The sequence below is a fragment of the Labedella gwakjiensis genome (genome assembly GCF_003014675.1).
GTDB lineage: Bacteria > Actinomycetota > Actinomycetes > Actinomycetales > Microbacteriaceae > Labedella > Labedella gwakjiensis.
Genome location: NZ_PYAU01000001.1, coordinates 3,749,788 through 3,806,380, shown reverse-complemented (window position 1 = coordinate 3,806,380; position 56,593 = coordinate 3,749,788). Strand labels below are relative to the sequence as shown.

Here is a 56,593-nt window from a genome sequence, read left to right as displayed (position 1 = left end):
ACGAAGCTCACCTTGTCCGTGACGACCATCCTCCTCGTGGTGGGTGCGCTCATCTGGGGAGTGCTCGAATGGTCGAATGACGACACGGTGGGTGACATGAGCGTGGGGGACAAGGTCTTCCACTCGCTCTTCGCCTCCGTGATGATGCGCTCGGGAGGATTCGCGCTCACCGACACCGGTGCATCGCACCCGGCCACTCTTCTCGCCACGGACGCCTTGATGTTCGTCGGCGGAGGCTCGGCCTCGACGGCCGGCGGTATCAAGGTCGCGACGATCGCCGTGCTCTTCCTGGCGATCATCGCGGAGGCGCGAGGCGACCGTCACGTCCGTGTCGCGAACCGGACGATCCCGGACGGAACGCTCCGTCTCGCCATCAGCGTGACGTTCCTCGGGGCGACCCTTGTTCTCACGGCGACCGCGCTCCTCATGCTCGTGACGGACACGCCGCTCGACCGCATCCTCTTCGAGGTGATCTCGGCCTTCGCCACCTGCGGTCTGTCCGTCGGGCTCAGCGAGGAGCTGCCGCCGTTCGGCAAGTACGTCCTGAGCGCATTGATGGTCGCCGGCCGTATCGGACCGGCCGGCCTCGCCGCCGCACTGGCAGTGCGACAGCGGAACCTGCTCTACGACGTGCCGGAGGAACGTCCGATCATCGGCTGAGCGGTCGTCTCGGCGTCAGAGACTGCGTTCGAGCAGCGCCTCGCCGATCGATTGGTCCACCACGTCGGAGAGGTGGAGGACTTCGCCCGTCGTGATCGGCGGTCGAGCGTCCGCCATGGCGACGAGACGTTCCGCCACGATCACGTCGTCCGACGGCACCGGCACCATGAGCGCGTTCACGACGAGATCGGCGCCGAACGACGTCGCCGCGCGCAGCACCGCCTGGCGCAACAACGACTCGGTCTTCTGACGGAGCCGCTTCTCCACGTGCCCCTGGCCGTCGTACGTGACGAGAACCAGCGTGGAACGCGGTCGCGACGGCCCCTCGACGAGACCCGTGAGGATCGAACCGATCACGTCAGCTCCACCACGGCAACGCGGGTCGTCGGAGGTCAGGTGGATCTGGGCGACGACAAGGGTCATCGCGCAGTCGCGGACCCGACCGGCTTCGTCGATGGTCTCCGCTCGGACGATGTGCACGTCGTGTTTCGCGAGGACGACGGCGAGCGTCGGCGGGAGGCCCTCGTGAACGACCACGAGCGAGGGGGAGGGGGAGGGGGGATGCATAGCGCTGCCTTCCGTCGGAAAGAGCGACCGTCCTCGATCGCCCGCCGACCAGACTTCCCGGCACACCGCGGGGAACGATACCCCGGATGCGCACCGGATTCCAGGACATCCGGTCGTGTCCGGTCGCTCGCGAAGAAGCGTGACGGCAGGACACGACCGTTCCGTCGCAACCCGACGCCGGGAGGCACGCGAGGCCGGTCGCGTCGACCTCACCCCGCCGCGCGGCGGATGTGCTCGGCGATCGTCTCCTCGACCTCCGGGGTCAGAGTGATGAGCGCGAACGACGTGACCCACAGGTCGCCGTCGTCCAGCCGGGCCGCCTCCTCGAAGCCGAGCGTCGCGTAGCGCGTCGTGAACTTCGAGGCGGCCTTGAAGAAGACGACGACCTTGCCGTCGGCGTCGGTGTACGCGGGAAAGCCGAACCAGGTCTTCGGCACGAGCTGCGGAGCGACCTCCGAGACGATCCGGTCGATGCCCTCGGCGAGGGCGCGGTCGTCGTCCGGCATCGCCTCGATCGCCTCGCGCACGGCCTTCGCTCCGGCCTCGCGCGTCTTGCCGGCCTTGGCCTCGGCGCGCAGCTCGGCGGCGCGCTGCTTGACGGCCTCGCGTTCCTCGGCGGACAGACCTGCGGTCTTCTCGGCCATGTCGTTCTCCTTCTCCGGTGGTGGGACGGCCGATGTGGGCCTGACCCTCACGGTACGACCGATCGGCCGGGTCTGCTTCTCCGATCCTGACCGATGAGGTGCCAGCACACCGCGAGGCCGACCGGCGCCCCGTTGCAGGCGTCCGCGAGCGGATGGCACGCTGAGGGTCCGAACGGACGGAGACTGATGGACACCGACGTGATCGTGATCGGCGCGGGACTCGCCGGGCTGCAGTGCGCACGGCACCTGGAGCGGGAGGGTCGCCGGGTGATTGTGCTCGAGGCGAGCGACGCCGTCGGCGGTCGGATCCGGACGGACACGGTGGAAGGCTTCCAGGTGGACCGGGGCTTCCAGGTGCTCAACCCGGCCTACCCGGCTCTGAAGGACGGCATCGACGTCGACGCGCTCGACCTGCAGTCGTTCGGGGTCGGCGTGGTCGTCCGCGACGGCGATACGACGGATACGCTCGCGCACCCGCTCCGCCACCCGGAGCACCTGTTGTCCACGCTCCGCAGCCGGCACACGCCGCCGGCCGACCTGATCGCTCTCGCCCGCTGGATCGGACCGACGCTCCTCCGGACGAAGCGGCCGGCGCGCACCGCGACGGACGAGACGCTGCGTACGTCGCTCGACGCAGCGGGATTCACGGGGAGGCTCCGCCGCGACGTGCTCGACACGTTCCTCGCCGGCGTCCTCTCGGACAGCACCGGTGGGAACTCCGCCCGCTACGTGCGGCAGCTGGTCCGCTACTTCGCGCTCGGGGCACCCGGGCTCCCGAGTGCGGGGATGCGGGCGCTCCCCGAACAGCTCGCCGGCACCCTGTCCGAGCCGGTCCGGCTCGGCGCCGCTGCGCGGCAGGTACGCGAGACACCCGATGGCGTCGAGGTGGCGACGGATGACGGCGTGCTGCGTGCGCGGGCGGTCGTCGTCGCCGTCGGACCGCAGGATGTGGCGGGCCTCGTGGATGTCGCCGTTCCCGCGACCCATGCGCTGACGACGTGGTGGTTCCGCGCCCCGAGTCGCCCGGCCGGCGGGCGCTTCCTCACGATCGATGCGTCGCGCGCCGGTGGCGGCCCGGCCGGGCCGATCTGGAACACGGCCGTGATCTCCGACGTCGCACCGACCTACGCGCCCGCCGGCGAGCACCTCGTGCAGGCGACCACGCTGCTCGACCGCCCGGACGGCCTCGCGAACGAGTCGGAGATCCGCCGCGACCTCGAGCGCCTCTACCGGACGTCGACCAGGGACTGGGACGTCCTCGCCCACCACGTCGTTCCACACACCCTTCCCTCCCAGCCGCCGCCCTTGACCGACCGCGGGCCCGCCTGGGTGGGGGAGCGCACCACCGTGGCGGGAGACCACCGGGAGAGCGGATCCATCCAGGGGGCCCTCGTCTCAGGTGCCCGCGCGGCGGGTGCGGTGCTGTCGCGACTCGGGTGACCGCGCAACCCGGCTGGTCTGCGATGGTCCCCGACCTATCGTGAGGGCATGAGTTCCGGCCCCTCCTTGAGACTCGTGTTGCCGCACCAGCTCTTCGACGTCCACCTCGAGGCTCCAGACGACACCGTGTTCGTGCTCATCGAGCACGATCTGCTCTTCCGCCAGTACCGCTTCCACGCGCAGAAGCTCGTCCTGCACCGGGCATCGATGGATCGCTTCGCTCTCCGCCTCCGTCAGCGCGGATTCGACGTCGAGCACCTCCGCAGCGAGGCGGACCGGGGATCGAACCGGCAGCTGGCGGACCTCGTCCGGAAGCTCGACCCCGCGCTCGTGACCTGGTTCGACGTGGTCGACGACTGGCTCGAGCGCGACCTGCTCGCGGCGCTCGCCGAGGGTGGCTACCGGATGCAGCGCAGCGACGTCATGGAGACGCCCAACTTCCTCACCGACCGCGAGGACATCGACGACTGGTTCGCCCGCAACGACGCGCGCATGCAGAACTTCTACGTGTGGCAGAGGAAGCGCCTCGACGTGCTCCTCGACCACGGGAAACCCGTCGGCGGGAAGTGGTCGTTCGACGCGGACAATCGGAAGAAGCTGCCGAAGGGTTACCGGCCGCCGACCGTCGAGCGGTTCGCCGATCACCCCGTGTTCCGCGAGTCGGGGACCCTGGACATCGGTGGTTCCGACCGCGAGGTCGCCGACGAGGTCTCCGCAGCGATCACCTGGGTCGCCGCCGAGTTCCCGGACAACCCGGGCGACCCGCATCTGTTCGCCTGGCCGACGACGGCGGACGAGGCTCGCGAGCACCTCCGCGAGTTCGTCCGCGAGCGGTTGGACGACTTCGGTCCATACGAGGACGCGATCTCGGCGACGCACCCCTTCATCAACCACGGGTTGCTCACGGGGCCCCTCAATATCGGTCTGCTCGACCCGCGGGAGATCCTCGACGCGGTCCTCGAGGGCGCGCACGAGGACACCCCGCTCGCCTCGCTGGAGGGGTTCGTCCGGCAGATCATCGGCTGGCGCGAATACATGCGGGCGACGTACCGCACGCAGGGTCGCCGGATGCGCACGTCCAACGTGCTCGGCCACGAGCGGACCCTCGACCCCGGCTGGTGGGACGCGACCACCGGACTCGCGCCCGTCGATCTCGTCGTCTCCCGCGTGCTCGACACCGGCTACGCCCACCACATCGAGCGCCTGATGGTGCTCGGCAACGCGATGTGCCTGCTGCGCATCCACCCCGACGCGGTCTACGAGTGGTTCATGGAGCTCTTCATCGACGCGTACGACTGGGTCATGGTGCCGAACGTCTACGCCATGAGCCAGTTCGCGGCCGGTGATCGGATCACGACCAAGCCCTACGTGTCGGGCAGCAACTACCTCCGGAAGATGTCGGACCTCCCGACGGGCGGGTGGGTACCCGACTGGGACGCTCTGTACTGGGCCTTCATCGAGGACCACCGCCCGGTGTTCGCATCCAACCCGCGCAGCACCATGGTGGTCTCGCTGCTCGACAGGATGGACGCGGAGAAGCGCGACGAGCACCGTCGGCGGGCCGACGTGCTCCTCGGTCGGTCGTGAGCACCTGCGCACCTGAGCACCGGGGCGAATGAGAGGATGACGACATGAAGGCCAAACTGATCAACTCCCGCGGGATCACCGTCGCGGTCGTCGAGGACGACGGACCCGAGATCGTCTACGAGGGCGTCACGTACCGTGCAATCGACGCCGGGCATGAGGACGGCGGGGCGACTCCGGGCGACGCCGCCGACCCGTCGTTCTACGAGGTCACGGACGCGTAAGTGGTGTGGTGACAGCGGAGACGGACACTCCCGTCTCCGCCCATCATGTCTCCGCCCATCACGTCTCCGCCCATAACGTCTCTGCGCGTCAACGGGGGGTGCCGGTCGCCGAGTCCCGCCTACGCTCGTGACGCGCCGATCTCTCCGTCGGTCCCGATCCGACGAAGGAATCCCCATGTTCATGCGACTCGCCCTGCCCTTCCTCCTGAACTTCGCCCGACGGCTGTTCGGCGACCAGAAGCAGACGAAGAAGGGCCGCTCGTCGAGGTCCACCCGCTCGAAGCGGTCGTCGCGTCGGGGCTCGCGCCGCCGCTGACGTCCGCGCTGCCGCTGACATGCAGAACCGCCGGGGCACCAGGTCGATCCTGGTGCCCCGGCGGTCACTGCGGCAGCCGTGCGTGCTCCGATCAGCCGATCGGGGTGGGGTTCGTCGGGTTCGGCGGCACGGGGAGCGAACCGTTGATGCGGTTCTGCGCCTGGCATTTGCTGGTGCAGTTCGTCGCACCGGCCGACAGCTCGATGGCGTCCTCGCCGAGAACACCGCCGAGGCGTCCGCCGGGCTCGACGATCCACTTCGTGACGGTTCCGCTCTGGAACGTCTTCGTCGCGACCTGAGGGCTGTCCTTGCCGAGGAGCATCTGGTGCGCGTTCGCACCCGAAGCGACCGCGTCGACTCCGTTGCCGAAGTTGATCTTGCCGGTGAACTCGTTCACGAAGTAGAACAGGCCGGAACCCAGGGTGTGGACGAGTTCGATGGGGCCGGCGAACTCCGGCTCCATCTGGAAGATGCCGCCCTGCGCGCCGTCCTTCGCCTGGATCTTGAGCTTGCCGGCCGAGGTCGTGAAGATCGCCACGACGCTGTCGTCCTTCACCTCGAGCTTCGACAGTCGGACACCGGAGCGCTGGGCGGCGGTGAGAGTGGGCACCTTCGATGCGAAGACGACCGTGGGCGATGTCACCATCCGCTGCGTGTCAGGCGCCCCCGTGAGCGTGTAGTCGTAGACGCCGAGCGTCGCGGGGTCGATCGTGAAGCGGTTGTTCCGCCCGGACACCGTGATGCGACCGGAGACGGCGATGTTCTGGACCTTGACGTCCTTCCCCGCCGCCGGGTTGTAGGTCACGCCGTTCACGGTCACGGCGTAGTCGCCGCCGGCCGAGGTGGTCTTCGCCTGGGCGGCACCGCCGCCGAGGATGATGCCGGATGCCACGACGAACGCCGCGGTGACGACCACTGCGCGACGGGCGATGGAGATGCTGCTCATGATGGCCTCGATTCGTTGGGGTGAGCAGGACCCACTCTCCTGAGCGGCCGGCGGGCCGGACAATCCGACGTTGGTACTACGACCATCGATCACTGGTGGACGTGGCCTCCTCCCGGCGATGCTCGGAGGAGACCACCCGGAGCGACGTTTGGAGACGACGACCTCGCGGTCCACAATGAGCGAAAGGAACACATCATGAAGAATCGGATCCTCCTCGGCGCTGGAGCCCTCGTCGTCGTCGCCGTCCCCGCCGTGCTGGGTCTATGGGGCAACGCCTCCTTCGCCGAATCGGTGCCGGTCCGGGTGCCGACGCAAGCGGTGACGTCGACACCCTCCCCATCCGAGTCGGCGGACGACCGCGGCGGCGACGTGTCGCGCGACGACCGCACCGAGCCGGGTGACGACCGCGACGTCCAGGGTGGGACGTCGCCATCGACATCGCCCTCGCCGAGCCCGTCGGCGGATGACCATGGCGGCGACGACAACGGGACAGACGACAACGGGACCGGCGACAACGGGACCGACGACGTCGGCGACGATCACGGCGGCAGCAGCGGCAGTGATGACAGCGGCAGTGATGACAGCGGCAGTGATGACAGCGGCGGCGACGAGCACGGTGGCAGCGGGACCGACGACAGTGGCCACGGCGGCGACGACCGCTCCGGCGGCGGAGAGGACGACTGAGTGACGGCGGGCCGCACGGAGTCGGGCGTCGACGAGATCCCCTGGATCACGCTCGTCGACGCGGGTGACCGCGACGCTGAGGCGTCGCGGTCGCCTCGTGCGCGCTCCATCGTCATCCGCCTCGCGGCGGGCTTCGTCGTCGTGCTCGTCGTCGTGGCCCTCTTCGCCACGGTCGCCGCTCAGTGGCTCGCCGAACGGGAGGCGGTCAACGATGCCGCCAACGTCACCGACGTCCTGGCGGAGGCCGTCGTCCAGCCGGCCCTCACATCGGCCCTCGTCGACGCCGACACCGACGCCATCGCCGCGTTCGACGAGGTCGCTCGAGATCAGCTCCTCGGTGCCGGGGTGGTGCGTGTGAAGATCTGGAGCGCCGACGGACTCGTCCTCTATGCGGATGAACCGCAACTCATCGGGCGCACGTTCGACCTCGACGATGCGCAGGAGGAGGCGCTCACCACCGCGACGACGCGGGCGGCGGTCTCCGACCTCTCCGAAGAGGAGAACGAGTTCGAGTCGGGGTCGCGGCTCCTCGAGGTCTACCGCCCGGTGTGGGCGCCGGACGGTCGTGAGCTCCTCTTCGAGGTGTACCTGCCGTACGAACCGGTCGCCGCTCGTTCCGCGGATCTCTGGCGCGGTTTCGCCGGCGTCACGACGAGCAGTCTGCTCCTCCTCGTCGTGGCCACGGCCCCGATCGTCTGGGGGTTGCTCGGCCGGCTCCGCCGCGAGGAGCGACGCCGCGCCGATCTCCTCCAGCACGCGGTGGACGCCTCGGACGCCGAGCGTCGCCGGATCGCGGGGACGCTGCACGACGGTCCCGTCCAGGAGCTCGTCGCCACGAGCCTTGCTGCGGAGAGCGCGGCCGACGCGGCAGCTCGCACCGGCGACGGCGGATCGGCCGAGCACATGCGCACCGTCGCGGCCTCGGTCCGCGGCAACGTCCGCGCGCTGCGGTCACTGCTCATGGACATCTACCCGCCCAGTCTCAGCGCGGCCGGACTCGGCCACGCCCTCCACGATCTCGCCGCGACGGCGCGTGCTCGTGGAGTGACGGTGGAACTCGATCTGCCGGCATCCCTCGACGACCTCGCCGCGAGCGACGAGCAGCTGCTCTACCGCGTGGCGCAGGAGGCGCTCCGCAACACCGTGACGCACGCGGCTCCGTGTACCTCACTGATCCGAGTGCGTCGCGAGGACGCCGACATCGTCCTCGAGATCGCGGACGACGGCCCGGGCTTCGATCCGAGCATCCTCCGGGAGGCACCCACGGGTGGCCACCTCGGGACCCGCGTCATCGTCGACCTGGCAGCCCACGCCGGAGCCGAGTTGTCCGTGGCCTCCGCGCCCGGGTTCGGCACGCGGTGGCGGCTCCGCCTCGCAGCCGACCGCCGTCGGACGGACGGCGTACCGACGTCGGACGTGCGATGATCCGGGTGATCGCGGCGTCGAGCCGTGTTCGGACAGGAAGGGACTCACTGCCGTGGAGTGGGAAGGAGGTCGACCGATGATCCGGGTGATCGTCGTCGACGACCATGCGATGGTGCGCGAGGGACTCGTCTCCGTGCTCGGCGCGGACGGAGACGTCGAGGTCGTCGGGTCGGCGAGCAACGGCGCCGACGCGCTCGAGCTCGTCCACGAGACACGGCCGGCGGTCGTCGTCATGGACCTGTCGATGCCCGTGATGGACGGGGTGGAGGCCACACGCCTGATCTGCGCCCAGCACCCCGACTCGCGCGTGCTCGTTCTCACCTCGTTCTCCGATCGGGACCGGGTGAGCCGCGCGGTCGCCGCCGGCGCCGCCGGGTACCAGCTCAAGGACGCGGAACCCGCCGACCTCCGCGCGGCCGTCCGCGCCGTCGCCGCGGGGCACGCTCCCCTCGACCCGCGCGTGGCCGGCGTCCTCCTCCCCACGCGGGCGGCGGCCGGTCCGTTGAGCACGCGGGAACGCGAGGTCGTCGCCCTCGTGGCCACGGGCCTCGCGAACAAGCAGATCGCGACGGCCCTCGGCATCACCGAACGCACGGTCAAGGCCCACCTCGGCAGCATCTTCCGCCAACTCGGCGTGGCCGACCGCACGAGCGCGGCTCTGTGGGCACGCGACAATCTTCGCGGAGAGGAGCACACGGATGCCGGTTGACCTGCGCCTCGAGGGTTCCGTGGTGCGAGACATCCCGTCGTTCTACGACGAGGTGAACAGGGTGTTCATGGCGGGGGAGTCCTGGCGTCTCGGCCAGAGTCTCGATGCTCTGAACGACATGTTGTACGGCGGCTACGGGGCGCTGCGAGGACGATCGGGGGCGCGCATCGTGTGGGCCGATCACGAGGTGAGCAGACTGGGTCTCGGTCGTGAGACGACGATCGCCTACTACACGGCGAAGCTCGCGCGGCCCGACGCCTTCAACGCCGATGCCGCGCGGACGGCGCTCGCCGATCTGCGGGAGGGTGCGGGTCGTACCTACTTCGATATCGTGCTCGAGATCTTCGCGGACCACCCCGAACTGCACCTCGATCTCGCGTAAGGCCTCGAGAAAAGCGGACTGAGTCCGCCGACACCCGCTTAGGTGACTGGTAAAACCCTGATTCACCCCGCATTCTTGAATCCATGACTCATTCCGAGCCACTCGCCACCCCCCACCTCTCTCGCCGGAACATCGTTCTGGGCGCGAGCGCTCTGGCGGCGTCGGCGCTCCTGGCCGATATCTTCGGGCCGTTCCCCAGCGCGCCCGCGCGCGCAGCGGAACCGGAGTGGTACTTCCCCTTCATGACCCGCTACTCGATCCGCAGCGACTTCGGTCCTCGCGCATCGCCGTGCGCGGGCTGCAGCTCCTTCCACCGCGGTCTCGACTACTCACCCGGACGCAACACCCAGATATACGCGGCCGCTGCCGGCACGATCGTGTGGCGGCGGGACGACCTCAACTACGGACAGTTCGAGGCGAACAGCTTCGGCAATTGCCTCACGATCGACCACGGCGACGGATTCCAGACCGTTTACGCGCACCTGGAACGGGGCACGCTCGCCCCGCTCGGCGAGATCGCTGCCGGGGCACCGATCGCCCGCGTCGGCCACAACGGTTCCTCGACCGGGCCGCACCTCCACATCGAGGTCCGCCAGAACGGCGTCAGCATCGACCCGGAACCCAAGATCCAGCTCGCCCCGCTCGCTTCAGCTGTACCGGAACAGAGTGACCTCGAAAGGCTCGACATGATGATGATCACCTGCAACGCGGCGTACAAGAACGTCACGAAGCACTACACGGCCATCGTGGGCTTCAAGAGCCTGCACCACCTCACCGCCCTCGAGCGGGACAGCCTCATCAAGCACGGCAAGATGACGCAGCGCACGATGACGCCCGCGGAGTTCGAGGCGATCCTCACCGCGCTGCAGATCCCGATCACTGCGGCCGTCGCCGGTGCGAACTACGACGGCGGGAAGTAGCCGGATCGTCCCGTCGGGCTGAGCGACTCGTGCGGTCTGCTCACGTGCGGATCTCGGCACACCGCCTAGCGTGGTGGGATGACGACTCCCTTCTCCTCGCTCGAGGACTACATCGCTCTTCCCCGGGTCGAGTCCCTCGCCCTCTCGCCGGACGGCCGGAAGGCCGTTCTCACCGTTGCGACGCTGTCCACCGATCGCACCTCCTTCGACCGTGCGCTGTGGGAGATCGAGGCGGACGGCGAGGGAGTGCCGCGCCGTCTGACACGTTCCGCGAAAGGCGAGAGCGGGGCCGCATTCACAGGGTCGGGTGACGTGCTCTTCGTGTCGGGCCGCGCTGACGCCTCCGCCGCGGAGGCACCGGATGCACCGCAGCTGTGGCTGCTCCCGTCACGCGGAGGGGAAGCCCGGTGCCTGACGAGGCTCGCCGGCGGCGTCTCGTCGATCGCCGCGACGGCTCTCGACGGTGAGACCGTCGTGATCTCGGCCGATCTGCTGCCTTCGTCCCGCTCCATCGAGGAGGACGCCGCCGCGCGGAAGCGGCGGACCGACGCCTCCATCACGGCGGTGTTCCACGAAAGCTATCCCGTCCGGTACTGGGACCACGACCTGGGACCGGGCGTTCCCCATCTGCTCGCCCTCGAGACGCCTGGTGGCGACGAGCTGCCGGAAGTACGCGACTCGGTGGAGACCGGCCGATCCGCGGACGAGAGCCGCGGGGTGTACCCCTCGCACCTCACCAGCCCACGTGACCTGACTCCCACGCCCCGACGGTCGGCCGACACCGCCGGCCAGGCTCTGACGCCCGACGGCCGAACACTCATCGCCTCTCTCCGCGTCGCCGAGAAGCGGTCGGGCCGCTTCGTCCTCGTGGCCATCGACGTCGCGAGCGGGGAGCGCACGTCGCTCTTCGACGAACCCGGTGTCCACGTCGAGTCGCCGGTCATCAGCCGCGACGGAAGGCGGCTCGCCTTCCTCCGCGCACCGTTCCACACCGCTGACGCTCCCGCGGACCAGGAGATCTGGGTCGCCGACATCGACGGAGGCGACGCGCGCCGCATCGCGACGGACTGGGATCGGTGGCCCTCGTCCCTCGTCTTCGACCGGGACGGCACGAACATCATCGCGACCGCCGACCACGACGGACGCGGCCCCATCTTCCGCCTGCCGCTCGACGGCTCCGCTCCGGAGCAGCTCACGACGGACGACTTCGCGTACACCCACGTCGCCGTCGACGCGTCGTCCGGTGACCTCGTCGCGCTGCGCTCCTCCTGGACCCGCCCGCCACACCCCGTCCGCGTCCGCGCCGATGGCGAGGTGTTCCTCCTCGCGACGCCCGCTGGCGCTCCGGCACCGCTGGGTTCCATCACCGAGGTCGCGACGACCGCGGACGACGGAGCGCGCGTCCGTGGATGGCTCCTCCTCCCCGACGGGGCGTCGGCGGAGACGCCGGCACCGCTTCTCCTGTGGATCCACGGGGGACCCCTCAACAGCTGGAACGCGTGGAGCTGGCGGTGGAACCCGCAGCTCGCCCTCGCCAAGGGCTACGCCGTCCTGCTGCCGGACCCGGCCCTGTCCACCGGCTACGGCCTCGACTTCATCGCGCGCGGGTGGAACGCGTGGGGAGCCGCGCCGTACACGGATCTCCTGGCGATCACAGACGAGGCCGTGCGACGCGACGACATCGACGAGGACCGGACGGCCGCGATGGGCGGGTCGTTCGGTGGCTACATGGCCAACTGGGTGGCGGGTCACACCGACCGCTTCCGCGCCATCGTGAGCCATGCGAGCCTCTGGGCGCTCGACCAGTTCATCGGAACCACCGACAACTCCGAGTTCTGGCAGACCGTCTTCACACCCAGAGGGCTGACGGAGAACTCGCCTCATCACTTCGTGCGCGACATCGTGACACCCCTGCTCGTCGTCCACGGAGACCGTGACTATCGTGTCCCCGTCGGGGAGAGCCTGCGGTTGTGGTCGGAGCTCGCCGAACACCACGCCGACGACGACGGCACGACGCCGCACCGGTTCCTCCTCTTCCCCGACGAGAATCACTGGGTTCTGAAGCCACAGCATGCTGTCGTCTGGTACGAGACGGTATTCGCCTTCCTCGACCAGCACGTCCACGATCGCGCCTGGAGCAGACCGGCGCAGCTCGGTTGACCGGCATCGAACACGGGGGCATGGGAGGATCGAGACATGACGATCGCGCACCCGCCCGCCCTCTCGTGAACACGTCCGGAGCCGCGGCGACGGCATCGCGTGGGTCGGCCACACGGCGGTGGACCGCCGTCGTCGTGGTCTCGGCGATGGCGGTCGTGCTGCTCGCCTCCGTGGCTCGCGCCCTCATGACGGAGCCGCTCGGTGGCAACGATGAGACGGCTCATCTCGATTACGCCTACCAGGTGTGGCTCGGCCGGCTCCCGGTCTTCGAGGACGGAGTGGTCCTCACTCCCGGCTTCGGATCGTCACCGCCCGTTCAATGGGTCGCGCAGCACCCACCGCTTTTCTACGTCCTGCTGGCGCCGATCGTGGGGCCGCTCGTCGACGGGCAGCACATGTTCGCCGCGGTGATCGCCGCCCGTTTCGCGAACGCCCTCGTGGCGGCCGCGACCGTCCTCGCCGTGTGGTGGGCCGTCCGCCAATGCTGGCCGGACGCTCGACGCCTCGCCGCCGCCGCAGCGGTCGTGACGTCGCTCACCGGGATGATCATCCTCGTCGGCGGCGCCGTCTACAACGATCTCCTCGCCAGCACGTTCTCCGCTCTCGCCCTCGGATTGGCTGCTCGGATGCTTCGCGGGGGAATCAGCTGGGGCACTGCGGCGGCGGCCGTCCTCGTGGCGGTCGGCGGGATGTCGACGCGCCTCTCGCTCGCCGTCTTCGTCGGTGTGATGGTGGTCGCCGCCCTCCTGTCCGCTCGGCGCGGAGAGTCGACGCCTCGTGCATGGGCGATGAGGATCGGCACCGCGTTCGCTCTCGTCGTCGCACCCGTCGCCGCCATCGGGTGGTTCTATCTCCGCAACGTCCGTCTCACGGGTGGGATCACCGGCGGCCACCCCGACTGGGCCGCTGAGAACCTCGGGCGCGTCGACCGTTCCGCCGTGGAGGTCGTGAGCGACACGCGATTCTGGTCCGGTCTCTTCTCGATCTTCCGGATCGATTCGCCGGCCGACGGCTACGCGCCCTGGCTCCTCCTCCTCATCCCGATCGGTTCTGCCGTCGTCGCGGCGATCGTCTGGGCGGTTCGCGGGCGGAGGAGTCCGGTGTCTCGCGCATCGGTCCTGGTCGGGGTGATGGTCGTCGGGGTGACGGTCGTCGTCGTCGCGATGCAGATCAGCTACGTCACGACGGGAGGAGCGGCGAACACGCGGTATGCGTTACCGCTCATCGCGCTGCTCGCGGCGGCCGTCGCCGTCGGGCTCACGGCGTGGAGGCGGCTCGCCCCTGTCCTCCTCAGCCTCTGGGCCGTCGGCGCCGCCGCGACGTACACGGCCTCGTTCTCCGTTCCCCTGCCGATCACGACATCCCCGTGGGCCGAGGGGATGAAGTGGGCGGCATACGCCCTGTCGCTCGCGGCTCTCGCCGTGTGCCTCGTCGGTTTCGCGCGGCTGAGCGCCCGTCGCGACGCAGAGGTGTCGACGGTCGCATGACCGTCCACCTGCACCTCGAAACCGTGCTGCCCGTGGGCGCCGACACGGCCTTCGATCTCGCACGCGATCTCGACGCGCACCTCGACTCGATGCGCTCATCCGGCGAACGGATCGTCGGCGGCCGCGGCGGCGGGCGCATCGAGGAGGGCGAGCACGTCGCCTGGCGGGCTCGACACCTCGGACTGCCCTTCACCCTCGTGTCGCGCATCACGGAGTTCGAGAGACCGACCATCTTCGTCGACGAGGAGATCGCCGGACCATTCCGACGGTTGCGGCACGAGCATCGCTTCTCCGCCCATGGTGACGGTTGCCTCATGACCGACGACATCGTGTTCGACGCGCCGTTCGGGTTCGTGGGCCGAATCTCCGAGAGGCTCGTCCTGGAGCACTACATGCGCGAGCTCATCGTCTCGCGCAACCGGCATCTCGTGATCGCGGCTCGACGGATCGCTGCGGACGTCACAGACCCTCGGTGAGGGCGGCCGCGAGACGCGGGTCGAGACCGGGCATCTCCTCGACGGATGCCCCGAGCGCCGCGATCGCCCGGCTGTAGTAGTTCCGTGCGGCCGCAGCGAGGGCGATGTCGACGATCTCGCGGTCGGAGAAGCCGTGCCGCCGGAGCGTCTCACCATCGGCGTCGGTCATGCCGGCTGCGTCGCGGCTGACCTTCTCGGCGAAGTCCATCATCGCCACCTCCGCATCGGTGAGGCCGGCATCCCGGTGATCCCGAGCGATCCGTTCCAGCTGTCCGGCCTCGAAGAGCGACAGTGATCTCCGCCCGTGGGCGAGACGGCACAGCGCCGAACCGGCCCCCTTGGCCGCGGCGAGCGTCACGAGTTCGTAGCGCCGGAGGCCCAGGGGCCGCGCGACAGCACGGGCCAGGTCCTCCCACGCCGCGAAGGCATCCAGGTTCATCGCCATGAGTCTCGTGTGCTCGGCCACGTACCCGAGGTCGTCCCGATCGGAGGCGTAGATCTCGGCGGTCGTGCCGCTGACCTCGTCGTCCGTCGGCGTCGTGATGATGGTCATGGCTGCACCGCCCGTCGCTCGTGATGAGGTCATGCTGCCACCATCCCGGCGCGCCGGGAAGAGCCGAACGGGAGCGACGGTCGGCCTCACAGGAAGCGCAGCGACTGCCCGTGGTGACCGGTGAGGGCGAGGGGGCGACCATCGCGACGGAGGACGAAGTGTCCGCGCGGGTCGACCCCGGCCGGCAACGGTGCGGTCAGCTCGGCGAGGGCTGAGTCGCTCTCGTTCGCGAGCCACACCGCGGGCAGTGAACGAACGACGTCGACGAAGGCGCCGCGCCGCTCCGGCGTCAGATAGAGGAGCACGGCGCTGTGGATGACCACGAGCGTCGCGTCGTCCGGCGCTGAGGCTGCGAGGGCGGGAAGCTCGTCGACGAGGTCCCCGCGGACGACGAGGGGCGGGTCCGACCGGACGACCGCTGCGGCGGCCTCGATCCGCTCGACGCGACCCTCCTGCCCCGGCCAGACGAGGGTCTGGAGCCAGCGCACCTGCTCGGGGTCGTCGACGTCGATGGGGTTCAGGTCGACTCCCGCGCGCCAGACCACGTCGGGGAGGCGCGTCGGTAGCGGCGTCGGACCGGAGACGGCGCAATCGATCACGACGGGGGAGCCGTCGTGGCCGCGCGAGACGGGAGGACTGAGCTCGGCGACCGTGTCCCCGACCTGGTACCGGTACGCGTATCGGTCGGGATAGAGGCAGAATCCCGCCGACATCCCCACTTCGATGAGGGCGATCGGTCCATCGATGGAGGCGAGTTCCGGGAGGAGGGTCGCGCACCGGGCGGCCTCGTTGGTCTGCGTGGATCGCGCGAGGATCGTGGGGACGATCTTCTCCCAGTGCTGGAGCATCCAGTCTCCGGCGGCGGGGAAGGGATCGAGCGGGCACCCCTCCCAGCGTGCCGACGCGAAGACGAGGTTCGCCTGGCGCTTGATCCGAGGCAGCGCGGCGATCCGTTCGAGGAGCGGGGGAGAGGAGGCGACTCCGCGCGCCCAGTCGGCGAAGAGCGGGGAGACGGGGTCCGCCTCGTTCTCGGCGAAGCGACGGTAGTGGTCGGCGACGACGGCACGTGCGTCGTCGGTGTTGTCATCGGACACGAACGGCCTCCTCGTCCCTGGTGGACGACTCAACGTTACGCCGGAGCGCGAGATCCGCCTCAGGAGCGGATCGAACGCAGAGCCGCGACGGAGTGCGCCACGGACTCCGCGACGCCCGCGAGTTCGGCCGGGGTCGTGCCGTGCACCCAGGTGAAGCGGACGGCGGAACGGGCCACGTCATCGGCGAGGCCCATCGCGAGAAGGACGTGGGAGGTCTCCGTGCGCCCGGCCGCGCACGCCGAGCCGCTCGAGGACAGGACCCCTCGCCGCTCGAGCTCGAGCAGGATCGTCTCGCCGTTGACGCCGGGGAACACGAAAGAGGCGTTGCGCGGCAGCCGCTCCGTCGTGTGACCGGTGAGGACCGCGGTCGGGACGGCCGAGCGGACGGCCGAGACGAACGCATCGCGTTCCACAGCGGCCGAGACCGCCGATGTCTGCTCCGCCTCGGCGAACTCGAGCGCCGTCGCGAGGGCGACGGCTCCTGCCACCGACTCGGTACCGGAGCGGCGCCCGCGCTCCTGACCGCCGCCGTGGACGAGCGGTTCGATCTCGTGGCGTCCACCCAGGACGAGGGCGCCCGTGCCCTTCGGAGCCCCGAGCTTGTGGCCGGAGAACGTCAGCGCGTCGACGCCCAGTTCGCCGATCCGCGTGTCGAGCTGGCCGACGGACTGGACGGCATCCGTGTGTACGAGGGCACCCACGGCGTGGGCGCGCTCCGCGATCTCCCAGACGGGCTGGACCGTGCCGACCTCGTTGTTGGCGTGCATCACGCTCACGAGGGTGGTGTCGGGACGGAGAAGGGAGGCGACAGCCTCGGGGTCCACGCGCCCGTCGTGGTCGACGGGCGCGATCGACACCTCGAATCCGTGGAGCCGGGCGAGATAGTCGGCCGAGCGCAGGACCGCCTCATGCTCGATCGCGCTCACGATGAGATGACGTCCGCGCGGCGTCGCGAGGGCGAGGCCCTTGACGGCGAGGTTGTCCGCCTCGGTCCCGCCGGCGGTGAAGACGACATTCGTCGCTCTGACCTCGAAGGCCCGGGCGACCCGGCGTCTGGCGTCCTCGAGTGCCGTCGCGGCGGCCTCACCGACGGCGTGCACGCTCGACGGGTTGCCGAATTCCGTCGTGAGGTACGGCCACATCGCCTGGAGGACCTCCCGCCGAACGGGAGCGGTCGCCGCCGCGTCGAGGTAGATCACGGCGTCCAGGTCTCGACGGCCTCACCGAGCGCGTCGTGAGGGGAGATGCGCACGTCCAATCCGAGATCGAGCGCCCGAGCACTGTGCGTCAACGCTCCGACCGACACGACGTCGACCCCCGTCTCGGCGATGGCGCGCACGGTCTCGAGCGATACCGTCCCGCTCGCCTCGGCGACGGCCCGCCCGTCGATGAGGGACACTCCGCGCCTGAGGTCGTCGAGGGTGAAATTGTCGAGCATCACCGTGTCGGCCCCTCCGGCGAGCACCTCCTCGATCTGGTCGAGTCGATCCACCTCGACCTCCACATGGGTCGTGTGGGGGAGTCGCGCACGCAGCGCCCGGAGAGCGCCGGAGACGGACTCGCCTCCGTTCGTGACGACGGCGAGGTGGTTGTCCTTCACCATCACGGCGTCCGAGAGGGAATAGCGATGGTTGTGCCCGCCTCCGCTCACGACGGCGTGCTTCTCGAAAGCGCGGAGACCCGGGGTGGTCTTCCGTGTGTCCGCGATGCGCGTCGAGGTCCCCCGGACGGCGTCCACGAATCGGGAGGTGAGCGTCGCCGTTCCGCTCATCCGCTGCACGAAGTTGAGCGCGACGCGCTCCGATTGGAGCACCGACCGCGCGGACCCGGCGACGCGCGCGAGCTCGTCGCCCGGGGCGAAGCGGGTGCCATCCGGCACCAGATCGGTGACCCGGACGTCGCGGTCGAGGAGCTCGAAAGCCGCTCGGAACACCTCACCACCACTGAAGGTGCCGTGCTCGCGCGACACCAGGAGCGCCTCTGCCCTGGCGGTCGGCCCGAAGAGGGCCGTGGACGTCAGGTCGCCCCACGGGGCGTCCTCCACGAGGGCCGCACGCACCGCCGATTCGATCTCGAAGCGCGTCAGCACGCGATCGCCTCCCTTCTCGCCGGTTCGACATCCGCGGCCGTCCTCTCAGCAGACGGGGACTCGCCGCGGAGGAACTGAGGACGGGCCAGTGACGGGTCGGTGTCCGGGTGATCCGCCCGGGCGTGGGCTCCACGCGATTCCCGTCGCAGCAGGGCGGCTCCCGCGACGAGCGCCGCGACGGTGACCTCGTCGCGATCTCCTCCGGAAGCGGCCGATGCCGATACGTGCTGCAGGGCTCGCTGCAATCCGCTCTCGGAGCGCACCAGCCCGACCTCGTCCCACAGCAGCTCCCCGAGGGAGAGGGGCTGCTCGTCCCGGAAGGACGTCCCCGCGATGGGAACGGCGACGCCGATCACGCTCCCATCCGCGACGGCGAAGGGCTCCCGATCGCGCGCCGACAGCGCACGCGCCACACGAGCCCCGAAGACCGCGCCTTCCATGAGGGAATTCGACGCGAGACGGTTGGCCCCGTGCACCCCGGTACGCGCGACCTCTCCGACCGCGAAGAGTCCTGGCACACTCGTGCGTCCGTCGAGGTCGGTCGCGACACCGCCCATCGTGTAGTGCGCGGCCGGGGTCACGGGGATCGGCTCGGTGTTCCAGTCGTAGCCTGCTTCGCGCGTGCGGCGAGCGATGCTCGGGAACCGTGCGTCGAGCCCCGGGCCGTCGAGCCCCTGGCCGTCGATCGCGGTGGCGTCGAGGACGACGGGTCGTCCACCCTGCCCGCGCATCTCACGGGCGATCGCGCGCGCGACGACATCGCGCGGAGCGAGTTCCGCATCCGGATGGACGGCGAGCATGAAGCGTTCGCCGCGCTCGTTGCGGAGCACGGCGCCCTCCCCGCGCACGGCCTCGGAGACGAGGAACGAACTCGACGCCGCGAGCACCGTCGGGTGGAACTGGACGAACTCGAGGTCGGCGAGCAACGCGCCCGCGCGAGCGGCTACGGCGATCCCCGATCCGGTCGCACTCCGCGGATTCGACGTGTGGGCGTAGAGACCGGCGAAACCGCCCGTCGCGAGGACCACGGCGTCGGCATCGATGCGGTTCGCGCCGGTCGGGCTCGTGAGCGAGACCCCGCGGACAGCGCCGTCACGCACGATCAGATCGATCAGTCGTGTGTACTCGAGGATGGTGTCGACGCGCGACCGTGCGGCCTCGACGAGGACCCGTTCGATCGCAGCGCCCGTCGCATCCCCGCCCGAATGCAGCACTCGGGGCGCCGAGTGCGCCGCTTCGAGGGCTCGCGCGAGGACTCCGCCCGAACGGTCGAACGGCACCCCCAGAGCGATCAGTTCGTGCAGACGATCCGGGGCCTCAGTGCAGAGCACCCGGACGGCGTCCTCGGCGCACAGCCCAGCCCCGGCGAGCAGGGTGTCGCGGATGTGCGAGTCGACCGAGTCGGCCGGAGGGGAGGCGTCGGAGTCCTCGGACAGGACACCGGCGATGCCTCCTTGCGCCCACGCCGTGTTGGCGGCGTCGATCCTGCCTCCCGTGACGAGGATCACCTCGTGATCCGCAGACGCATGGAGAGCCGTGGTGAGTCCCGCGATCCCGGAGCCGACGACGACGACGCGCATGTCAGGCGCTCGCAACGGGCGGTCGAGCGGCGAGCATGCGTTCGAGAGCGATACGTGCCGGGACGGCGACGTCGTCGCCGACGGTGATGCGGTTGACGACGCGACCGTCCACGAGCTCGTCGAGCACCCATGCGAGGTATCCCGGGTGGATGCGGTACATCGTGGAGCAGGGGCAGATCACGTCGTCGAGGCAGAAGATCGTGTGCTGGGGGTACTGCGCCGCGAGTCGCTGCACGAGGTTGATCTCGGTGCCGATCGCGAACGTCGTCCCCGCCGGGGCCGCCGCGATGGCCTTCGCGATGTAATCCGTCGATCCGCTCTCGTCCGCGGCGTCGACCACGGGCATGGGGCACTCGGGGTGCACGATCACACGCACACCGGGGTGGGCCGCGCGCGCACGATCGATCTGGTCCACCGTGAACCGACGGTGGACGGAGCAGAAGCCGTGCCAGAGGATGACTCGTGCGTCCGCGAGTGCGCTCTCGTCGTTGCCCCCGAGGGGGCGGTTGGGGTTCCAGAGCGGCATCGACTCGACGGGCACGCCCATCGCCTTGGCCGTGTTGCGTCCGAGGTGCTGGTCGGGGAAGAAGAGGACCCGCTGACCGCGTTCGAAGGCCCACTCGAGCACGGTCCGCGCGTTCGACGAGGTGCAGACGATACCGCCGTTGCGGCCGCAGAAGCCCTTGAGCGCCGCCGAGGAGTTCATGTACGTGACGGGGATGACCGGCACCCGGCCGTCGGCGTCCGGCTCCGTGCCGTACAGCGCGGCGAGTTCCTCCCAGCACTCCTCGACCTGATCGATGTCCGCCATGTCGGCCATGGAGCACCCGGCCGCGAGGTTCGGCAGGATCACGGCCTGGTCGGGGGAGGAGAGCATGTCGGCCGTCTCCGCCATGAAATGCACGCCGCAGAAGACGATGGCCTCGGCGTCCGTCCGCCCCTTCGCCGCACCGGCCAGCTGGAACGAGTCGCCGATGTAGTCGGCATACTGCACGACTTCATCGCGCTGGTAGAAGTGTCCGAGGATCACGAGGCGCTCGCCGAGGAGGTCCTTCGCGGAGCGGATGCGACGGTCGAGTTCCGCGGGCTCGGCGTCCCGGTAGAACGCCGGCAGCTGTCCTTGCCGCGGCGTCCCGGTGGGGATGACGTCTCCGAGGGACGCACCCGGGCCGTAGCCGGGCGGCTGCAGATCGAAGGTCCACGGAGCCTGGACGAGGTCCGGGCTGCAGGTCGATCCCTGAGCTGTGCCGTTCGAGATGTCGCGGATGGCGAGGTCGACGGATGCTGTCGTTGTCATGGCTGCTCCCCGATCGGGATAGGAGGTGTCGAGAGACGAGGGGTGGGTCGAGGCGAATCCGGTGTCACGGGGTACGGGGATGCGCGGGATTCGTCGGCGGCGTACCGGTAGAGCCGCGCCGGACGATGGGCGCCCGAGCGGCGTGAGTCGCCGGTTGCTTCCAGCCGACCGTGCGCATCGACCTGGCGCCGGAAGTTCGCAGGGTCGAGTCGGCGCTGGAGCACGGCTTCGTGCACCGTCCGCAGTTCGGAGAGGGTGAAGGTCTCCCCGAGGAGGGCGCGAGCGATGTCGCTGTACTCCACCTTCGTCCGCAGCCGCCACAGCGCGTAGTCGACGATCGCGTTGTGGTCGAAGGCGAGGCGGGGGAGCCGATCGGCCGGGAACCAGCGCACGTTCTGGCCCACGTGAGCGCGCTTCGCCTCGGCCCCGTCGACGAGGGCCCAGTAGACGATCGAGACCACGCGGTCCCCGGGCGAACGATCGACGTCGCCGAACGCGTAGAGCTGTTCGAGGTATCTCGGCGTGAGGCCGGTGGTCTCGGAGAGGGATCGGGCCGCGGCCTCGGCGAGACCCTCGTGGGAGGCGAGCGGACCGCCGGGAAGCGCCCATCGACCGTCGTGGGGTTCCCGGATCCGGCGCACGAGTGGCAGCCAGATCGTGGGATCCTCACTGTCTGATCCCACTCCGTCGTCGCTCCGGAGCGCGAAGATGACCGTCGACACCGCGAGGGTCACGGGGCCGGCAGGATCCTGCTCGCCGTTCGCGGCCACGGTGTCTCCTTCGGGTCGCATCGACTCTAACACCCCGCACCCACATAAGGTGCAGCAGACTATAAGAACGTCTCGTTTCGAGATCGCGGTCTCCGGGCCGATCGCCGATAGGCTGGGCGCACAATCGAACAACGGGCCGCATACGCGATGCGGGAGAGCCGGGCACGCCCGGCACCGAAGGAGCAAGCCTCCCCGCCAATCTCTCAGGTTCTGTACCGCATCGAACTGGCCACTCTGGAAAGTGGACGCTCCATCCGACCCTCGGGTCGTGGGTGTCCCGCCGACGGTGAAAGCTCCGCGATGCGCGGCGTGAAACTCTCAGGCCGATGACAGAGGGGGAGTTCCCGACCAGGCGCACAGCGCCCTCGTCGTGGGCCGGGGCGTACAGCCCCTCCTGCGGCGATCGATCCAGGAGAACTCGTGTCAGTCACCCCCGATTCTGCCCAACCACCCCGACTCAGCCCGTTGAACGACATCCACGTCGCCCTCGGCGCCGCTTTCACCGACTTCGCCGGATGGGCCATGCCCGTCAAATATTCGAGCGACCTCGCCGAGCATCACGCCGTGCGCACGGCTGCCGGGATCTTCGACATCTCCCACATGGGCGAGATCTCCGTCCGCGGGCCTGAGGCCGGCGCCTTTCTCGACGCGACGCTCGCCGGACGGCTGTCCGTCCTCCAGCTCATGCAGGCGAAGTACACGCTCCTCCTCAACGACCGCGGCGGCATCGTCGACGACCTCATCGTCTACCGCAACGGCGACGACGAATACCTCGTCGTCGCGAACGCATCGAACCGCGCTGTCGTCGCTCAGACTCTCATTGACGCGGCACCGGGCTTCGACGTCGCGGTCGACGACGTCAGCGACGGCATCGCGCTCATCGCCGTCCAGGGTCCGAACGCCCAGGCGATCGTCGAACGGACGCCCGGTCTCGAGATCGTCGACGGTCAGGCCACTCTTGCGGACGTCCGTTACTACCGGGCGACGGCCGCGACCTTCGCCGAGCGTGACGTCTTCATCGGTCGGACCGGCTACACGGGCGAGGACGGCTTCGAGTTGTACGTCGACGTGCGCGATGCCGCGGCCCTCTGGTCGGCGATCACGGTGGCGGGTGCGCCGCTCGGTCTCGTGCCGGCCGGGCTCGCGTGTCGTGACACGCTCCGCCTCGAGGCGGGTATGCCGCTCTACGGTCACGAGCTCGGCGAGGACGCCCTGCCCGTCCAGGCCGGACTCGGTCGTGTCGTCGCCCTCGCGAAGGACGGCGACTTCCGCGGACGCGCGGCGGTCGAGGCCGGACCGGTGGACGGCGCACGCCTTCTCGTCGGCCTCGCGGCCGAGGGCCGTCGCGCCGGTCGCGCCGGCTACGCCGTGCTCGACGAGAGCGGCGTAGCGGTCGGCGAGATCACGAGCGGCGCGCTCTCGCCGACCCTCGGCCACCCGATCGCCCTCGCCTACGTCGACCCGGCATCCGCCGCGATCGGAACGACCCTCGCCATCGACGTGCGCGGGTCGCGCATCCCCGCCACCGTGACACCCCTCCCGTTCTACTCCCGGAAGAAAGAAGCCACAGCATGACCGACCTGAACGCCCTCCAGTACACCGCCGAGCACGAGTGGATCGCCGTGGACGGCGACATCGCGACGGTCGGGATCACGGACTTCGCCGCCGACAAGCTGGGAGACGTCGTCTTCGTCGAGCTGCCCGAGGTGGGTGGAGAGGTCACCGGCGGCACGGTCGTCGGCGAGATCGAGTCGACGAAGTCGGTCGGGGAGCTCTACGCCCCCGTCGACGGCGAGGTCGTCGAGGCGAACCAGGCCGTCGTCGACGACCCGTCGCTCGTCAACAGCGACCCGTTCGGTGACGGCTGGCTCGTGAAGGTGCGCTTCAGCGCGCTTCCCGACGGCCTCCTGGGTCGCGACGACTACACCGCGCTGGTCGGCGAGTGATGGCGGAGCTCTTCTCCGACCGACACATCGGCACGACCCCGGTGACCCAGCGGGCGATGCTCGACGCCGTCGGCTACGAGAGCGTCGACGCGCTCATGGACGCGGCCGTCCCCGGCACCATCCGTCAGCTCGAGATCGGACACTCGGTCATCCCTGCGGCGGTCGACGAGCGCGGCGCGCTCGCGGAGCTCCGCGGACTCGCGGCGCGCAACTCCGTCAACCGCTCGCTCATCGGCCTCGGATACTCCGGGACGGTCACGCCGTCGGTCATCACGCGCAACGTCCTCGAGAACCCGTCGTGGTACACGGCCTACACCCCCTACCAGCCCGAGATCTCGCAGGGGCGCCTCGAGGCGCTCATCAACTTCCAGACGATGGTCACGGACCTCACCGGTCTCCACACCGCGAACGCGTCGATGCTCGACGAGGGGACGGCCGTCGTCGAGGGCATGCTCCTCGCGCGCCGTGCGTCGAAGGCCAAGACGAACGTGTTCCTCATGGACTCCGACGCCCTGCCGCAGACGAAAGCGCTCCTGCTCGGCCGCGCCGAGCCCGTGGGCATCGAGATCGTCGAGGTGGACTTCCGCGCTGAGCAGAAACTGCCCGAGGCGTTCGGCGTCTTCGTCCAGTACCCGGGCGCATCCGGACGCGTCTGGGACCCGAGCGAGGTCGTCGCCGCCGTCCAGTCGGGCGGAGGGCTCGCGGTCGTCGCCGCGGATCTCCTCGCCCTCGCGCTCGTGCGATCGCCGGGGGAGCTCGGCGCGGACATCGCGGTCGGCACCACGCAGCGTTTCGGTGTCCCGCTCGGCTTCGGCGGACCGCACGCCGGCTACCTCGCGGTGCGTTCAGGGCTCGAGCGCCAGATGCCCGGCCGCCTCGTGGGCGTCAGCCAGGACGCCGCGGGTCATCCCGCGTATCGCCTGACGCTGCAGACCCGTGAGCAGCACATCCGCCGGGAGAAGGCCACGTCCAACATCTGCACGGCGCAAGTGCTCCTCGCGGTCATGGCCTCGATGTATGCGGTCTACCACGGCCCAGAGGGCATCAGGCGCATCGCGCAGGAGGTCGCGGATCATGCGGCCTCTCTCGCGGATGCGCTCGAGGCCGCCGGCGTCGAGCTCGCCGAGACGTCGTTCTTCGACACGATCCGTGCCGTCGTGCCCGGACGGGCCGCGGAGGTCGTGGCCGCCGCACACGAACGCGGCCTGCTCCTCTGGCTGGTCGACGAGGACACCGTGCACATCGCGGTCGACGAGACGACCGAGCAGGCGGACCTCGACCTCGTCTCCTCGCTCCTCGGCGGTTCAGCCACGACGGGCGCGCCGGGCTCCCGTCTGCCGTCGGACCTCGTCAGGACGAGCGAGTACCTGACCCACGAGGTCTTCAACACGCACCGTTCCGAGACGGCGATGATGCGCTACCTCAAGCAGCTCGCCGACCGGGACTACGCGCTCGATCGCGGCATGATCCCGCTCGGTTCGTGCACGATGAAGCTCAACGCCGCGACCGAGATGGAAGCGGTCACGTGGCCCGAGTTCGCTGCGCTCCACCCGTTCGCCCCGGAGGCCGACGTGGAGGGTTCGCTCGAACTCGTCGACCAGCTCGAGCGCTGGCTCGCCGAAGTGACGGGCTACGACTCGGTCTCGCTGCAGCCCAACGCGGGCAGCCAGGGGGAGCTCGCCGGTCTCCTCGCGATCCGCGGGTACCACCGTTCACGCGGCGACGACGAGCGCACCGTGTGCCTGATCCCGCAGAGTGCACACGGCACGAACGCGGCGTCCGCGGTGCTCGCCGGCATGAAGGTCGTCGTCGTGGCCTGTGACGAGCACGGGAACGTCGACCTCGACGACCTGCACACCAAGATCGAGACGCACGCCGAGTCCCTCGCGGCGCTCATGATCACGTACCCGTCGACCCACGGTGTCTACGAGCACGAGGTCACGGCGATCACGGACGCCGTGCACGCCGCCGGAGGCCAGGTCTACGTCGACGGAGCCAACCTCAACGCCCTCCTCGGTTTCGCGCGCTTCGGCGACTTCGGCGGCGACGTCTCGCACCTCAACCTGCACAAGACGTTCTGCATCCCGCACGGCGGCGGCGGACCGGGCGTCGGTCCGGTCGCGGCGAAGGCGCACCTCGCGCCGTTCCTGCCGGGTCATCCGCTCTCGCAGCGTCAGGAGCACGACGGAGTCGTGCACGGCGGCATTCCCGTCTCCGCGGCGCCGTACGGCAGCGCGAGCATCCTCCCCATCTCGTGGGCGTACGTCCGCATGATGGGCTCGGAGGGACTCAAGGCGGCCACCGCGGCCGCGGTCCTCGCCGCGAACTACGTCGCGGTCCGACTGCGGGATCACTTCCCGGTCCTCTACACGGGTGACGCCGGTCTGGTCGCCCACGAGTGCATCCTCGACCTCCGGCCGCTGCGCGAGGCGACCGGGGCGACCGTGGACGACGTGGCGAAGCGCCTCATCGACTACGGGTTCCACGCCCCGACGATGTCGTTCCCCGTCGCGGGCACGCTCATGGTCGAGCCGACGGAGAGCGAGGACCTCGCCGAGATCGACCGCTTCATCGACGCGATGATCGCCATCAAGGCAGAGGCCGACGCGGTCGGGGCAGGGGAGTGGCCGGCCGGCGACAACCCGCTCGTGAACGCGCCGCACACGGCGGAGAGCGTCGTGGACGACGGGTGGGAGCACGCCTACTCCCGCCAGAGCGCCGTCTACCCGGTGAAGAGTCTCGTGCGCACGAAGTACTGGCCCCCGGTGCGCCGGATCGACCAGGCGTTCGGTGACCGCAACCTCGTGTGCTCGTGCCCGCCGCCGGAGGCGTTCGCCTAGGAGCGCGGCAGTCGCGGCGGGGCCGACGCCCCGCCGCGACGCTCAACCGCCGGTGGTGAACACGGCAGGCCACAGCGCCACCGCCAGCGGATAGCCGACGAACGACGCGACGTCGAGGAGCAGGTGTGCCACGACGAGGGGCATGACGCGGCCCCAGCGCAGGTAGCACCACCCGAACACGACGCCCATGACCGCGTTTCCGATGAACGGTCCGAAGCCCTGGTAGAGGTGGTAGGTCCCCCGGAGGAGCGCGGCGGCCCCGATGATCCACCACGGTGACCAGCCGAGCTGCTTCAGTCGTGTGAAGAGGTAGCCGACGACGATGACCTCCTCGCTCAGCGCCGCTCGCAGGGCCGAGAAGACGAGCATCGGGATGGTCCACCAGTAGCCGTCGAGGGACGACGCCTCGACGGCGAGGTTGATGCCGAGGAGCCGGCACACCACGAAGAAGGCGATCCCCGGGATGCCGATGGCGAGGAACAGGCCCAGACCACGCAGTGCGTCCGTCCGCGGTTGCTCGAACGTGAGCCCGATTCGCCGGAACCCGGTCTGCGTCGGCAACCACAGCAGGTAGATCGCGAGGGCGACGGGCACCAGGTCGAAGAAGTGCGACAGGAACTGATAGACGAAGTCGAGCCATTCCCGTTCGCTCAACTGCGGGTTCACGGACGTGGACTGGTCGGCGATGGCCACGGGCCTCGTGACGGCCGCGAGGATCGAGACGACGGAGTACACGGCGGAGGCCCCGAGCGAGAGGCCGAGGACGATGACGATCTCCCACCGGATGCGCGCGCGACTCATCCCGCCATTCTCGCCCACGTATGCGCATACGATGCGCGGCATGTCGCGGGTGTTTCGAATGCTCGATTCGACCGCCGGATTGCACACTTTGCAGCGCCACGCGTGATTAGTGCGCGAATCGTGCGCCAGACGCAGCGTTCGCTACGAAACCTGCAACGATCGTGAAACCTGATTACCGCTTTGTAACGTTATCCCCCCTCGGTTTGGCCCATGGGGGAGGAGGTGCCTAGGGTCATTGGTATCCAGAGCGGCAGCGGCGCCTACAGGCGTGCGCTGACGCTCGCACACCTTTGCACAGGAGGAACAGTGAAGATCACTCGATTCGGGGCAGTCGCTGCCGCGGTCGGTACCGGTGTTCTCGTCCTGTCCGGTTGCTCGGCCCCCGCGGCCCAGGACTCCGGACTCGATGAGGGCACGTCGGTTAACGTTGCGTGGAACCAGGCGTTCTACTCGTACAACGGGAGCACGTCGTTCGGTAACGCCACCGCCAACAACAACATCACCTCGATGACGTTGTCCGACTTCAAGTACTACGACAACACGCCGGAACTGCAGAAGGACACCTCCTTCGGCACCTACGAGCTCGTCTCGGAGGACCCGATGGTCGTCAAGTACACGGTCGCGGACGACGCCGTGTGGTCCGACGGCACCGCCATCGACGCCGGAGACCTCCTGCTCGGCTGGGCGGCCAACTCGCGTGCCCTCGACACGCCGGACTTCGACCCGAGCGAGTTCACGGACCCTGACACGGGTGAGTTCACGGACGACTTCCCGACGGACATCGTCTACTTCGACTCCGGCGCGCAGCCCGACACGGGTCTCGGCCTCGTGCAGGACGTGCCCGAGATCAGCGAAGACGGCAAGTCGATGACGCTCACCTACACGACCCCGTGGGTCGACTGGGAGCTCGACCTCCCGCCGATGCTTCCGGCGCACGTCGTCGCGAAGAACGCTCTCGGCATCGACGACAACGCCGAGGCCGAGGACGCTCTCGTCACGGCGATCCAGGACAACGACGCGGCGTCGCTCGCCTCGATCTCCAACTTCTGGAACACGGGCTTCAACTTCACGGAGCTCCCGTCCGACGAGGAGCTCTACCTCTCGAGCGGCCCGTACGTGATCAGCGACTTCCAGGCCGACCAGTTCATCACCCTCACGGCGAACGAGGAGTACACGGGCGACCGTCAGCCGAACATCGCCGAGGTCACCGTCCGCTTCATCCCGGACCCGAACGCCGCGGTGTCGGCGCTCGAGAACGGCGAGGTCGACGTGATCTCCCCGCAGGCCACGACCGACGTCGTCGAGGCGCTCGACGCCATCGACAGCGCGACCGTCCTCACGGGCTCCGAGGGAACCTACGAGCACCTCGACCTCCAGTTCGAGAACTCGAAGAGCGGTCACTTCGACGACCCCAAGGTGCGTGAGGCCTTCATGAAGGTGATCCCGCGCCAGGAGATCATCGACAAGCTCATCAAGCCGATCGTCGGCGACGACGCGACCACGCGTGACTCGCAGATCTTCGTCCCGGGTGCCGAGGGCTACGACGACTCCATCGCCGGCAACGGCTCGGACGCGTACGCCGATGTCGACGTCGAGGGCGCCAAGGCGCTCCTCGCCGAGGCCGGGGTCACCAACCCCGAGGTCTGCATCCTCTACGCATCGAACAACCCGCGTCGCGTCAACGAGTTCCAGCTCATCCAGTCGCAGGCTGCTGAGGCCGGCTTCAACGTGACCGACTGCGGCAGCGAGGACTGGGGTGGACTGCTCGGCACGCCGGGCGCCTACGACGCCTCGCTCTTCGGATGGCAGTCCACGAGCCTCGGCGTCACCTCGTCGGGCCCGACGTTCCAGACCGGTGCGATCAACAACCTGAACTTCTTCTCGAGCCCCGAGGCCGACGCGGTCATCGCCGAGCTCGGTGGAGAGTTCGACGCTGACGCACAGATCGCGCTCCAGCAGGAGCTCGACAAGATCATCTGGGACAACTACTACGGTGCCACGATCTTCCAGTTCCCGGCCGTCACGGCCTACAACGAGTCGGCAGTGACCGGGATCGACCCGTCGATCCTCGCTCCGACCATCTTCTGGAACATCACGGAGTGGGAGGTTCCCGCCAGCTGAGACGTCTCGTCTGGCTGAGTAGGTAACCCCTCAGTCGGGGCGCTGGGTCCACACGGACCCAGCGCCCCGATCCATGACCGCCGCCACCCGCACGATCCTGCGGTAGTTTGGCTCCGAACCACACGCGACCCGTGTGCCGGAACGCCGACGGGCGGCCCCCTCGAGATTGGCAGGTAGCCATCCCCATGGCTTCATTCATCACCAGGCGACTGATCGCCGCCTTCTTCGTCCTCCTCGCAGCCACGTTCGTGATGTACATGCTCACGTGGGCTGCGGTGGATCCCCTCAAGGATCTGCGTGAGGGCAACGCGCCGAACAAGGCGCAGCTCATGGAGGCTCGATCGAACCTCCTCGACCTCGACGTCCCCGTCTTCTTCCGCTACTTCCTGTGGCTCGCGGGTGTCGGCAAGTGCTTCATCGGCCAGTGCGACTTCGGAACGAGCATCCAGGGCCTTCCGATCACGACGCTCCTCTCGCAGGCCATCGGCTCGACGATCCAGCTCGTCACCGTCGCCCAGATCCTCGCGATCATCCTCGGCATCATCGTCGGCATCACGACCGCTCTCCGCCAGTACAGCGGATACGACTACGTGGTCACCTTCTTCTCGTTCCTCTTCTTCTCGCTCCCGATCTTCTGGGTCGCCGTGCTGCTCAAGCAGTTCGTGGCCATCGGATTCAACGACTGGCTGAGTGATCCCTCCATCGGCATCCCCGTGATCGTCGGCTTGACAGTGTTGTCGGGCTTCTTCTGGTTCTCGGTGGTCGGCGGCAGCCTGAAGCGTCGCTGGACCTCGTTCGCGGTGGGTGCGGTCGCCACGGCGGCCCTGCTCGTCTACTTCAACGCGGTCGACTGGTTCTCCACCCCGTCCATCGGTCCCGTCGGCGTCATCCTCACCGCCGCAGCGGCGGCGTTCGGGGTCACGGCGATCTCGGTCGGACTCAAGAACCGGAAGGCGCTCATCGCGGCCCTCGTGACGGCTGCCCTCGGTGTGGTGCTCTACTTCCCCGTGTACTACTTCCTATACGCCTACATGACGCTCCCGCTCTTCATCGGGCTCGCGGTCCTCACGGTTCTGGTCGGTGCCGTCATCGGCTTCGTCCTCGGCGGGAAGGACCGCGGTGCGTCGGCTCGGACGTCCGCCATCGTCGCGTTCGTCGTCGGCGGCGTCATCGCCCTCGACTGCTACCTGCTGTGGTGGAGCTCGTACGTCGGCTCCTCGCGTGTGGGCGGCCGACCGATCGCGACCGTCGGATCGCAGACCCCGAACCTCGGCGGCAACTTCTGGATCCAGGGCATCGACACGTTCACGCACCTCCTGCTGCCCACGATCGCGATCATCCTGATCTCCTTCGCGAGCCTCACGCGGTACACCCGTGCGAGCATGCTCGAGGTCATGAACCAGGACTACATCCGGACTGCGCGGTCGAAGGGTCTGACGCAGCGCACCGTCGTGGTGCGCCACGCGCTGCGCAACGCGATGATCCCCATCACGACGATCATCGCTCTCGACATCGGCGCGCTCATCGGCGGTGCGGTCATCACCGAGTACGTCTTCGGATGGTCGGGGATGGGTCAGCTCTTCCAGAAGGGCCTGAACAGCCAGGACCCCGGTCCCGTCATGGCGTTCTTCGTCGTGACCGGCCTCCTCGCCGTCGTCTTCAACCTCGTGGCCGATCTGTTGTACGCGGCCCTCGACCCGAGAATCAGGGTGTCCTGACATGAGTGAAATCAACCTCGAACAGCCCGGACCCGGGCACACGCCCGGAGTCGTCCCCGACGAGACCTCGATCGAGCAGCGCGAGACGCAGGGGCTCAGCCAGGGTCAGATCGTCCGGAAGCGTTTCTTCCGCCACCGCGCGGCCGTCGTCTCGATGATCGTGCTCGCGTTCGTCGTGCTCCTCGCGTTTACCTCGGTGGGGATCTCTCTTCCCGGTATCCGCATCCCCGGGTGGTGGCAGTGGAACTGGACGCAGACGCCCGACCTCGTCGACAACGGTCGCCCGACCCTGAACCTCGTCCCCGGTCCGGGATTCGGCATCGGACTGCACCCCTTCGGCCAGGACCAGGTCGGTCACGACATCTTCGCTGTCGTCATGCGCGGGGCGCAGCAGTCGCTCATGATCATGGTGATCGTCGGGTTCGTCGGGACCCTCATCGGTGTGCTCTTCGGGGCCCTCGCCGGCTATTACCGCGGCTGGGTCGACACGGCCCTCATGCGCTTCACCGACGTCATCATCACGATCCCGTACATCGTGGTCGGTGCGGTCGTGGGCCGCGCGGTGGGTGGCCTCGGCGCCGCTCTGCTCGGCATCTTCCTCGGTCTGTTCTCCTGGACGGGACTCGCGCGGCTCGTGCGCGGCGAGTTCCTCTCGCTGCGTGAACGGGAATTCGTGGACGCCGCCCGTGTCTCGGGCGCGAGCGACCGCCGGATCATCTTCAAGCACATCCTGCCGAACTCGGTCGGCGTGATCATCGTGGCGGCGACGCTGCTCATGGCGAGTGCGATCCTGGCCGAGACGGCGCTGAGCTTCCTCGGCTACGGCGTGCGCTTCCCCGACACGTCGCTCGGTCTCATCATCTCCGAGAATCAGGCGGCCTTCGCGACGCGCCCGTGGCTCTTCTGGTGGCCCGGTCTCTTCATCATCATCATCGCGCTGTGCGTCAACTTCATCGGCGACGGTCTGCGCGACGCGTTCGACCCGCGCCAGAAGAAGATGCCGTCGCCGAAGGCGCTCGCCCGGGCGGCCGCCAAGAAGGCGTCGTCGTCTCGCGTGAAGCCTGCGACGAACTAGATGTCCGTCACCACGTTCACGTCGCGAGCCTCGTGGCGCCTCTCGTCAGAGGAGCGCTCCGAGGACGGTCGCGACGAGCAGCGCCGAGATCAGGACGATCGTCGCGACGTGCCACGTCGCTCGGACCGAGCCCGGTTCGACCGTGCCGGAGTCCAGGTGACCGGCGTCTCTGAGGGACTCCCAGTGCGTTCGCACGATCTCGGCGGCCTGGCCGGAGGGCGTGTTCACCGCATCGCCCGGCCTCACGGCCTCGCCGGCGTAGGCGCTCTCGCGCAGGTTCGATACGTCGTTCCGGTGCAGCGCGGTGGCGCCGCGGACGCCGGGCGCCGGAGCGGCCCACACGGAGATGCGGCGTCCGCCCGCGCGGATCGTGAGCGCGTAGCGCGTGTCGAGGCTCTCGATAGCGGGCCACGCGATCGACCAGGTGCGGACGATGTTCACGACCTCGACGCCCTCGGGGCGAACGCTCATGCCGGGTCGCCAGAAGAGCGCCCAGCACGCGACGGCCAGCAGAAGGGTCGCCGGCAGCGTCCGCGCGATCGTCACGAGGTCGCCCGTGAGCAGCACACCCACCAGACCGGCGGCGCACACGGCCGCCACGACCATGGTCAGGATCCGACCGAACAGCGGGCGGAAACGGACCTCTTGACTCGGCAAACTCGACATGACTCCAGCTTTGCAGATGGGAATCGACGCGATGTCTAACTCAGCACTCCTCGACGGCACGCCTCAGGGCGAGCCGGCGGCCACCCCCGAGACGGTCCTCGCCGTCGAGGGTCTCAACGTCGACTTCTGGGTCGAGGGCGAGCTGTACCCGGCCGCCATCGACATGAACTACGTCGTGCGGCGCGGCGAGGTGCTCGCCATCGTCGGCGAGTCCGGTTCCGGAAAGAGCACGAGCACCATGGCGCTCCTCGGTCTGCTGCCGCAGAACGCCCGCGTCACCGGCTCGATCAAGCTGCTCGAACGCGAGCTCAACGGCGTACCCGACTACGAGCTCCGCAAGATCCGCGGAAACCAGATCGCCACGATCTTCCAGGAGCCCATGACGGCCCTGAACCCGGTCTACACGGTGGGCTTCCAGATCAGCGAGGCGCTGCGGTCGCACTTCGACCTGTCGCCGGCCGAGGCGAAGACGCGGGCCATCGAGCTCCTCACCATGGTGGAGATGCCGAACCCGGAGCAGTCATACGATAAGTTCCCCCACCAGCTCTCGGGTGGCCAGCGCCAGCGCGCCATGATCGCGCAGTCGATCTCGTGCGACCCGCTCCTCCTCGTCGCCGATGAGCCGACGACGGCTCTCGACGTGACGGTGCAGGCCGAGATCCTCGACCTCATGCGCGACCTGCGCGAGCGACTCGACTCCGCCATCATCCTCATCACGCACGACATGGGCGTCGTCGCGGACCTCGCGGACCGCGTGCTCGTGATGAAGAACGGCGTCGTCGTGGAAGGCGGGACGGTCTCCGAGATCTTCACGTCGCCGCAGCACCCGTACACGCAGCAGCTCCTCGCAGCTGTCCCTCACCTGGGCCGCGGCGACGTCGAGGTCACCGAGCGACTCGAGGAGGCACTCGAGGGCAAGCGCGAGCCCGTGCTGTCATTCTCCGACGTGGCGATCGAGTACCCGAAGCGCGGGCGCATCCCCGCCTTCCGTGCGGCGGACGGGATCGACCTCGACGTCTACCCCGGCGAGATCGTCGGGCTCGTGGGGGAGTCGGGCTCCGGCAAGACGACCCTCGGGCGCGCGGCCGTCGGCCTCCTCCCGATCGTGTCGGGCACCCTCGTCTCGTGCGGCGTCGACCTCTCGAACGCGTCGATGAAGGACCTGAAGCCGCTGCGTCGCAAGGCCGGCATCGTGTTCCAGGACCCGGCGTCGTCGCTCAACCCGCGTATGCCCATCGGCGAGTCGATCGGGGAGCCGATCTTCCTCGCGGGCGAGGCCAAGGGCGCCGACCTCGACAAGCGCGTCCAGACGCTGCTCGAGCAGGTCGAGCTCCCGACGAGCTACCGCAACCGGTTCCCGCACGAGCTCTCGGGTGGACAGAAGCAGCGCGTCGGCATCGCTCGAGCCCTCGCCCTGCACCCGGAACTGCTCGTCGCCGACGAGCCGACGAGCGCGCTCGACGTCTCCGTGCAGGCCCGTTTCCTCGACCTGCTGCAGGAGCTGCAGCACCAGTTGCAGTTCGCGTGCCTCTTCATCAGCCACGACCTCGCGGTGGTGGATCGGCTCTCTCACCGCATCGCGGTGATGCGGCAGGGTAAACTCGTGGAGCAGGGCACGGGGGATCAGATCCTCCGCGCGCCCGAAGACCCTTACACCCAGCGCCTCATCAGTGCCGTTCCTGTGCCTGATCCGGCCGAGCAGCGTGCTCGGCGCGAGGCGCGACACCAAGCCAAGCAGAAGGACCAGGGATAGCACTATGGCGATCGCCACACGTAATGACCTACGGAACGTGGCGATCGTCGCACACGTCGACCACGGCAAGACGACTCTCGTCGACGCCATGCTCCGTCAGACCAACTCCTTCGAGGCGCACGCGCACCTCGAGGATCGCGCCATGGACTCGAACGAGCTCGAGCGTGAGAAGGGCATCACGATCCTCGCCAAGAACACGGCGATCTCATACAACGGTGTCCACGCGACGGACGGTCCCGTCACGATCAACGTGATCGACACGCCCGGCCACGCCGACTTCGGTGGAGAGGTCGAGCGCGGTCTGTCCATGGTCGACGGCGTGTGCCTCCTCGTCGACGCGAGCGAGGGCCCGCTGCCCCAGACGCGCTTCGTGCTGCGCAAGGCGCTCGAGGCCAAGCTCCCCGTCATCCTGCTCGTCAACAAGACGGACCGTCCGGACGCGCGCATCGACGAGGTCGTGAGCGAGAGCCAGGACCTCCTCATCGGTCTCGCGTCCGACCTCGCCGACGACGTCCCCGACCTCGACCTCGACGCCGTCCTCGACGTGCCCGTCGTCTACGCGTCGGGCAAGGCCGGCCGCGCCTCGGAGAACAAGCCGGAGAACGGCACGCTGCCGGACAGCGAGGATCTCGAACCGCTCTTCGACGCGATCCTGAAGCACATCCCGGCACCGACCTACGACGACGAGCACCCCCTGCAGGCGCACGTCACGAACCTCGACTCGTCGCCGTTCCTCGGTCGTCTCGCCCTCCTGCGCGTCTTCAACGGCACGCTCAGGAAGGGTCAGACCGTCGCCTGGGTCCGTCACGACGGCGACGTGCACAACGTGCGCATCACCGAGCTCATGATCACGAAGGCACTCGACCGCTACCCGGCCGAGAGCGCGGGTCCTGGCGACATCGTGGCGGTCGCCGGTTTCGCCGACATCATGATCGGCGACACCCTCGCCGACCCGGACGACGTGCGCCCGCTTCCCGGGATCACGGTCGACGACCCGGCGATCTCGATGACGATCGGCACCAACACCTCGCCGCTCGTCGGCAAGGTCAAGGGCCACAAGCTCACGGCTCGCATGGTCAAGGACCGTCTCGACCGCGAGCTCATCGGCAACGTCTCGCTCAAGGTCCTCGACATCGGGCGCCCGGACGCGTGGGAGGTCCAGGGTCGCGGAGAGCTCGCTCTCGCCATCCTCGTCGAGCAGATGCGCCGTGAAGGTTACGAGCTCACCGTCGGCAAGCCCCAGGTGGTCACGAAGCGGATCGACGGCAAGGTCCACGAGCCGTACGAGCACCTCACGATCGATGCTCCCGAGGAGCACCTCGGTGCGATCACGCAGCTCCTCGCCGCCCGCAAGGGCCGCATGGACAACATGTCGAACCACGGCACCGGCTGGGTCCGCATGGAGTTCATCGTGCCGTCGCGCGGTCTCATCGGCTTCCGCACCGAGTTCCTCACGATCACGCGCGGAACCGGCATCGCCAACGCGATCTCGCACGGGTACGGCGAGTGGGCCGGCACCATCGTCACGCGTCAGAACGGCTCGATCGTCGCCGACCGCTCTGGTGTGGTCACGCCGTTCGCGATCATCGCGCTCCAGGAGCGCATGTCCTTCTTCGTGAACCCCACGGAGGAGGTCTACGAGGGCATGGTCATCGGTGAGAACTCGCGCGCCGACGACATGGACGTGAACATCACCAAGGAGAAGAAGCTGACGAACATGCGTCAGTCCACCTCCGACACGTTCGAGTCGATGACGCCGTCGCGCCAGCTCACTCTCGAGGAGAGCCTCGAGTTCGCCCGGGAGGACGAGTGCGTCGAGGTCACGCCCGAGATGGTGCGCATCCGCAAGGTCGAGCTCGACCAGAACGCGCGCGCACGCCTGACGTCGCGTCTGAAGAAGCAGTCCGAGTAACGCCGGTCGGCCGGAGTCGGCCGGCCCCACGACACGATCCCCTCTGGACTCCAGGGGGGATCGTGTCGTTGTGGCACGTCAGCCGAGCGCGACCTGCGTGAGCGTATGGGCGGCGAGCGCCGCCATCGCCGTGTCGTCATCGGAATGGGCGTCGAGCGCAGATCCCAGCACGAGAGCCCAGGCACGCGCTCTGACCCAGTCGGCTGCGTCGTAGTGTCCGATCGCGTCGGCCGCCGAGCGGAACTCGTCCCGCGCGTCCCGCTCGAAGAACAGCCATCCGGCTGCGAGGTCGGTCGCGGGATCGCCCGCGCTGATGTCCCCGAAATCGATGAGGGCGACGAGTCGTCCGTCGCGCACCAGCACGTTCCCGGGATGCGGATCACCGTGGACCCAGACGGGCTCGTGGGACCACGCTCGGGCGTCGACGAGCTCCGACCACAGCGACTCGAGGGCGGGAGACGCCGGGGACGCCGAGGACGTGAGCCGACCGCGGACGGCTGCGTCTCGCGACCGGAGATCGACGGCGCGCACCGGATTGTGCGGGGCGCCGGTAGGGGCCGTGACGTGGAGGGCGGCCAGAGCCTCCGCGAGGGGACGCGCGAGAGGGCCGCGTTCGTCGGGGGAGAGGCCGAGCGCGCTCCGTCCCTCGATCCACGGGGTCACCGTCCACGCCCAGGGGTAGCGCCACGACGGGGCGCCTGTACGGATGGGGACAGGCGTCGCGACCGGCAGGAGGCCGCTCACGATCGGGAGCCACTGCGCCTCGTGCTCGACGAGCTGGGCGGCGGCCTGACGCCGGGGGAGACGGACCACGAGGTCGTCTCCCAGCCGGAACAGCGCGTTGTCCCACCCGTTGGACAGGAGGCGGACGTGGCCGCCCAGGAGGTCGGGGTGCTGATCGGAGAGGAGCGACTCGACAAGCGACTCGTCGATGTCGACCTCGGCCGCCGGCGTCATCGCCATCGTGTCTCCGATCAGGAACGCGTCCGCTGCGGGCTGCGACGGACGACGTGCGGTTGTCAGGACGCGAACAGGGTCTGCCCGACGTAGCCATTCTCCCGTGCTCCGGGAGGAACGGCGAACACCGCGGAGCCGACGTGTTTCAGGTATTCGCCGAGAGCGTCACCCGCGAGGGCCGACTGGACCGTCGTGAACTGCGAGATCGATCGCTGGAAGCTGATGAAGAACAGTCCGGCGTCGAGAGTTCCGAGGGAGTCGTTGCCGTCCACGTAGTTGTATCCGCGGCGGAGGAGCTGCACGCCGCCGAGGTTGCTCGGGTGCGCGAGCCTCACATGGGCCGCGGCGTCGATGAGTGGTTCGTCGGCGGCGCCCGTCGCTTCGAAGTCGGGTTCGGTGAACTCGGTGCCTCCCGAGAGCGGGGCGCCCTCGCCCTTGGAGCGTCCGATCACCCGCTCCTGCTCCAGACGTTGCTGGCGGTCCCACACCTCGATGACCATGCGGATCTTGCGGGTCACGAGGTATGTCCCGCCGGCCATCCAGTCGATGTCGTCACCCCCTGCCCAGACCCAGTCGTCGATTCCCTGGTGGTCCTCCAGCTTGAGATTGGCCGTGCCGTCCTTGAAGCCGAACAGATTGCGGGGCGTCTTCTGAGCCGTCGAGGTCGATGAGGTCCGGCCGAATCCGAGCTGGGACCAGGCGAGCGACGCGCGGCCGAACGCGATCCTGCTGAGGTTGCGGATCGCATGCACCGCCACCTGAGGGTCGTCGGCGCACGCCTGGATGCAGAGGTCGCCGTCGCTCCACTCGGGGCGCAGCGCGTCGCCGGCGAAGCGGGGGAGTCGCTCGAGCCTCGGAGGACGACGCGATGCGATGCCGAAACGATCGACGCCTTCGGGATCCTCGAAGAGCGTCGGCCCGAACCCGAACGTGATGGTGAGGCCGCTCGCCGGGAGATCGAGTGCCTCTCCCGTATCGTCAGGCGGCGCGATGTCCGACCCGCCGAGGGCGCCGGAGCTGCTCACGTCGAGGCCCTGCGTCAGGCGGGCGGCCGCCGCCGACCAGTCCGTGAGCAGGTCGATCAGACCCTCGCGATCGAGCGTCGACGACACGGTGAAAGCGGCGAAGTGCAGTCGGTCCTGCGCCGGTGTCGTGATGCCCGACTGGTGCTGGCCGTAGAACGGGTACGTCGTGGTCGCCCCCGTTGCCCCGGATGGGGTCCCGACGGCCGAGCCGAATGCGACGCCGCCGGCCGCACCGGCCGCGAGACCGGCGGCGCCGGCCGACACGAGCCCGAGCAGCCCGCGCCGGGAGACGCCGCGAGCCGCGTCGGGCGCTGCGGGCGACGCGTCGTCGGCTTCGGGAGGCTCGGGCCGATCGGTCATCCCGCTGACACTCCCAGGACGACGCTCGTGAGCTGGGACAGGGGTTCCGCGAGTGCGTTGACCTCGTCGGACAGGGCCTTCCGGCCGGCGTCGTCCACCTCGTCGTACGACACGAAGCCGTCGTCGATGCTGCCGTGCGTCGCGAGGAGCGCGTCGAGGGAGGCGAATCGCTCGTCGATCTCCTCGACGAGGGCCGCACCGTCATCGCCCTGGGCTGTGGCGATCTCCTTGACGTTGCCGAAGGCGACCTCGGCGCCCTGGACGTTCGCCGCGAAGTCCGTGAGGTCCGTTCCCGACCACCAGTCCTCCTCGCCCGAGATCTTTCCGGACGCGACCTCGTCGAGGAGCGCGATCGCGCCGTTGCTGATGTCGCTCAGGGAGACCGTGAAGTCCTTCGCGGTGACGAGATCGTGAAGCTGGCCCACGTCGGCCACGAGACCGTCGGCGAACTCCTGCCGCTGCTCGGAAGTGGACGGCGTCCAGTCGAGGCGCGCGTCGGTGCCGTCGGAGTTGAGGTCGCCGTCCGCCGGGGGCCACAGGTCCTTCTCGATGCGGTGGAATCCCGTCCAGTCGAGCCCGTCGGCGACGGCGTCGACCTCGCGGAAGTCGATCTTCGGGTCGAGGTCGCCGAACGCCTCGGCCGTCGGTTCGATGCGTTCGTAGAAGACGCGGGTGGAGGCGAACAGGGAGCGCGCCTTCTCGTCGTCCCCAGCGGCGTAGGCGTCGGCGAACTCCTGCACGGCCGGGATGAGCTCGCCGACCTGCGAGCGGATGTAGGCGATGTAGTTCGTGACGGCCTCGTCCGCGAGCTTCTGCTCGTCCTCGCTCACCGCGGCGGACTCGCCGCTCACGGTGAACTCGGCGAGCCCGACGGGTGCCCCGACCTGCTGGAACTTGCAGGCCGTGTAGTAGGTCCCCGCCGGCAGATCGGCGACGTAGTCGACGGTCTGTCCCGGCGCGATGTTCTCCTTCTCGCCGACGATCCGCAGCTTGTCGTCGGCGAGGATCTCGAACTCGTTCACGTCAGACCCCTCGTTCGAGAGGCTGAAGGTGACGGCGCCGGCCGCGGCGGAGTCGACGGAGACGTCGCAGGCGTCGTCCGCGATCGTGACGGTGAGCGCTGACGCGCCGTCGGTCGGGGTGTTCGCGACGCAACCGGTGAGGGTGACGCCGAGGAGACCGACGCCTCCGATCGCGGTGAGAAGGCGTGCATGCATGGGGTGCTCCAGTCGGATGGGGGAGAGGGGCTGAGGAGGATCGAGTGAACGCGGCACGACGACGGGTGGTCGCCGACCTGCGGCGGGCGGACCGCGGCGACCGACGCGAGCGGGGTGTCGTGGACCCCGGCGGTGTCAGGCGGGGATGCTCGCCGAGGAGGCGGGACCGGCCCGGCCGAGGTCGGGGCGGCCGTGACTTCTCGTCGTCCGGACCAGGAAGAACGTGAGGACGACCAGCAGGTAGACGATCCAGCCGATGAGTTGCGCCCACGTGGGCTGGGGAGTGAAGTTGAGGATTCCGGCGAGGAGCGTGCCGTACCAGCTGCTCGGAGGGATGATCCCGCTCACGTCGAACGCCGCGACGCCCCATCCGGGGAGGATGGCGGCCTCCTGAAGATCACCGATGCCGTAGACGAGGATCCCGGCCGCCACGACGATGAGGAACACGCCAGTCCACCGGAAGAACCTCGACAGGTCGACACGGACGAGTCCGCGGTTGATGAGCCACGCGATACCGATCGCGAGGAGGATGCCGACGACGGCGGCCACCGAACCCGTGACGGCGTTCTGCGATGACGAGGTGGCGGCCCAGAGCAGGAGAGCCGTCTCGATCCCCTCGCGGCCCACGCTGACGAATCCGATGAGCACGACCGCTCCGCCGGACGTGCCGATCGCCGTGTCGAGTCGGCTTCGGAGGTCGGACCCCATGGTGCGCGCGTTGGCCGCCATCCAGAAGATCATCCACGTCACGAGCCCGACGGCGAGCAGGGAGAAGACGCCGCCGAGGATCTCCTGTGCCTGGAAGGAGAGCCCGTACGGCCCCCACGTGAGGATCGCACCGACGCCCAGCGAGAGGACGACGGCAGCGGCGACGCCGGCCCAGAGGCGGGGGAGCACGTCGCGTCGACCGATGCGGTCGACGTAGGCGACGAGGATGCCCACGACGAGGGCGGCCTCGAGGCCTTCACGGAGACCGATCAGCAGACTGGCGAACACGCGGGATCCTTGGGGGACGGTGGAGACGATCGAATCGCCCGACGGTGGAGGGAGAATGTGCGGTTTGGAAAGGCTTGCCTAACCAGTGGCCGTTCTGACCATAGCGACGGGGCCATGAGATGTCCAGATAGACTTCTGCGGTGACTGCGAACCTGGGTGACGGCCGAGCGGACGACCCGGAGCAGGAACACCGGATCCCGACCTGGCAGGTCGCGCCGCCCGCGATCGGAGACGTCGACGATGACGATGGTCGTCCGAGCGTGGCTTCACGTTTCGTGAGTGTCGCCCTCGCCTTCATCGTCGGCGTCGTCTACGGCGCCGTCGGCACCGTCGCTCATCCGCTCTCGGTCACGATCGCGTCCGTCACCGTCCCGTGGGGCCTCGTCCTGTCCCTCGTCGGGGTCCTCGCTCTGTTCGCCGGATTCCGTCTCGTGCTGGGGGAGCGCTTGCCCGTCGTCGCCGCCGCCGTCGGCGTCGTGGGCATCGTGGCGCTGTTCTCGCTCGAGAGTTCCGGCGGCTCCGTGCTGATCCAGCAGGGTGTCTCCGGGCTCATCTGGGTGCTCGGGCCCGCCCTCCTCGCTGCACTCGTGATCTCGTTCCCCTCCCTCCCCGCCCGTGGCGGCGGAGCGCAAGGCGTCCGGCAGCCCGCGCCCGCCGATAGACTGGACGGACCCGACGCGAAGGAGTTCCCCACACCGTGACGTACGTGATCGCCCTCCCCTGCGTGGATGTCAAGGACCGTGCCTGCATCGACGAGTGCCCCGTCGACTGCATCTACGAGGGCGAGCGCTCGCTCTACATCCACCCAGACGAATGCGTCGACTGCGGAGCGTGCGAGCCGGTCTGCCCGGTCGAGGCGATCTACTACGAGGACGACCTCCCGGGCGAGTGGAGCGACTACTACACCGCGAACGTCGAATTCTTCCAGGAGATCGGGTCGCCCGGTGGGGCAGCCAAGGTCGGGGTGATCCCGAAGGACCACCCGGTCATCGCCGCCCTGCCTCCGCAGTCTCACTGACGGTTCCGAGGAGTCCTCCATGGCCCTCTCGCCGCTGCCGGACTACCCGTGGGACGCCATGGCGCCATTCCTTGCGGAGGCGTCTGCTCATCCGGACGGGTTGATCGACCTGTCGATCGGATCCCCCGTCGACGAGACGCCCGCGATCGTCCGTGACGCCCTCGCCGTCGCCACGGATGCGCACGGCTATCCCGCGACCATCGGCACCCCCGAGCTGCGCGCCGCCGTCGTGGAGTGGTTCGCGCGGCGACGCGGCGTCGTCGGACTCACGACGGACCAGGTGATTCCCTCCATCGGCTCCAAGGAATTCGTCGCCTTCCTCGCCTACATGCTGGGACTCGGCGACGGTGACGTCGTCGTGCACCCGCAGGCCGCCTATCCGACGTACGCGGTCGGCGCGGCGATGAGCGGCGCGACCGCCGTCGCCTCGGACGACCCGGCCGACTGGCCCGAGAAGACGCGGCTCGTGTGGCTGAACTCCCCGGGCAACCCCGATGGGCGGGTGCTCGACGTCGGGGCCCTGCGGTCGAGGGTCGAGCGCGCTCGGGAGCTCGGTGCCGTGATCGTGGGTGACGAGTGCTACGCCGAGCTCGGTTGGGACGCGCCGTGGGACACGGAACCCATTCCCTCGATCCTGGATCGCCGAGTGACCGGGGGAGACGACCGCGGCGTCGTCGCGATCTACTCGCTCAGCAAGCAGAGCAACATGGCCGGGTACCGGGCGGCGTTCGCCGCGGGCTGCCGCGACACGATCGCACGCCTCACCACCGTTCGGAAGCACGCCGGACTCATGGTGCCGGCCCCCCTCCAACGCGCGATGACCGTCGCGCTGTCCGACGACGTGCACGTCGAGCGGCAGAAGCAGCGGTACCGGGACCGGAGGGACGTTCTCCGACCGGCGCTCGAGCGCGCGGGGTTCCGCATCGACGGCAGCGAGGCCGGTCTCTACCTCTGGGCGACGGAAGGGCGGCCGTCGTGGGATTCCATCGCGCGACTCGCGCGACTCGGCATCCTCGGGGGCCCCGGTCCGTTCTACGGCTCGACCTCGCCAGAGCACGTCCGCCTCTCGCTCACGGCGACGGACGAACGCGTCGCCGCCGCGGCGGGACGTCTCTCCGCTCTCGCCTGACACGATTTGTGGAAACCTCCGGCGTCCGCGCCCGAGTGTTGGCGGATGCGACAGTAGGTGTCCCCGCCGATTAGGCTGTAGTCGTTGGCGCCGCCGTCGGGAACCGTCGGTGGCGCGGCTCGAATGGAACATCCAGCCAGGGAGGCACTGTGGGCGACGCCGGTCACGATTCCGCGAATGACGACGGGACGGCCACGCTGTCCTATCCCGGTGGGACAGCCGAGTTCCCCCTGTTGCCATCCGTCGATGGCGCGTCGAGCATGGACATCTCCGCCTTCACGAAGAAGACCGGGTACACCACGCTCGACTACGGGTTCGTCAACACCGCGGCCACGAAGTCGAAGATCACGTACATCGACGGTGACGCCGGGATCCTGCGCTACCGGGGCTATCCGATCGAGCAGCTCGCGGCCTCATCCAGCTATCTCGAGGTGGCCTGGCTCCTGATCTACGGCGAGCTCCCCACGGAGACCGAGCTCGCGGAGTTCGACGAGCGCATCCGCCGTCACACGCTGCTCCACGAGGACCTCAAGCGCTTCTTCTCGGCGCTCCCTCACACGGCACACCCCATGGCGGTCATCTCGAGCGCCCTCTCCGCGCTGTCGACGTACTACGAGACGAGCGAGGATCCGAAGAACCCCGAGCACATCGAGATCACCACGATCCGTCTGCTCGCGAAGCTCCCGGTCATCGCCGCGTACGCGCACAAGAAGTCGCTCGGGCAGGCGTTCCTGTACCCGGACAACTCGTTGAGCTTCGTCGACAACTACCTGAAGCTGAACTTCGGCAACCTCGCCGAGGTTTACGACATCGACCCCGTGCTCTCCCGTGCGCTCGAGCGCCTGCTCATCCTGCACGCGGACCACGAGCAGAACGCGTCAACGTCGACGGTGCGGCTCGTCGGCTCGACGGGGGCGAACCTCTACGCCTCGATCTCCGCCGGTATCAACGCCCTCTCGGGTCCGCTCCACGGCGGAGCCAACGAGGCCGTCCTCGACATGCTCGGCAAGATCCGAGACAGCGGTGAGAGCGTCTCCCGGTTCGTCGAGCGGGTGAAGAACAAGGAAGACGGCGTGAAGCTCATGGGCTTCGGGCACCGCGTCTACAAGAACTACGATCCGCGCGCGAAGATCGTCAAGGAGAGCGCCGACGCCGTGCTCGAGCACCTCGGGGTCCAGGATCCCCTGCTCGACCTCGCCAAGGAGCTCGAGCAGATCGCCCTCGAGGACGACTACTTCAAGGAGCGTCGTCTGTACCCCAACGTCGACTTCTACACGGGCGTCATCTACAAGGCGATGGGCTTCCCCGAGCGGATGTTCACCGTTCTCTTCGCGATCGGTCGCCTGCCGGGCTGGATCGCGCACTGGCGCGAGATGAACCTCGACCCGCAGACGAAGATCGGCCGCCCCCAGCAGCTCTACGTGGGTCCGGGCGAGCGCGAGTTCCCGCGCGGCTGAGCCCCGACGGGCTGGACCATGAGCGCGTTCGGGGGGTCGCCGGTTACGGCGTGAGTACGAGGGTATCCACCGTGGCGTTCTCGACGGCGTCCGGGGTGAACCCCCACGTGCGTGTCTCGTGGCTCGCCCAGGCGTCGGTCTGGTCCGTGTAGTGCGGGTGGAAAGCGTGCCCTGAGGCACCCGTGAGGTTGATCCACGTCGACCGGTCGAAGTCGTCGAGGTCGATGACCATTCGCATGGAGGGGACCCAGTCCACCGCGTAACCGTTCGGGAGATCCCATCCGGCCGCATCCACGACGCTCGAGCCTCCGGAGAGCTCCCACGGGCCTCTGTTGAAGAGCCACTCGATCGGCGCGACGCCCGATGTGCCGAAACTCGCGTTGCGGATGTCGAGGCGATGGAGGTCGCCCCAGGCCCATTCCTCGGAGTCCCCGCCGAGCAGGGCTGTCGTCTCCGCCCAGGCGTCGGTGACCGCCCGAGCGAGGGCGTCCTCGACGCCCGACACGTCGTCGGCCTCATCCTGCCACCAGGCGGAGTCGGGCTGTTCGAGCAGCCGTTCGACCACGAGGAACCACCGGGATCCTCCGGCCGGCGGGCGGTCGTCCGGGAGCGAGGGACGGAAGGTGGTGTCGAGCAGCGTCTTCCAGAACACGTTGAACAGAGCGGAGGCGCCGCTGTCCGCGTCGTCGTGGAAGTCCCAATCGGCGAGGATCTCCTGAGCGTCCGCGACCCGTCCGGACGACTCCAGCTCGAGGATCCGGGGAACGATGACGGCCGCGACGGCGTTGTAGTCGTCGCCCTGGATGTCCGCCATGTCGTCGGCCGTGATCGGCTCGCCCTCCTCGATGAGTCCGCGCACGAGCGTGTCGATCCGATCGGCGCGGTATCCGGCATCCCAGTCCGTGGTCAGGAACGGGCCGTCACCGGGGGTCGTGACGGCGTTGTTGGCGGTCACGATGTATCCGGAGGGCGGGTTGTAGACGCTCGGGAGGTCGTCGAAGGGGACCTCGCCGGTCCAGCCCGTCGAACTCGTCCACCCTGTCTGAGGGGTGGTCCCGTCTCCACCGGCCCTGATCGGGATCCGCCCGGGCGCCTGATAGCCGATGTTGCCCTCCACGTCCGCGTAGACGAGATTCTGGGACGGCACCTCGAACAGGCGTGCCGCCTCCCTGAAGGAGTCCCAGTCACGGGAAGCGTCGATGGCGAAGATCGCGGTGGGCGTTCGTCCCGGAGTCAGGGCCGTCCACTGCAGGGAGAGGGCGTAGTCGCCTTCCGGTTGCTCTGTCGTGGAGGGGAGGTCCTCGGCGATGGCACCGAGGTCGGGGGAGACGTCCGACACGATCGGTCCCCGCCCCGTGGAGCGGATCCGGATCTCGACGTCGTCTCCTCCGGCGACGCGGATCGTCTCCTCCCGGACGTCGAGCGGGATCATCTCCCCGTCGAGTTCGTACTCGTCGCCCGTGACGCGTTCGAGGTAGAGGTCGGCGACGTCGGGCCCGAGGTTCGTGAAGCCCCAGGCGACGGCATCGTTGTGGCCGATGATCACACCGGGGAGCCCTGAGAAGGTGAAACCCGCCACGTCGAAGGGGCAGGCGTCGCTCACCGTGCTGCAGCGCAGACCCATCTGGTACCAGATCGACGGCATCGCCGGCCCGAGATGCGGGTCGTTCGCAAGGAGGGGGCGTCCGGACTCGGTGTGATCGCCGGACACGACCCAGGCGTTCGAGCCGATCTCGGAGCCCGCGCGGCCGAGCAGTTCCGGCAGGCCCGAGAGGACGGCGTCGAGGGTCGAGAGGGATCGTGTCGTGGCCTCGGTGTCGGCCGTGCTGTCGGTGTCGATCGTCGGCGCGGAGGCGAGAGCGTTGGTGGAGATCGGGGTGGAGAGCGCGTTCGCCCCGCCGACGATCGTCGCATGACGGTCCGCCGGGTACGGCGGGTAGAGGTCGGCGACGAGAGAGGGATCGAGGGTCGATGAGAGGAGCGCCCTGTCGATCTCCGACTCCAGGTTCGATCGCAGATCCCACGCCATGGCCTTCAGCCAGGCGACGCTGTCGGCCGGCGTCCACGGCTCGGGCTCGTATCCCGGATTCTGCAGTCCGAGGACCGCGTACTCGAGCGAGAGATCGGCTCCACTCCGGGAATCGAGGTACGCGTTCACGCCCCGCGCATACGCCTCGTAGTAGGAGCGGGACGTGTCGTCGAGCGACTCGACCTCGGCCTCGGCGACAGTGCGCCAGCCGAGTGTGCGGATGAAGGTGTCGGTCGTGATCTGGCTCGATCCGAACAGCTCCGACAGGCGGCCGGCGGTGACGTGGCGCCGGAAGTCCATCTCCCAGAATCTGTCCTGAGCGTGCACGAAGCCCTGCGCGGCGAACAGGTCCGCCGCGGAGTCCGCCACGATCTGCGGGATCCCTGCGGCGTCGCGGGTCACGACGACGTCCGCGTCGAGGCCCGCGAGACTCAGCTCACCGGACGTCTGCGGGAAGGAACGCTGCACCGTCCAGAGTCCGATCCCTCCCACGACGACGGCGGCCACGGCGAGCAGACTGATGACGACGAGGGCTGCTCGACGAACCGGGTGTCGGCGTCTGTCGTAGGCGTCCCGTCGCATGCGCACTCCCTCGTGTCGGCAACCGGCCGGTCGACGGCCGGAGGGGTGAACCCGTCAGGCGTGCAGCGCGGTGTTCAGGACAATACCGGTCCCTGAGCGCTGGAGCACCTCGACGGCGCCCGTCGTGGAGTTCCGGCGGAACAACAGACCAGGGTGGCCGCTGAGCTCCGCCGCCTTCACGACCGGGCGGTCCTCGGTGTTCGTATCGATGACGGTGACCTTCGTCCCTGCCGTGATGTAGAGCCCGGCCTCCACGACCGAATCGTCGCCGATCGAGATGCCGATCCCCGAGTTCGCTCCGAGGAGCGCCCGTTCCCCGACGGACACCCGGTGGGACCCGCCTCCCGACAGCGTTCCCATGATGGATGCGCCGCCGCCGATGTCGCTGCCATCGCCCACGACGACCCCCTGCGAGATCCGCCCCTCCACCATCGAGGCCCCGAGGGTCCCCGCGTTGAAGTTGACGAAGCCCTCGTGCATGACGGTCGTTCCGGGGGCCAGGTGCGCCCCCAGCCGGACGCGGGACGCGTCGGCGATACGCACTCGATCCGGCGTGACGTAGTCGAGGAGGCGGGGGAACTTGTCGATGCCCGTGGCGTGGATGCCCGCGCGCTGCAGAGCCGGGCGGAGGGTGTCGAAGTCGGTGGGGTGCACCGGGCCGGCATTCGTCCACACGACGATCGGGAGATGCCCGAAGACGCCGTCGAGATTGATCGTGTTCGGGGCGACGAGCACGTGGGACAGCAGGTGCAGTCGCAGGTAGGCGTCTGGCGTGTCGGCTGGGGCTGCGTCGAGGTCGATCTCGACCGTCACCACGTCGACGGTGACTCGCCGTCGCGGGTCGGCCGTCGCCAGGTTCTCGAATTCGGCCGGAGCGATCCACTTGTCTCGGCCCGCCGGGAGTCGACCGAGTCGCGGCTCGGGGAACCACGTGTCGAGCACGGTGCCGTCGGCGGCCGTCGAGGCGAGGCCGTACCCCCAGGCGAAGCGCGGTTCGGCTGTCGTGGCCGGAGCGGACGGGGAGGAGGCGTCAGGAGCGGTCATGACTCCTAGGCTAGTTGGAGTGCGGCGTGGAGGACGCCCGATGTCGCCCTCCATGGCATCGATAAACTGGGGCCATGGAGTCTCCCACCGCGACGGCCACGCCCGATCGACTCGACCTGACGGCTTCACCCGTCGAGCTGACCCGGATCATCTGCGACATCGAGTCCGTCTCGGGGGACGAGGGGCCTCTCGCTGACCTCATCTTCGAGGCCGTCAGCGCCCTTCCTCACCTCGACGTCGTGCGCGACGGTGACACGATCGTGGCCCGCACCGATCTCGGCCGGTCGCAGCGGGTCGTCATCGCCGGGCATATCGACACGGTGCCCATCAACGACAACGTCCCGACCGTCCGAGAGACGATCGATGGCGTCGAATACATCACGGGGCGTGGAACGGTGGACATGAAGGCCGGGGTGGCCGTTCAGCTCCACCTCGCCGCCGCCCTCACCGAGCCGAGTGTCGATATCACGTGGATGTGGTACGACCACGAGGAGGTCTCGGCTGAGCTGAACGGCCTCGGCCGACTCGCGGCCAACCGCCCCGACCTCTTCGCGGGCGACTTCGCGATCCTCGGCGAACCGTCGAACTCACGGATCGAGGGCGGGTGCAACGGCAACCTGCGGATCGAGGTGAGGGCGTTCGGGCTCCGCTCGCACTCCGCGCGCAGCTGGGTGGGCGACAACGCGATCCACAAGATCGTCCCCGTTCTCGACACCCTCGCGGCCTACGAGCCGCGCCAGGTCGAGGTCGACGGGCTCGTCTACCGGGAGGGCCTCAACGCCGTCGGCTTCTCCGGCGGGATCGCCGGGAACGTCATCCCCGACGAAGCGATGGTCCATATCAACTACCGTTTCGCGCCCAGTCGCTCGGTCGAGGAGGCCATAGCGCACATGCACGAGTTGTTCGGCGGCTACGACATCCGTGTGGTCGATCAGGCCGAGGGGGCTCGCCCGGGGCTCGACGCTCCCATCGCTCGTCAGTTCGTCGACGCGACGGGGACGGAGCCTGCCCCGAAGTACGGGTGGACGGACGTCGCCCGGTTCTCGGCCATGGGCGTGCCGGCCGTGAACTACGGTCCGGGCGATCCCCTCAAGGCGCACGCCGACGACGAACGCTGCTCGGTCGAGCAGATCGTCGAGTGCGAGCGGGGTCTCCGGTCGTGGCTCACGGCGTGATCGTGACCCACCGCGGTCCGCGACCGGCCTCGTCCCGCCGGTGACGGACGGGGAAGCCCGTTCCACGGCGTCGATGAGGGTGGCCCACGGGGCGGCGACCCGCGGCGTGCGCGGCGACAGGTTCAGAGGCATGCCATGGTGGGCGGCGGTCCTCGTCGTCTTCGGCGCGGCCAGGGTCGTCACGACCGTCTTCCTCCTCGTCCTCGCCGCCGCTCAGCCGGAGAACGCCTGGACGGGTGCCTCGCCGCGCTACATCGACTTCGCCTCGATGTGGGATGGTCGCTGGTACAACATCGTGGCCGTCTCCGGCTACCCCTCGTCGCTCCCGCTCACCGAGGACGGCCACGTCGGTGAGAACGCCTGGGCGTTCATGCCCGTGTACCCGGCGGTCGTCCGCATCGTGATGGTGCTCACGGGGGCGGAGTGGGCCCTCGCCGCCGTCGCCGTGTCGATCCTGGCGGGTTTCGGCGCGGCGCTCGTGACGTACCTGCTCTTCCGGGAGCGACTCGATCGTCGGACGGCCCTCTTCGGAGTCGTGGTCTTCGCCGTCGCCCCTGTGTCAGCGGTGTTCCAGGTGGCGTACGCCGAGTCCCTGCACCTGCTCCTCCTCGCCTGGGCTCTCCTCCTCCTGCTGCGTCGCCGGTACCTGCTCCTCGTCCCCGTCATCGTCGTGATGGGCTTCACACGGCCGAGTGCGCTCGCCTTCGCGCTGTTCCTCGGCCTGCACGTGGTCGTCCGGCTCGTGCGCCGGCGTCAGGACCCGTTCGCACCGCGAGAGCTCCCGACCGCGATCCTCGCCACGGTGACGAGCGTCGTCGTCGGGTTCGCCTGGCCGGCCATCGCCTGGGCGGTGACCGGATCGATCACCGCCTACACCGATACGGAACTCGCGTGGCGCTCGGCCTACATCGGGTACCAGCACCTCGTTCCTTTCGCCCCGTGGTTCCAGGGGCTCGAGTGGTGGGTGGGGAGTCGCTGGGGCTGGGTCCTCGTGGTCCTCATCGTCCTGGGCTTCGCGGCTGCGCTCCTCTCGCGACCGGTCCGGGCTCTCGGCGTCGATCTGCGCCTGTGGCTGGCGAGCTACGCGCTCTACCTCCTCGCCGTCTTCTTCCCGCAGTCGAGCACCTTCCGGCTTCTCGTGCCGCTCTTCCCGCTCGCCGGCGCGATCGCCGTCCCGACGTCCCGCGTGTATCGGGTGTTCGTCGTCCTCGGCTCGTTGGCGCTCCAGTGGGGGTGGCTCCTGATCGCCTGGAGGGTGGACGGATACGACTGGACACCCCCGTGATGCCCGCTCCGGTGCCGCGCAATTGGCGCGAAGCGCGAACAATCACGGATAATAGGGAGTAGTACACGAAAGGGGAGCCGAATGGCCGCAATGAAGCCGAGGACCGGAGATGGGCCGATGGAGGCCGTAAAGGAGGGTCGGCTCATCATTGTGCGCGTGCCGCTCGAAGGAGGAGGTCGCCTCGTCGTGTCGGTGAACGATGCCGAAGCGAAGGAACTCCACGACGCGCTCGCCGCAGTCGTCTCCGTCTGATCGAACCACCGGTCGACGACAGTCTGATCAGTAAGGCCCGATTCGTCGGGTGAACGCGAAACGCGTCCGGTCCCCTCGGGGCACGGACGCGTTTCGCTTGTCCCGAGTCGCCCTCGAGACGCCGCGATCAGGTCGCGAGCGTGGTGACCTGGAGGAGTCCGTCTCCCACGACGGACAGGGCGCTGACGACGGCGGTCGACGAGGCGACCTCATCGATCAGACTGCGGTAGCCGACGGTCACGTCGTCCCGTGCCGCGGGGTCGGCGACGCGCCCGCGGGACAGAGCGTGCGTCACGACGACGGTTCCGCCGGCCCGGACCAGTCTGAGGGCGTGCTCGAAGTACTCGATGACCGAGGCGGAGTCCGCATCGACGAGAACGAGATCGTAAGAGTTCTCGTTCATGCGCGGGAGGACGTCGAGGGCCTTCCCGGCGATGAGCCGGAATCGGTTCGTCGGGATGCCCGCATCGTGGAAGTGCTCGCGGGCCGCAGCCTGGTGCTCGACCTCGCTGTCGATCGACGTCAGGGCGCTGCGCGGGTTCCCGGAGAGCATCCACAGCCCCGACACTCCGGAACCGGTCCCGATCTCCATGATGTTCCGAGCGCCAGTGGCTGCCACCAGGAGCGCGAGCTGCGCGCCGACGGCGGGGGAGACCGCATCGATCCCCACCTCGATCGAATGGGCGCGGGCGCGGGCGATGGGTTCCGCCTCGACGACGACGTCGTCGGCGTACTTCCAGTTGGCGACGTGCTCAGACTTGCCGTCGTGAGAGGACTTGGCGTCGTGAGGGGTCACTGGTTCGCTCCGTGGTCGTGGTGTCGTGGCAAAGGGTCTGCCGCTGATCTCAGCCAGGATACGGCGCTGGCGCTGGCCGGACGTGCAGCCACGTCGGGGTACTCTTGATCCGTGTTCGGACTGACCCCTGAGAAGGTGCTGCTCATCGCGGTCATCGCCGTGCTGATCGTCGGTCCGGAGCGCCTGCCGCTCTACGCGTCGAAGTTCGCCCAGTTCATCCGGTGGCTCCGCGACCTGGCCCGTGGTGCCCAGGATCGCATGCGCGAGGAGATGGGGCCCGAATTCGACGAGGTCGATTGGAAGAAGCTCGACCCGCGTCAGTACGATCCGCGGCGCATCATCAAGGAGGCTCTCCTCGACGACGAGCCGGCGCCCGTCCTCACCGCTCCATCGCGCAAGGAGCCGACGGTGAAGCCGTCCGTGCAGCCGACCCATCGGTCGAAGCTGGAGTCCGGAGAGTATTCGGGGCCTCCGCCCTTCGATACGGAGTCCACGTGACCGCGTCCACCACCCGCGCCGGTCGCGAGCCGGCGTCGAGCGACGCCCTCGAGCGTGCGCTGGGCCTCATTGCGTCGATCCCCGACCACCCGACTCCCGGTGTCGTCTTCCGCGACCTCACTCCGCTCTTCGCCGACGGAGCGGCCTTCGCCGACGTGGTGGACGCGCTCATCGCCCCGTTCGCGGGTCGCTTCGACGCGGTCGCCGGTCTCGAGGCGCGGGGATTCCTTCTGGCCGGAGCGATCGCGATGAGGACGGGCGCAGGCCTCGTGCCGATCAGGAAGCAGGGCAAGCTCCCGCGCGCCACGGAAGCCCAGAGCTACGACCTCGAATACGGCAGTGCGACGATCGAGGCGCATCGCGGGGATCTGCCCGCCGGCTCTCGAGTGCTCCTCGTGGACGACGTCCTCGCGACGGGCGGCACGCTGGGAGCCGCGATCCGCGTGGCCGATCGCCTCGGATGGGACGTCGTCGGCGCTTCCGTGGTGCTCGAGATCGATGCTCTCGATGGGCGCGCTGTGGTCTCCGGCGACGGTGCTGCGCGGATCGTGAGCCTGTTCCACGTGTGAGTCAGGCTGTGCTCGTGCGTCGTCCGGTACCCGTGCGTCGTCGCCCGGTCAGCCGCTGAGCCCGCACCGGTCGGTGACGAACGCGTAGAGGTCCGCTCGAAGCGTGGAGGACGCGGGCACGCTCACGGAGCCCTCCGTGCCGCCGGTGAGCAGCACGCGCACGCGGAGTACCGTCCCGACCTTGTCCTCGGCGACGGCGTGAGCGTCGCAGCGTGCGGGCACAGCGGGGAGCGCGATCGTCGTCGGTGAGTCCCCGGCCGCCACCCTCTCGTCGACGCTCCATGCAGCGTCCCCGGACGCTGGAGAGAGCAGAGTGGTCGCGTCGACACCCAGGACGGTCAGGGACCCGGCACCCGGACCGGCGACGGGGGTCGCGGTCAGGGACAACGTCGTCACCGCAGCCGGCCCCTGCCCGGAGAGGTCGAGACGATCGGCCAGGCCGAACGCGACCACCTCGGATACCGCCTGCGTGAAGCACGCGGCGTCCGACAACCTCTCGACCGTCGAGAACTCGTCCACGGGTGCGAGCACGGCGGTGCGCGAGTCGCCGTCGGACTCGTAGGAGACGACGATCGACGTCATCGGGTCCGTCGCGGGGCAATCGAACTCGGGGACGGCGATCCGGAGATCGCGCGTCCGTCCGGCCGGGACGATGGCGTCCCCGTCCCACGAGGCATCGGCGTCGAACGCCGGAGAGGACAACCGGGCCGAGCGGACGATCAGCTCGGCGTCCGTGACGTTCTCGACGGAGATCGCGAACATCCCCGTCGTGTAGTCCGTCCGCCCCTGGGTCACGCCGACGAGGATGTGCCCATCGGTCGCGGCGGCTGCCGCGTCTTCCGCCGCGGTGTCTGCGGAGACGGTGACCGACGCGGAGGTCCGTGGCGCTGGAGCCGACGAGCACCCCGACAGGGCGACGAGCACGGCCACCGCCGCGGCCGTCGATACTCGCGCCCGTCGTCGGTTCACACGACGTTCACTCCGAGAGGGCGGCCGGCGAGACCGCGGCCGCGAGACATCACCGCGTCGGTGAGCGCCGTGATCGCCCGCGCGGCCGGATCGTCCGGTCGATCGAGGACGACGGGGATGCCGAGGTCTCCTCCTCTGCGGAGGTCGACGCTCAACGGGATCGAAGCGAGCAGCGGCACGGCGGCCTCCTGGCCGCGCGAAAGACGCTCGGCCACGTCGGCCCCGCCCCCCGACCCGAACATCTCGACCACGGTACCGTCCGGCGCGACGAAAGCCCCCATGTTCTCGACGACACCGATGACGTGCTGCCCGGTCTGACGAGCGACCGTTCCACTGCGTTCGGCGACATCGGCCGCAGCTGCCTGCGGCGTCGTCACGACGATGACCTCGGCGTGGGGGAGGATCTGCCCAACAGAGATGGCCACGTCGCCGGTGCCGGGCGGGAGATCGAGGAGCAGCACATCGAGGTCGCCGAAGTAGACGTCGGTGAGGAACTGGTCGATCGTGCGATGCAGCATCGGTCCGCGCCACGCGACCGCCGTCGCCGGGTCGTCGACGAACATGCCGATGGAGATGACCTTCACTCCATGAGCGACGGGGGGGAGGATCATGTCGTCAACTCGCGTGGGCCGGACGGCGCGGCCCGGTCGTTCCGGGTCGTCGAGTCCGAGAAGGCCGGGGATGGAGAAGCCGTGGACGTCCGCGTCCACCAGCCCGACGGCGAGTCCGCGAGCGGCCAGTGACACGGCGAGGTTGGCCGTCACCGTGGACTTGCCGACGCCGCCCTTGCCGCTCGTGACGGCGATGACGCGGGTGAGGGAGTCCGCGGTGAAGGGCATCCGTCGCTTGCCGGGACCGCGCAGACGTTCCGTGAGGGCCGCCCGTTGTTCGCGACTCATCACTCCGACGTCGACCGAGGTGGAGGTGACCCCATCGACGCGCGCGATCGCCTCTCGAACATCGCGTTCGATCGTGCGTGCGGCTGGGCATCCGACGATGGTGAGGCGGATGTCGACCTGCGCGGCCCCGTCGGCGTCGACGGAGACATCGCCGACCATGTCGAGCTCCGTGATCGGGCGCCTGATCTCCGGATCGATGACCGCGTCGAGCGATCGACGCACGCGGTCCGCGAGGGCGCCGTGGTTCTGCGGGACCGCTCCGTCATGCACGGGAACGGTCCGCGCTCTCCCCGTCGGTTGTCGCGCCGTCGCGCTGCTCCTCGAGCTCCTCCAGGAGCGAACGGAGCTCCTGCCGGATGAAATCCCGGGATGCCATGTCCTTGAGGGCCAGCCGCAGCGCGACGACCTCGCGCGCGAGGTACTCCGTGTCGGCGAGGTTCCGCTCGGAGCGCTGACGGTCCTGCTCGATCTGCACGCGGTCCCTGTCGTCCTGCCGGTTCTGGGCGAGGAGGATGAGCGGAGCGGCGTATGACGCCTGGAGGGAGAGGATGAGGGTGAGGGCCGTGAAGCCGAGCGCCGCGGAGTCGAATCGCATGTTCTCGGGCGCGACCGTGTTGTACCCCAGCCAGGCGATGCAGAAGGCCGTGAGGCCGAGCAGGAACCAGGGCGTGCCCATCGCGCGGGCGATCCACTCGGTGAAGCGCCCGAAGCGGTCGCTCGACTGCCGGCGACGCGGAACGAGAACGGGAGCGCGCATGCCTTTCGGTGCGTCGAGGCGCACGTCCTTCGAATTCCTAGCCATGCGTCATCCTCCGTCCGGTACGCAGCTTCTGGGGGTGGTCGTCGTCGCCGTGACTTCGCCAGTCGTCCGGCAACAGGTAGTCGAGGATGTCGTCAATCGTCACCACCCCGACGAGGCGATGGTTGTCATCGACGACCGGCACCGACACGAGGTCGTAGCTCGCGAGGATGCGAGACACCTCGGCGGCCGACGTGTCGGCCGAGACCGGATCGAGACTCTGGTCGAGGATCGTGCCGAGCCGTTCGTGAGGCGGATACCGCAGCATCCTCTGGAAGTGCACCATCCCGAGGAAACGTCCGGTGGGCGGCTCGTACGGCGGCAACGTGATGCACACGGCAGCACCCAGCGCGGGAGGGAGCTCGGCTCGGCGCACGAGGGCGAGGGCCTCCGCCACCGTCGAATCGGCTGACAGGATGACGGGCTCGGTCGTCATGAGTCCACCGGCCGTGTCGGGCGCGAACGTCAGCAGCATCCTGACGTCCTCGGCCTCCTCCGGCTCCATGAGCTCCAGGAGGTGCTCTCCGCGTTCGGTCGGCAGCTGGGCGATCAGGTCGGCGGCGTCGTCTGGCTGCATCTGGTCGAGGACGTCGGCCGCCCTGTCGTCGTCGAACTGGGCGAGGATGTTCACCTGATCGCTCTCGGGCATCTCCTCGAGAGCATCGGCGAGGCGGTCGTCCGGCAGCTCCCCTGCGACC

Annotated in this window: 53 protein-coding genes and 2 riboswitches (2 of these 55 running past the window's edge); of the genes, 30 read left to right on the top strand and 23 right to left on the bottom strand. The window is 69.0% G+C overall.

From position 1 onward, the window contains the following. Positions 1–660, top strand: the final stretch of a protein-coding gene (locus tag CLV49_RS17935) for a TrkH family potassium uptake protein (protein WP_106564760.1). 753 nt of this gene lie to the left of the window's left edge; the window shows 660 of its 1,413 coding nt (coding positions 754–1,413); the start codon falls outside the window, past its left edge; the stop codon is at positions 658–660. A gap of 15 nt (positions 661–675) precedes the next feature. Here CLV49_RS17935 and CLV49_RS17930 read toward each other — a convergent pair whose 3' ends face one another. Further along, positions 676–1,227 (bottom strand): hypothetical protein, encoded by a 552-nt coding sequence (locus tag CLV49_RS17930; protein WP_106564759.1) that lies wholly within the window; start codon positions 1,225–1,227, stop codon positions 676–678. Positions 1,228–1,436: 209 nt separating this feature from the next. Beyond that, positions 1,437–1,871: a hypothetical protein gene (locus CLV49_RS17925; RefSeq protein WP_106564758.1), complete on the bottom strand. Its 435-nt coding sequence runs from the start codon at positions 1,869–1,871 to the stop codon at positions 1,437–1,439. A gap of 186 nt (positions 1,872–2,057) precedes the next feature. Between CLV49_RS17925 and CLV49_RS17920 the strand changes: the two genes are divergently transcribed. From CLV49_RS17920 to CLV49_RS18390, 4 genes are all read left to right on the top strand, one after another. Beyond that, positions 2,058–3,311 carry a flavin monoamine oxidase family protein gene (locus CLV49_RS17920; RefSeq protein WP_106564757.1) on the top strand — a complete coding sequence of 418 codons (1,254 nt, stop codon included), beginning with the start codon at positions 2,058–2,060 and terminating at the stop codon, positions 3,309–3,311. 48 nt (positions 3,312–3,359) lie between these two features. Beyond that, positions 3,360–4,898 carry a cryptochrome/photolyase family protein gene (locus CLV49_RS17915; RefSeq protein ID WP_106564756.1) on the top strand — a complete coding sequence of 513 codons (1,539 nt, stop codon included), beginning with the start codon at positions 3,360–3,362 and terminating at the stop codon, positions 4,896–4,898. Between the two features lie 44 nt (positions 4,899–4,942). After that, a complete protein-coding gene (locus CLV49_RS18395; RefSeq protein WP_158262004.1) occupies positions 4,943–5,119 on the top strand; it encodes a hypothetical protein in 177 nt (58 codons plus the stop codon). Positions 5,120–5,294: 175 nt separating this feature from the next. After that, on the top strand, positions 5,295–5,435 hold the full coding sequence (locus tag CLV49_RS18390) for a hypothetical protein (protein WP_158262003.1): 141 nt from the start codon (positions 5,295–5,297) through the stop codon (positions 5,433–5,435). 91 nt (positions 5,436–5,526) lie between these two features. Here CLV49_RS18390 and CLV49_RS17910 read toward each other — a convergent pair whose 3' ends face one another. Beyond that, the gene (locus CLV49_RS17910) at positions 5,527–6,381 is read right to left on the bottom strand and encodes a hypothetical protein (protein ID WP_106564755.1); all 855 of its coding nucleotides are present in this window, start codon (positions 6,379–6,381) and stop codon (positions 5,527–5,529) included. 195 nt (positions 6,382–6,576) lie between these two features. Between CLV49_RS17910 and CLV49_RS17905 the strand changes: the two genes are divergently transcribed. The 8 genes from CLV49_RS17905 to CLV49_RS17870 all read left to right on the top strand — a co-directional run bounded on the left by CLV49_RS17905 (position 6,577) and on the right by CLV49_RS17870 (position 14,624). Then, on the top strand, positions 6,577–7,065 hold the full coding sequence (locus CLV49_RS17905) for a hypothetical protein (RefSeq protein ID WP_106564754.1): 489 nt from the start codon (positions 6,577–6,579) through the stop codon (positions 7,063–7,065). Continuing rightward, the gene (locus CLV49_RS17900; protein WP_106564753.1) at positions 7,066–8,490 is read left to right on the top strand and encodes a sensor histidine kinase; all 1,425 of its coding nucleotides are present in this window, start codon (positions 7,066–7,068) and stop codon (positions 8,488–8,490) included. Positions 8,491–8,566: 76 nt separating this feature from the next. Further along, positions 8,567–9,199 carry a response regulator gene (locus CLV49_RS17895; protein ID WP_106564752.1) on the top strand — a complete coding sequence of 211 codons (633 nt, stop codon included), beginning with the start codon at positions 8,567–8,569 and terminating at the stop codon, positions 9,197–9,199. Then, positions 9,189–9,581 carry a barstar family protein gene (locus CLV49_RS17890; RefSeq protein WP_106564751.1) on the top strand — a complete coding sequence of 131 codons (393 nt, stop codon included), beginning with the start codon at positions 9,189–9,191 and terminating at the stop codon, positions 9,579–9,581. Before CLV49_RS17895 ends, CLV49_RS17890 begins: the two co-directional genes overlap by 11 nt. A gap of 83 nt (positions 9,582–9,664) precedes the next feature. Continuing rightward, positions 9,665–10,501 (top strand): M23 family metallopeptidase, encoded by an 837-nt coding sequence (locus CLV49_RS17885; protein ID WP_106564750.1) that lies wholly within the window; start codon positions 9,665–9,667, stop codon positions 10,499–10,501. Between the two features lie 78 nt (positions 10,502–10,579). Next, on the top strand, positions 10,580–12,661 hold the full coding sequence (locus tag CLV49_RS17880) for an alpha/beta fold hydrolase (RefSeq protein WP_106564749.1): 2,082 nt from the start codon (positions 10,580–10,582) through the stop codon (positions 12,659–12,661). 65 nt (positions 12,662–12,726) lie between these two features. Beyond that, positions 12,727–14,148 (top strand): hypothetical protein, encoded by a 1,422-nt coding sequence (locus CLV49_RS17875; RefSeq protein ID WP_127054209.1) that lies wholly within the window; start codon positions 12,727–12,729, stop codon positions 14,146–14,148. Further along, the gene (locus CLV49_RS17870) at positions 14,145–14,624 is read left to right on the top strand and encodes an SRPBCC family protein (RefSeq protein ID WP_106564747.1); all 480 of its coding nucleotides are present in this window, start codon (positions 14,145–14,147) and stop codon (positions 14,622–14,624) included. The genes CLV49_RS17875 and CLV49_RS17870 overlap by 4 nt, the downstream gene beginning before the upstream one ends. Here CLV49_RS17870 and CLV49_RS17865 read toward each other — a convergent pair. Genes CLV49_RS17865 through CLV49_RS17835 form a run of 7 tightly spaced genes read right to left on the bottom strand, consistent with a single transcriptional unit; the run spans position 14,608 to position 22,028 of the window. Beyond that, positions 14,608–15,210, bottom strand: a complete 603-nt coding sequence (locus tag CLV49_RS17865) for a carboxymuconolactone decarboxylase family protein (protein WP_243696501.1) — start codon at positions 15,208–15,210, stop codon at positions 14,608–14,610. The two genes, CLV49_RS17870 and CLV49_RS17865, sit on opposite strands and share 17 nt — an antisense overlap. Before the next feature lie 53 nt (positions 15,211–15,263). Next, positions 15,264–16,271 carry a DUF2332 domain-containing protein gene (locus tag CLV49_RS17860; RefSeq protein WP_106564745.1) on the bottom strand — a complete coding sequence of 336 codons (1,008 nt, stop codon included), beginning with the start codon at positions 16,269–16,271 and terminating at the stop codon, positions 15,264–15,266. A 59-nt stretch (positions 16,272–16,330) separates the two neighbouring features. After that, positions 16,331–17,470, bottom strand: a complete 1,140-nt coding sequence (locus CLV49_RS17855; RefSeq protein ID WP_106564744.1) for a cysteine desulfurase family protein — start codon at positions 17,468–17,470, stop codon at positions 16,331–16,333. Next, entirely contained in the window at positions 17,467–18,360 is an 894-nt protein-coding gene (nadC, locus tag CLV49_RS17850; protein WP_106564743.1) for a carboxylating nicotinate-nucleotide diphosphorylase, read from the bottom strand. The genes CLV49_RS17855 and nadC overlap by 4 nt, the downstream gene beginning before the upstream one ends. Then, the gene (nadB, locus tag CLV49_RS17845; RefSeq protein ID WP_106564742.1) at positions 18,354–19,940 is read right to left on the bottom strand and encodes an L-aspartate oxidase; all 1,587 of its coding nucleotides are present in this window, start codon (positions 19,938–19,940) and stop codon (positions 18,354–18,356) included. The genes nadC and nadB overlap by 7 nt, the downstream gene beginning before the upstream one ends. A 1-nt stretch (position 19,941) precedes the next feature. Then, positions 19,942–21,237 carry a quinolinate synthase NadA gene (gene nadA / locus CLV49_RS17840; RefSeq protein WP_106564741.1) on the bottom strand — a complete coding sequence of 432 codons (1,296 nt, stop codon included), beginning with the start codon at positions 21,235–21,237 and terminating at the stop codon, positions 19,942–19,944. Then, positions 21,234–22,028 (bottom strand): NUDIX hydrolase, encoded by a 795-nt coding sequence (locus tag CLV49_RS17835; protein WP_106564740.1) that lies wholly within the window; start codon positions 22,026–22,028, stop codon positions 21,234–21,236. The genes nadA and CLV49_RS17835 overlap by 4 nt, the downstream gene beginning before the upstream one ends. A gap of 119 nt (positions 22,029–22,147) precedes the next feature. After that, positions 22,148–22,235, top strand: a riboswitch (glycine riboswitch). Between the two features lies 1 nt (position 22,236). Continuing rightward, a riboswitch (glycine riboswitch) is annotated at positions 22,237–22,347 on the top strand. Positions 22,348–22,472: 125 nt separating this feature from the next. Here CLV49_RS17835 and gcvT point away from each other — a divergent pair. Genes gcvT through gcvP form a run of 3 tightly spaced genes read left to right on the top strand, consistent with a single transcriptional unit; the run spans position 22,473 to position 26,793 of the window. Then, the gene (gene gcvT / locus CLV49_RS17830; protein ID WP_243696502.1) at positions 22,473–23,582 is read left to right on the top strand and encodes a glycine cleavage system aminomethyltransferase GcvT; all 1,110 of its coding nucleotides are present in this window, start codon (positions 22,473–22,475) and stop codon (positions 23,580–23,582) included. Further along, positions 23,579–23,953 (top strand): glycine cleavage system protein GcvH, encoded by a 375-nt coding sequence (gcvH, locus tag CLV49_RS17825; protein WP_106564738.1) that lies wholly within the window; start codon positions 23,579–23,581, stop codon positions 23,951–23,953. The genes gcvT and gcvH overlap by 4 nt, the downstream gene beginning before the upstream one ends. After that, the gene (gcvP, locus tag CLV49_RS17820) at positions 23,953–26,793 is read left to right on the top strand and encodes an aminomethyl-transferring glycine dehydrogenase (protein ID WP_106564737.1); all 2,841 of its coding nucleotides are present in this window, start codon (positions 23,953–23,955) and stop codon (positions 26,791–26,793) included. The genes gcvH and gcvP overlap by 1 nt, the downstream gene beginning before the upstream one ends. Before the next feature lie 42 nt (positions 26,794–26,835). Here gcvP and CLV49_RS17815 read toward each other — a convergent pair whose 3' ends face one another. Then, the gene (locus CLV49_RS17815) at positions 26,836–27,594 is read right to left on the bottom strand and encodes a CPBP family intramembrane glutamic endopeptidase (protein WP_243696503.1); all 759 of its coding nucleotides are present in this window, start codon (positions 27,592–27,594) and stop codon (positions 26,836–26,838) included. Positions 27,595–27,900: 306 nt separating this feature from the next. Here CLV49_RS17815 and CLV49_RS17810 point away from each other — a divergent pair, with 306 nt between their 5' ends. The 3 genes from CLV49_RS17810 (at position 27,901) to CLV49_RS17800 (ending at position 32,508) form a co-directional block, all read left to right on the top strand. Continuing rightward, the gene (locus tag CLV49_RS17810) at positions 27,901–29,715 is read left to right on the top strand and encodes an ABC transporter family substrate-binding protein (protein ID WP_243696504.1); all 1,815 of its coding nucleotides are present in this window, start codon (positions 27,901–27,903) and stop codon (positions 29,713–29,715) included. 185 nt (positions 29,716–29,900) lie between these two features. After that, positions 29,901–31,433 (top strand): ABC transporter permease, encoded by a 1,533-nt coding sequence (locus CLV49_RS17805; protein WP_106564734.1) that lies wholly within the window; start codon positions 29,901–29,903, stop codon positions 31,431–31,433. Position 31,434: 1 nt separating this feature from the next. Further along, complete coding sequence (locus CLV49_RS17800) at positions 31,435–32,508, top strand: ABC transporter permease (RefSeq protein WP_106564733.1); 1,074 nt, start codon at positions 31,435–31,437, stop codon at positions 32,506–32,508. Between the two features lie 45 nt (positions 32,509–32,553). Here the strand turns inward: CLV49_RS17800 and CLV49_RS17795 are convergent, their stop codons facing one another. Beyond that, positions 32,554–33,174: a PH domain-containing protein gene (locus CLV49_RS17795; RefSeq protein WP_106564732.1), complete on the bottom strand. Its 621-nt coding sequence runs from the start codon at positions 33,172–33,174 to the stop codon at positions 32,554–32,556. A gap of 31 nt (positions 33,175–33,205) precedes the next feature. Here CLV49_RS17795 and CLV49_RS17790 point away from each other — a divergent pair, with 31 nt between their 5' ends. Continuing rightward, positions 33,206–34,927 (top strand): dipeptide ABC transporter ATP-binding protein, encoded by a 1,722-nt coding sequence (locus CLV49_RS17790; protein ID WP_106565209.1) that lies wholly within the window; start codon positions 33,206–33,208, stop codon positions 34,925–34,927. A 4-nt stretch (positions 34,928–34,931) separates the two neighbouring features. After that, a complete protein-coding gene (gene typA / locus CLV49_RS17785; protein ID WP_106564731.1) occupies positions 34,932–36,839 on the top strand; it encodes a translational GTPase TypA in 1,908 nt (635 codons plus the stop codon). Between the two features lie 78 nt (positions 36,840–36,917). On the opposite strand, the gene CLV49_RS17780 is transcribed toward typA, so the two are convergent. The 4 genes from CLV49_RS17780 to efeU form a co-directional block, all read right to left on the bottom strand. Then, on the bottom strand, positions 36,918–37,802 hold the full coding sequence (locus CLV49_RS17780) for an aminoglycoside phosphotransferase family protein (protein WP_106564730.1): 885 nt from the start codon (positions 37,800–37,802) through the stop codon (positions 36,918–36,920). A 56-nt stretch (positions 37,803–37,858) separates the two neighbouring features. Beyond that, positions 37,859–39,181, bottom strand: a complete 1,323-nt coding sequence (efeB, locus tag CLV49_RS17775) for an iron uptake transporter deferrochelatase/peroxidase subunit (protein ID WP_106564729.1) — start codon at positions 39,179–39,181, stop codon at positions 37,859–37,861. Continuing rightward, complete coding sequence (gene efeO, locus CLV49_RS17770) at positions 39,178–40,398, bottom strand: iron uptake system protein EfeO (protein WP_106564728.1); 1,221 nt, start codon at positions 40,396–40,398, stop codon at positions 39,178–39,180. The genes efeB and efeO overlap by 4 nt, the downstream gene beginning before the upstream one ends. A gap of 135 nt (positions 40,399–40,533) precedes the next feature. Beyond that, a complete protein-coding gene (gene efeU, locus CLV49_RS17765) occupies positions 40,534–41,394 on the bottom strand; it encodes an iron uptake transporter permease EfeU (protein ID WP_106564727.1) in 861 nt (286 codons plus the stop codon). Between the two features lie 140 nt (positions 41,395–41,534). On the opposite strand from efeU, the gene CLV49_RS17760 reads away from it, so the two are divergent. The 4 genes from CLV49_RS17760 (at position 41,535) to CLV49_RS17745 (ending at position 44,998) form a co-directional block, all read left to right on the top strand. After that, entirely contained in the window at positions 41,535–42,095 is a 561-nt protein-coding gene (locus CLV49_RS17760) for a DUF6113 family protein (protein ID WP_106564726.1), read from the top strand. After that, positions 42,092–42,412, top strand: a complete 321-nt coding sequence (gene fdxA / locus CLV49_RS17755) for a ferredoxin (RefSeq protein ID WP_106564725.1) — start codon at positions 42,092–42,094, stop codon at positions 42,410–42,412. Before CLV49_RS17760 ends, fdxA begins: the two co-directional genes overlap by 4 nt. 19 nt (positions 42,413–42,431) lie before the next feature. Next, positions 42,432–43,541, top strand: coding sequence for a succinyldiaminopimelate transaminase (dapC, locus tag CLV49_RS17750; RefSeq protein WP_106564724.1), 1,110 nt, complete (start codon positions 42,432–42,434; stop codon positions 43,539–43,541). Between the two features lie 149 nt (positions 43,542–43,690). Beyond that, positions 43,691–44,998: a citrate synthase gene (locus CLV49_RS17745; RefSeq protein WP_106564723.1), complete on the top strand. Its 1,308-nt coding sequence runs from the start codon at positions 43,691–43,693 to the stop codon at positions 44,996–44,998. Between the two features lie 43 nt (positions 44,999–45,041). Here the strand turns inward: CLV49_RS17745 and CLV49_RS17740 are convergent, their stop codons facing one another. Beyond that, positions 45,042–47,609, bottom strand: coding sequence for a penicillin acylase family protein (locus CLV49_RS17740; RefSeq protein WP_106564722.1), 2,568 nt, complete (start codon positions 47,607–47,609; stop codon positions 45,042–45,044). A 54-nt stretch (positions 47,610–47,663) separates the two neighbouring features. Continuing rightward, complete coding sequence (dapD, locus tag CLV49_RS17735) at positions 47,664–48,653, bottom strand: 2,3,4,5-tetrahydropyridine-2,6-dicarboxylate N-succinyltransferase (protein ID WP_106564721.1); 990 nt, start codon at positions 48,651–48,653, stop codon at positions 47,664–47,666. 74 nt (positions 48,654–48,727) lie between these two features. Here dapD and dapE point away from each other — a divergent pair, with 74 nt between their 5' ends. The 3 genes from dapE to CLV49_RS17720 all read left to right on the top strand — a co-directional run bounded on the left by dapE (position 48,728) and on the right by CLV49_RS17720 (position 51,365). Beyond that, complete coding sequence (dapE, locus tag CLV49_RS17730; protein WP_106564720.1) at positions 48,728–49,828, top strand: succinyl-diaminopimelate desuccinylase; 1,101 nt, start codon at positions 48,728–48,730, stop codon at positions 49,826–49,828. A 130-nt stretch (positions 49,829–49,958) separates the two neighbouring features. After that, positions 49,959–51,113: a hypothetical protein gene (locus CLV49_RS17725; RefSeq protein WP_106565208.1), complete on the top strand. Its 1,155-nt coding sequence runs from the start codon at positions 49,959–49,961 to the stop codon at positions 51,111–51,113. Positions 51,114–51,194: 81 nt separating this feature from the next. After that, positions 51,195–51,365 (top strand): DUF3117 domain-containing protein, encoded by a 171-nt coding sequence (locus CLV49_RS17720; RefSeq protein WP_106564719.1) that lies wholly within the window; start codon positions 51,195–51,197, stop codon positions 51,363–51,365. 127 nt (positions 51,366–51,492) lie between these two features. On the opposite strand, the gene CLV49_RS17715 is transcribed toward CLV49_RS17720, so the two are convergent. Next, positions 51,493–52,161 (bottom strand): O-methyltransferase, encoded by a 669-nt coding sequence (locus tag CLV49_RS17715; RefSeq protein ID WP_106564718.1) that lies wholly within the window; start codon positions 52,159–52,161, stop codon positions 51,493–51,495. Between the two features lie 111 nt (positions 52,162–52,272). Between CLV49_RS17715 and CLV49_RS17710 the strand changes: the two genes are divergently transcribed. After that, positions 52,273–52,659, top strand: coding sequence for a twin-arginine translocase TatA/TatE family subunit (locus CLV49_RS17710; RefSeq protein WP_106564717.1), 387 nt, complete (start codon positions 52,273–52,275; stop codon positions 52,657–52,659). Further along, positions 52,656–53,228 (top strand): adenine phosphoribosyltransferase, encoded by a 573-nt coding sequence (locus CLV49_RS17705; protein ID WP_106564716.1) that lies wholly within the window; start codon positions 52,656–52,658, stop codon positions 53,226–53,228. The genes CLV49_RS17710 and CLV49_RS17705 overlap by 4 nt, the downstream gene beginning before the upstream one ends. Positions 53,229–53,276: 48 nt before the next feature. Here CLV49_RS17705 and CLV49_RS17700 read toward each other — a convergent pair whose 3' ends face one another. The 4 genes in view from CLV49_RS17700 to CLV49_RS17685 are tightly spaced (each overlapping or abutting the next) and all read right to left on the bottom strand, a layout consistent with a single transcriptional unit that may run on beyond the window. Then, the gene (locus CLV49_RS17700; RefSeq protein ID WP_127054211.1) at positions 53,277–54,197 is read right to left on the bottom strand and encodes a hypothetical protein; all 921 of its coding nucleotides are present in this window, start codon (positions 54,195–54,197) and stop codon (positions 53,277–53,279) included. Further along, the gene (locus CLV49_RS17695) at positions 54,194–55,366 is read right to left on the bottom strand and encodes an Mrp/NBP35 family ATP-binding protein (protein WP_243696505.1); all 1,173 of its coding nucleotides are present in this window, start codon (positions 55,364–55,366) and stop codon (positions 54,194–54,196) included. Before CLV49_RS17695 ends, CLV49_RS17700 begins: the two co-directional genes overlap by 4 nt. Further along, positions 55,359–55,898, bottom strand: coding sequence for a DUF1003 domain-containing protein (locus CLV49_RS17690; RefSeq protein WP_106564714.1), 540 nt, complete (start codon positions 55,896–55,898; stop codon positions 55,359–55,361). Before CLV49_RS17690 ends, CLV49_RS17695 begins: the two co-directional genes overlap by 8 nt. Further along, on the bottom strand, positions 55,891–56,593 hold the 3' portion of the coding sequence (locus CLV49_RS17685; RefSeq protein WP_106564713.1) for a magnesium transporter MgtE N-terminal domain-containing protein. Its footprint extends 581 nt past the window's final position; the window shows 703 of its 1,284 coding nt (coding positions 582–1,284); the start codon falls outside the window, past its right edge — the gene reads right to left on this strand; the stop codon is at positions 55,891–55,893. Before CLV49_RS17685 ends, CLV49_RS17690 begins: the two co-directional genes overlap by 8 nt.

What these genes read in the sequence shown, in the direction of transcription:
- CLV49_RS17780 (WP_106564730.1), bottom strand. Translation starts at nt 37,802, where the DNA reads ATGGCGATGACGCCGGCGGCCGAGGTCGACATCGACGAGTCGCTTGTC.
- CLV49_RS17720 (WP_106564719.1), top strand. Translation starts at nt 51,195, where the DNA reads ATGGCCGCAATGAAGCCGAGGACCGGAGATGGGCCGATGGAGGCCGTA.
- CLV49_RS17800 (WP_106564733.1), top strand. Translation starts at nt 31,435, where the DNA reads ATGAGTGAAATCAACCTCGAACAGCCCGGACCCGGGCACACGCCCGGA.
- typA (WP_106564731.1), top strand. Translation starts at nt 34,932, where the DNA reads ATGGCGATCGCCACACGTAATGACCTACGGAACGTGGCGATCGTCGCA.
- CLV49_RS17740 (WP_106564722.1), bottom strand. Translation starts at nt 47,609, where the DNA reads ATGCGACGGGACGCCTACGACAGACGCCGACACCCGGTTCGTCGAGCA.
- CLV49_RS17880 (WP_106564749.1), top strand. Translation starts at nt 10,580, where the DNA reads ATGACGACTCCCTTCTCCTCGCTCGAGGACTACATCGCTCTTCCCCGG.
- CLV49_RS17835 (WP_106564740.1), bottom strand. Translation starts at nt 22,028, where the DNA reads ATGCGACCCGAAGGAGACACCGTGGCCGCGAACGGCGAGCAGGATCCT.
- CLV49_RS17930 (WP_106564759.1), bottom strand. Translation starts at nt 1,227, where the DNA reads ATGCATCCCCCCTCCCCCTCCCCCTCGCTCGTGGTCGTTCACGAGGGC.
- CLV49_RS17905 (WP_106564754.1), top strand. Translation starts at nt 6,577, where the DNA reads ATGAAGAATCGGATCCTCCTCGGCGCTGGAGCCCTCGTCGTCGTCGCC.
- dapE (WP_106564720.1), top strand. Translation starts at nt 48,728, where the DNA reads ATGGAGTCTCCCACCGCGACGGCCACGCCCGATCGACTCGACCTGACG.
- CLV49_RS18390 (WP_158262003.1), top strand. Translation starts at nt 5,295, where the DNA reads ATGTTCATGCGACTCGCCCTGCCCTTCCTCCTGAACTTCGCCCGACGG.
- CLV49_RS17805 (WP_106564734.1), top strand. Translation starts at nt 29,901, where the DNA reads ATGGCTTCATTCATCACCAGGCGACTGATCGCCGCCTTCTTCGTCCTC.
- CLV49_RS17870 (WP_106564747.1), top strand. Translation starts at nt 14,145, where the DNA reads ATGACCGTCCACCTGCACCTCGAAACCGTGCTGCCCGTGGGCGCCGAC.
- CLV49_RS17725 (WP_106565208.1), top strand. Translation starts at nt 49,959, where the DNA reads ATGCCATGGTGGGCGGCGGTCCTCGTCGTCTTCGGCGCGGCCAGGGTC.
- CLV49_RS17865 (WP_243696501.1), bottom strand. Translation starts at nt 15,210, where the DNA reads ATGACCTCATCACGAGCGACGGGCGGTGCAGCCATGACCATCATCACG.
- CLV49_RS17890 (WP_106564751.1), top strand. Translation starts at nt 9,189, where the DNA reads ATGCCGGTTGACCTGCGCCTCGAGGGTTCCGTGGTGCGAGACATCCCG.
- CLV49_RS17795 (WP_106564732.1), bottom strand. Translation starts at nt 33,174, where the DNA reads ATGTCGAGTTTGCCGAGTCAAGAGGTCCGTTTCCGCCCGCTGTTCGGT.
- CLV49_RS17895 (WP_106564752.1), top strand. Translation starts at nt 8,567, where the DNA reads ATGATCCGGGTGATCGTCGTCGACGACCATGCGATGGTGCGCGAGGGA.
- efeB (WP_106564729.1), bottom strand. Translation starts at nt 39,181, where the DNA reads ATGACCGATCGGCCCGAGCCTCCCGAAGCCGACGACGCGTCGCCCGCA.
- nadA (WP_106564741.1), bottom strand. Translation starts at nt 21,237, where the DNA reads ATGACAACGACAGCATCCGTCGACCTCGCCATCCGCGACATCTCGAAC.
- gcvH (WP_106564738.1), top strand. Translation starts at nt 23,579, where the DNA reads ATGACCGACCTGAACGCCCTCCAGTACACCGCCGAGCACGAGTGGATC.
- CLV49_RS17690 (WP_106564714.1), bottom strand. Translation starts at nt 55,898, where the DNA reads ATGGCTAGGAATTCGAAGGACGTGCGCCTCGACGCACCGAAAGGCATG.
- CLV49_RS17790 (WP_106565209.1), top strand. Translation starts at nt 33,206, where the DNA reads ATGTCTAACTCAGCACTCCTCGACGGCACGCCTCAGGGCGAGCCGGCG.
- CLV49_RS17925 (WP_106564758.1), bottom strand. Translation starts at nt 1,871, where the DNA reads ATGGCCGAGAAGACCGCAGGTCTGTCCGCCGAGGAACGCGAGGCCGTC.
- CLV49_RS17885 (WP_106564750.1), top strand. Translation starts at nt 9,665, where the DNA reads ATGACTCATTCCGAGCCACTCGCCACCCCCCACCTCTCTCGCCGGAAC.
- nadB (WP_106564742.1), bottom strand. Translation starts at nt 19,940, where the DNA reads ATGCGCGTCGTCGTCGTCGGCTCCGGGATCGCGGGACTCACCACGGCT.
- CLV49_RS18395 (WP_158262004.1), top strand. Translation starts at nt 4,943, where the DNA reads ATGAAGGCCAAACTGATCAACTCCCGCGGGATCACCGTCGCGGTCGTC.
- CLV49_RS17815 (WP_243696503.1), bottom strand. Translation starts at nt 27,594, where the DNA reads ATGAGTCGCGCGCGCATCCGGTGGGAGATCGTCATCGTCCTCGGCCTC.
- efeO (WP_106564728.1), bottom strand. Translation starts at nt 40,398, where the DNA reads ATGCATGCACGCCTTCTCACCGCGATCGGAGGCGTCGGTCTCCTCGGC.
- dapD (WP_106564721.1), bottom strand. Translation starts at nt 48,653, where the DNA reads ATGACCGCTCCTGACGCCTCCTCCCCGTCCGCTCCGGCCACGACAGCC.
- dapC (WP_106564724.1), top strand. Translation starts at nt 42,432, where the DNA reads ATGGCCCTCTCGCCGCTGCCGGACTACCCGTGGGACGCCATGGCGCCA.
- gcvP (WP_106564737.1), top strand. Translation starts at nt 23,953, where the DNA reads ATGGCGGAGCTCTTCTCCGACCGACACATCGGCACGACCCCGGTGACC.
- CLV49_RS17920 (WP_106564757.1), top strand. Translation starts at nt 2,058, where the DNA reads ATGGACACCGACGTGATCGTGATCGGCGCGGGACTCGCCGGGCTGCAG.
- CLV49_RS17915 (WP_106564756.1), top strand. Translation starts at nt 3,360, where the DNA reads ATGAGTTCCGGCCCCTCCTTGAGACTCGTGTTGCCGCACCAGCTCTTC.
- CLV49_RS17910 (WP_106564755.1), bottom strand. Translation starts at nt 6,381, where the DNA reads ATGAGCAGCATCTCCATCGCCCGTCGCGCAGTGGTCGTCACCGCGGCG.